This window comes from Planctomycetaceae bacterium, from assembly GCA_041398825.1.
Taxonomy (GTDB): Bacteria; Planctomycetota; Planctomycetia; order Planctomycetales; family Planctomycetaceae; genus F1-80-MAGs062.
This window is the reverse complement of the sequence record JAWKTX010000015.1, coordinates 1-57,671: the sequence shown is the minus strand read 5'-3', so window position 1 is coordinate 57,671 and position 57,671 is coordinate 1. Positions and strand designations below refer to the sequence as shown.

Here is a 57,671-nt window from a genome sequence, read left to right as displayed (position 1 = left end):
AGCCTGCGTCCGTTACTCTGAGGTCAGCGCTGTTGGGAGTCTGTCACCGGACGCAGGCGAAGACGATGGAATGTTGTGGAAGAATCGTAGGCGCCGATTCCAATGGACGTTGACTCGTCGGGAAGCAGCCATTGTGGAATCAGGCTCAAATCAGATCCGTCACCCCGATACGTCGACAGGAGTCGATGATTAAGGCTCGCTTCGATTCGATTCTTCCGCACGCGGACGCTGGCTGTGTATCGTTCACCATTGGTGAGTCGAATATCAGCAACAGCAGTCGGATTCGGGTCTTCGGGCTGAATGGTTTGACCGTTAATATTTTGAATGCCAGCAATATGCTGTGCCCAGGCATCGATATCGAACGTGGCCTGACAGCCATTGGACACGAAGATCATTGCAACCGAGTGAATTCCATTCAGGCGAGTGAACTCGATTTCAAAATCATACTCCGCGGGAAGTTCTGTCGGAATCGCCAGCCTCGCTCCGACAGTGCTGTCCACGGTCAGTTCGGTGCCGGATTTCTGCCAACGACCAGCGACCGAATCTCTTGCCGGATCAATCAAAGGCATCAGATCAATCCATTCGCTGCTGCTGGTTGCCGCTGAGTTGCCGGAACTTGTCGTTTCTGCATTCTCGTGAACTTCCGAATTGCCGGTGCGCTCGGTGAGCTGACCTTCCGTGGGCGATGTCGTGTCAAGAACGGAATGAACCCTGCCGAAATACATCGCTCCGACAATTAGCAGAATGACCGCTGCCGCCGACAGCTTCCTGGTAACCAGTTGCGCAGACGTGGCCTTTTGGTCAGTCGTTCGGCGCCGTCCACGGCGGCCAGATGGTTGGCGGACGGACGTTCCGTAGTTTCTGGAGGGTATATCCAGGGGACTTGCAGAGGGACTGTTGTTGGGCGAACGTCGATCGTTCGGGCTTTGCTGACGATCAGCAGCTATGTCAGGCAGCTTACCTGCTCCCTGCACCGTCCCTCCGGCTTTCCCGGACGTTGTTGAGTTGCCGGAGTGCTCCGCAAACTGCGATCCACTGCTCAACGCATCGATAGCCGTCGCCACTTCCCGTGGATCCTGGAATCGATCCTCCGGGTTCCGCGCCATCATGCAGCTGACGATGGCGACAACTGCCGGGGAAATATCCGGACGTAAGTCGCGCAGTGATTCCGGTGTCTGATCCCGATGAGCGATTAGTTTCTGGATTGTGTTTCCGGCAGGAAACGGCGGCTGTCCGGTAAGGAGGTAGTAGCACGTACATCCCAGACTGTAGATGTCGGCTCGCGTATCTGCAGAACGCGGGTCTGTGACCTGTTCCGGCGCAATGTAGTCGGGTGTCCCGAGGATTGAGCCGACCATCGTCAGCGAGTCGGCCGTAAGACGCATTCGGTCCGAAGGGTTGGCGTTTACAGGAACAGCATCCTGCTCACGTTCCCTCGCAAAACGAGCAAGTCCGAAATCCAGAATTCGGACTTTCCCGGTGCGAGTGACCATGATGTTCTGCGGCTTGATATCGCGATGAACCATTCCATGCTGGCAGGCGTGCTGGAGCCCGTGAGCCACCTTTCGAATGACGCCCATGGCCTGCTCGGCGGAAAGTGGCCCCTTCCGATCAATCAGCTCTGCAAGACTGATTCCATCGACGTATTCCATGACCAGAAAATGAAGGTCTTCTGCGTGTTCGGCATCGTACGCACGTACGATATTTGCGTGCGTCAGCATTGCAGCCGCTTTGACTTCGTTCTGGAATCGCCGGATCATGTGTGGATGATCAATCAACCTTCCATCGATGACTTTGATTGCGACGATGCGATCCATCATACGATGCTGTGCTTTATAGACGACTCCCATGCCTCCTTTACCAAGCGGTTCGAGAATGCGATATCGAGGGTGGCTCTGAAGCGAATCAGGCAGTACATCCGGCGGCTGTTTTGCATCTGTGCTTTTCCGGATTCCGGTATCCGTTGCGATCGACCAGTCGCTTTCAGATGGATTCAAATCCGTTTCGATATCCCGCAGCTGTGCGGATAACGGATCAAGCGGAAGGCGATCCATTGTTTCGCAGCATGTCCGGCAACCTTCGATGTGTTGTTCGACAGCGCGCTGCTGAACCCCCGACAGGCGTCCCTCCAGGAACGCGGCCAGCTGTACAAGTTGGGGGTGTTCATCGTTTGGTTTGTTCATTGTTCGGGCAAATCAACGCGTTCCGAACGATTACTCAATCAGGCCCTGGCCAAGTTGTCGAAGCCGGGACATGACTCGCGACCGTGCAATATAGACCGAATTGACGGACACTCCGAGGTCACTGGATACACGTTCGACGGATTCTCCGCTAACCGCAACACGCCAGAAAGACTGCCATATCGGCTCTGAAAAGTCATGGCGGACCTGTTCGAGCAGACTCTGCAGCACATGCTGGTCGTACTCATCATTCCAGACCTGGCTCAGTTCGCTGCAGGGATCCGCCAATTGGTCCAGGACGGCGTGAAAATCACTGCCCCCGGAGGCGAGCGGCCGAAATCGTTTTGATCGCCATGAGTCTCGAAGGCAGTTGACTGTGATGGTTCTCAACCAGCTTCGGAACGAACCCAACCTGGCTCTTTCGAAGTCGGGAAGTTTTCGAACGACAACCGTCAGTATCTCCTGTACGACATCGTCAACCTCATGTTTGGCGGACGAGTAACGGCGAATCCACAATCGAATCAATGGATCATAGAGCCCGACCAGTTGCCCCCAGTCTGAATCCCCGGACGAACGACGAATACGTTCCAGTAAACTGACCGAGGTTTCCATGGAGATCTTCCTGAGCGAAGGCATTTGACGTGCTGTAAATCAACAGTGCAGACAGGCAACATTGCTGGCAGTCAACCTGACAGGTCGAATGAATTAGAAGAACGGAAAATAGACGGCACAGAATAGCCGCTCGCTCTGCTCGCGTCCCTGTCGAGCGGATTCTCTGAGCCAGGTCCGTCTGCTGATTTTCACCTGTGGATTCTACTCGCCCCGTGTTCCGCTGCGTTCAGCAAGAAGGACGACGACAGGAAAGCTGGTGGAGGACTGACCCCCCCGCCAACGCTCTTGCCCAAGGCTTACCGGCAATCGCAGGCCGCGAACTGCATTTAGTCAATTTCAACGGCCCGGTATCGTAATATTTGCAGTCAGCAACTCAATATGGCGGAGACTTTATCCTGCGAGTAATGATTTCCTCAACCCGGCAGCCGACAGGGGTCGCAACCAGCTTAGCCGAGTGGTTCGTATGTTCGGGATGTGGCGGGCTGCGACAGTTAGCAGCCTATCGAAAAACGGGACTGGCTCGAGCGGGAGACCTGAAAACACGATGGTTTCCAGTCGTCCTGCGTGCCAGTCCCGATTTTTCAACGAACAGTTAAGTTAAGTGTGTCCGCTTAGCGGTTGAGCAAGTTTAGCGGTCGTGCCAGTTTTCCATGGTCAATACGTCGCCTTCGCGAATTTGCTCCGGATCAACCACCACGTGTTTGATTCGCTGGCGTTTCCAGGTGTACGAAAGATGAACCAGTCCGTCATCGGTCTGGATGATGGCCGGGTAACTGAATTCTGCTTTCTCTTCCTGTTCCAGCACGCCGACTTTCTTCCATTTGAGGCCATCATCGGAAATGGCCAGGTTTAGAAGTCCACGACGCCCCCAGCCGGTTTTGCCCGAGCCGAGGTGATTGTAGATGAGCAGGTGACGGCCATCTTTCAGAGTGACAACTTCGATGCCGGAGTTGGGATTGGGTAAATCGATCGCCTGAAGTTTCGACCAGGTCTTTCCCAGGTCGCTGGAAAAACTGGTCGTCAAAACACTTTCCCTGGTTCGACACAAGACCTGCAGTCGCCCATCTTTATGTTGCAGGAACGTCGGCTGTATCGCGTTGAATTCTTCTGCGGTATTGATAGGCCCAATCCGATTCCATGTGCCGACAGGCAAACCATTCTCCAGAACCGTCGATTCAAAATGGATTCGCCATCCATCGTATTCTGTGGACGATCCACAAAGCAAAGTCTTACCATCGGGCAGAAGGATAGGCTTACATCTTACGGGGCCATCAATTCCCTCCGGCAGTCGGACTCGGTCACGAAATGTACGCCCACGATCGTAGCTGACCATCATTTCGCCCCACCATTCGCTGGGGCTGGGGCCAACTTTGAAAAACAGCAATGTGGGGGCGTCGCCTGGTGGCTGATAGAGAACCGGATTCCAGCACGGATACCTCAGATCATTATGCTGAACGCCGTCTGCCACCTGTTTTGGAGACGACCAATTGCTGCCATCGTGATAGCTCACCCAGATTCCAACATCCGTCTTGCCTTCCTTTGTCCCTCCAAACCATGCTGTGACAAGACCACGACTGGTACGGCAGATGGTGGATGCATGACATTCGGGGAAGCTTGCTTTCGTATAGACGAATTCTTCACGGACAAATCCAGGAAATCGGCCGCCTGAATCTTCGCGCGGAGGCGCAGCAACCAGTTGTGAGTCTGTCCACGAAAGGCAATCGTCGTGCAGAATGTGGTACAGACGCCCATTCTCCGCACCAATCAGGAGATCCGGTTTGCCATCCTTGTTGAAGTCGCAGGCGGCTGGACTTGAGGTGTGGCCGGCAACGTTGCGTTTGGCGAGATTGCCAATTTTCTTCAGGACGATCATGCCATCGCGCGACTCGCAATTGCGATACCAGGTGGCATTTTCTGAATTCGTCAGGACATCCAGACGCCCGTCGCCGTCCCAGTCCACAACCGCCAGCTTGATTCGACCGGATCCTCCGCAGGATTTCGTGTTCAACTGCCACGGGGCGTTATCTTCATTGACAAAAATCCGTTGTGCAGTCCCGGCAGCCGAACGCAAAACCAGATAGCCCTCCTGATCAAGAGCCACCAGGTCAAGCTTCTGGTCGCTATCAAAATCGATCGAGACCGGTGTTGTCCGCCACTGTGTCAGGGCAGAACTGGCCGACGTTTGCCACCAGTACCACTCCGGTGGGGATTCATTCAGCCCTGAATCGAATTCAACATCTACCAGTGCGTCGTTGTCGTTTCGGAGCAGCCCAATACGGGAAAGAATACTGTTGTAGATAATGTCGGGATCGCCGTCAGCATCCCAGTCGGCGACGGAAAGTGTGGTGTATCCCCATTTTGCCTCGCAGGGCCCCTGAATCGATCCGTCAGGTCCGGCCATGATTCGGAAAGGGCGTCGCGACTGACCGAATTTTTCTTCAAGCAGTCGAGGAGCTGCCCATTTGGGAAGACCATTTTCAGCCATCCCCAGGTTTTCGAAGTACCCGATATATCCTGCTGTATTCCCGCAAAGAATATCCTGGTCACCATCACCATCCCAATCCCAGGCATAGGGAGTTGCTAAAGCGCCAAACTTCAGCGTATCGGCTTCCTGCTGAAAGTACTGTGGAGCCCTGAAGACTGGCAGGCTTCCCTTTCGAGAACCGGTGTTTTCAACCAGTGCGACACGGCCGTCTTCATCGCCGACAATCAAGTCGATGTCGCCGTCCTGATCCCAGTCAATCGCTGTCGGCGTGATCATCTGCAGATCCATGACCAGAGGCTGTCCGTTGTCGTTCAAAAGTTTCCGGCCAGCGGCGAACACCGGTTGTTTGCGCGATCCTGTGTTTTCGAAATAGCTGAATCCATCAAGGAACTCGCCACACAGCAGGTCAAGATCTCCATCGCCGTCAAAATCATTGAAGTTGGGTGAAGGCCAACCGTAGACATCAATGTCACCTCCTGCAGCCTGCAACCTTTCAGGGGAATCCGAATACTGCGGTGCGGTATCGCTTCCGTTATTCGTGATCAGATACACGTGCCCATGCAACGGACCATTGCGCCAGTGCCCCGAGTTATCGTAGGCATTGTCCCAGCCATAATCGGTCCAGTCACCAACACCAACAACCAGGTCCTGATCCCCATCGTCGTCATAGTCGACGTATCGCCACATGTTGCCGCGGACGGCATTGTTGTGAACGTTATTCGTTGGGTAGATTCGTTCGGCCTTGTCGAAATCAAACCTGCCATCCTCACCGCGGACATATTCATACCCGGGCCGGAGTATGCGCGGTTTTCCGTCGACATAGCTGACCTGGAAATTGTGTGTCGTCCTGCCAAGGTGTACAGGCGCCCTGAACACCGGCATTTTGGTGTGTGCATTCTGTGACGTGTTTTCGAAGTAATAGACACCGTTTGATGGCTTGTCCGGGCATGCAACCAGGAGGTCAAGATCTCCATCCCCGTCGTAGTCCATCGGCATTGGCCAGGCCCACAGCCCGACGCCAAGATCAACAAGCAGGCCGGGGTTGTTGTAGGAAAGCGGCTGTAGCTTTTCCTCGATTTCCTGAGAATAGACTCTACCCCGGTCGTTCGCTGTGTCACCGGTGGCCAACAAAAGTGCGAAAAGTGTCGCCGCAATAGCTCGTCCCGAAATCATTTCGATCTGGTCTCCACGTCGCAAGTGTCTGAAATCATTCAACACCTGAAAGAGGTTTGCTGATTCATCCTGCTCAGCATAACGCCTGGTTGCTCGCACCGGAATCAACCGGGCGGTAAGTTGTACGACCGGCGGACCCCATCGTATCTGACAATCGAAATCCAGTGACGAGCTCTGCGTTCGGGAACGGTACTCGCTCGTCAGGGCCATCCCTGAAAATGTTCACGGCAGAAAGTACGCGGTTCCCGGACGGGATTCGGAATCTGTCAGTCGGCAGTGGGTATTCTCAACCCGAATCAATTGGCTGAATGTTGACCCACAATGTGGATTGTCCGCATCGCACAGCTATGATTCGGAGGCAGTCAGCAAATCGAGAACGTACTCGGCCACTTGCTCAAATCATGTCCCTGGTGTGGTGTCTCCCTGAGATGAGCACTTCATGCGTTGCTGAATCACCGACGTTTAACCTGTGGTTGATAGTTCAGGCCGTCCGCTGCCTGCGTTTTCGACCACAGATAAACGGAAGAAATTCACAGCCACTGCGCCGGGTAATATCCTGTTGAAGTGATTCAGATGAAAAAAGCAGTTGTGCTTGTCAGCGGTGGACTGGATTCGGCGACAGTGTTGGCCATCGCCAGGCAACAGGGCTACGAACTAACTGCGGTGTCGTTCGATTACGGTCAGCGTCATCGCTTTGAACTTGATGCAGCCCGGAAAGTTTGTCAGGCGAATGAGGTCGAGGAACATGTGGAGTTCAAACTGGATACCAGCATCTTCCGTGGTTCAGCACTGACCTCTGACATTGATGTGCCACACAATCGGTCAGACAACGAAATGTCCGGGGGCATTCCGGTCACCTACGTGCCAGCTCGAAACACCATCTTTCTTTCCGTGGGTCTTGGTCTGGCGGAATCAGTGGGTGCGAATGACCTCTTTATCGGTGTGAACGCTGTTGACTACAGTGGCTATCCCGACTGTCGCCCGGAATACATCACTGCATTCGAATCCATGGCAAACCTTGCCACAAAAGCGGGGGTCGAAGGTCAGAGGCTCACAATCCATACGCCCCTGATATCGATGACCAAGGCGCAGATTATCCAGACGGGCCTGTCTCTTGGCGTCGACTATGCACTGACACATAGTTGTTACGATCCTGATTCGTCCGGCATTTCGTGCGGTGAATGCGATTCCTGTCAGCTGCGATTAAGGGGTTTCAAAGAGGCGGGGATTTCGGATCCGGTTCGATACCAGAACAATGCCCCTGATGCCGCCACCTGATGCTGCCGCAGCTTGCCTTTGCCGCAATCGGTGAGCACTCGTTCGACTGGCATCCTTTTGTTGTTGGATGACTCCTCAATTGAACTCCGAATCTGAATATGTACAGCAACGAATCAGTCCGCCATTTCAGGAATGGGCTGCGCTGATCGTTCCAACGCAGCCATTACCGGTCATCGAATCGGCTGGCACGACCGAAACGGCCCAGCCGATCGATTCTGCGACAACCGTTGATGCCCTTCGCCGGTCTGCGAGACGACGATTCATCGAATGCGCGCAGGCTTATGTGATGCGATTGACTGATCTGGCGGAAAGGGCCGGAATTTCACTGTCTCGCGTTCCCCTGCTGACCGGAGATCCTGATCAGCAGCCAATCGTCATGACAGGACATCAACCGACAATTTTTCATTCTGGACTGACATTCAAATACGAAGTCACAGAATCCTTTGCTGTCGAAACCAACGCTATTTTCGCAGCCGTAGTCATTGATACCGATGCTGGTGATTGCGGGCGGTTTGAGTTACCTGAATCGGTCGGAGATTCGGTGTTTGATGTCGCAGCCAGTGCGCGCAGCCTGGCTGCGAAACACGATCCTTCGCTGTTTCTTGCCGTCCCGATGCAGTCAGAAGATCAACTCCTCCAAATGAGTCAGGTCGTTGATGAACAGATGAAACGTCTGGCTGCCCGGACGTCTCACCGTTGGATGTCCGGCCCGGGGCATGTCCTGCGGGAATACGCAAAGCTCGCAGGACCGGATGCCGGAATTTCAATGATGGATGCTAACCTTATCATGAGATGGCGTTTCGGAATCGGGGCGCGATGTCTGGAACTGCCGTTATCGTCCATTGCTGCCTTTCCTGAAGTCGTTGCGCTGACAAGTCGGTTAGTTTGCAGGGGGCAGAGTTTTTCCAGCGAATACAACGCTTTGCTGGAGCATTTTCGAGCGGATCACGGGATCAGGAATCCCGCAAACCCTTTTCCCGATATGCGAGAGGATGGCGAGTCTTTCGAACTCCCATTCTGGGTTGTGGACCTGCAGAGAGCGGTGCGACATCCTCTGGTGCTGAAACGTGCGGGACAGCACTATCAATTTGTCCGGGACGGCGACGCAGTGGGTGCACTGCTGGACTTTTCATCCGCGGACGCAGTCGCGCGAGTGATCAACGATTTGCTTCTGGTCAATATCGCGATTGTCCCGCGCGGGGCCATGATTACTGCACTCTTGCGGATACTGTTCAGTGACCTGTTTGTACATGGAACCGGAGGAGGCACGTACGATCCATTCACTGATCGGCTTATCCAGCAGTGCTGGCATCAGACGCCAACACCGTTTACCGTCGCCAGTGCTTCGAGGTATCTGTTCCCGGATCTTCGTCGTCAGTTGGAAAAGATGGATGGGGTCGCCGGCCAGATGCGTGATCTTCAGTTCAATCCCCAGCGGTACTTCGACTCCGATGTGTTCAGCGATGACTGTCGCAAAGCCCTTCAGGGGCTCCTCCAGCAGAAGCAGGCCGCTGTTGCGGGGTTGAAGTCAGCCCATTCGGCTGGCGAATCTGCGAAGGCAGTCGGTCATCAGATCCAGAAACTGACAGATCAAATCAAGCAGTTGGTTTCGGACGAAATGCAGCCTCAGATGCAGATCCTGGAGTCACTGTCTTCTTCGGCCAGGCGTGCTGTCACGAGTCGAAGTTATCCCTGGTTCTGTTTTGTCGAGGGAACTGAGACCTGAGAATTTTCGGCGGCGAAAATTCGGAGGCACTCTCTGCGAAACGACGCGTAGCCAAATCCGATTGTCAGCAGGCAATACAAGGCAATCAGAATCGGGCTGCAACCATGATCCAGCAGGCGAGTTGTGTCCAGATACCTGTCACCAGCGACCCAGCCTGTACCGATGTAAAGGCCGTTCGCCAGCATGCAAAAACCGGCCACAAACCACAGTTCGTGACGTCGACCGACAATTGCCAGCAGCAGAGGAAATGTGACCCCGAGCAACAGGCCGCTCCACAACGTTATCAGCGGGTGAGGGTCGGGGTCAAAAATGCTGTAAGGCAGGTGCCACGGCCGAATATCGGCGTCAATCATGGTTCCGCCGCCGCAGTTGCCACCAATGATGTGTCCGGTTTCATGCGACACCACCATGACACACCAGGAAACAGAAATCAGGAAGGTAATTTTCAGAAGTTTCGCGAACACAAGGTTTGTCTTAAATTGGTGAATGAAACAATACCGCGGTGCACTACTATCATTGATGACCGGTATCATCTACGACCATTTGTCACATGGTGTGGACATCAGCCTGCAGCCATCGCGGTCGTCGAGCAGTATTGCTTCTCCTTCGGTTGTTGAACTAATTCGTAGCAGGCATCGTGAGCATACCTCGCAAGTGCGAGAAATCTCATGTATCCCGCTCCCGGGGGGTAACTATTCCTCACAGGAATCAAACCTGCAAGGCGCTACGCGAAATGAGTCTGCTGCGAGGTGAAATCATCCTGAGAAACAGGGCGGTCCGCTTCCACAGCCTCGCCGGGTTGCTGTTTGCGGGCGGTCTTTGAATTCATTTTGAGTACCAGTGGAACGTTGGATTATGGATACCCCAGACTGGGTTCGTGACGCAATCTTTTATCAGGTATTTCCAGATCGCTTTGCGCGTGCCGGCCGGTTTAACAAGGAGGTTAAGTTTGAAGAGTGGGAAAGCGCGCCTACTGTTGCCGGATTCAAGGGCGGGGATCTCTACGGGCTGGCTGATCGGCTGCCATATCTGGAAGATCTGGGAATCACGGCCATCTATCTGAATCCTGTCTTCAGCTCTGCATCCAATCACCGTTATCACACGTACGATTATTTTCAGGTTGATCCTCTTCTGGGCGGTAATCATGCGCTGGAGAATCTTCTGCAGGAAGCGCATCAGCGAGGGATGAAGATTGTTCTGGATGGCGTCTTCAACCATTCAGGTCGAGGTCTTTGGCAGTTTCATCATGTGATGGAAACCGGAGGTGCATCACCATATCGAGACTGGTTCCTGTTTGATCCGGAACGACTGAACGGCAACCGTCCATTTTTGCCCTACCCGGATGACGCTACTGCTCGCGCGTTAAAGGACGGAGCAGGAAGTTTTGATGCAGTCGGCTATTCCGCATGGTGGAATTTACCGGCACTGCCAAAGTTCAACATTAAGTGTCCGGCGGTCCGGGAGTTTCTGCTCAGCGTTGGTGAACACTGGGTGCGTTTCGGAATCGATGGATGGCGACTGGATGTCCCCAATGAAATTGATGACGACGATTTCTGGCGTGAATTTCGGCATCGTGTTCGGCAAATAAATCCCCGAACATACATCGTGGGTGAAGTTTGGGGTGAGGCCAAACGCTGGTTAAAGGGCGACATGTGGGACGCGGTGATGAATTACCAGGTCACTGCTGCATGTCTTGGCTTCTTCGGTCGGGAGACACTGGAAACGGAGGAAGTTCGCAAGCTCTACAGTTTCAAACATGTGGGCCCTGTCTCTGCCCAGGAATTTGATGCGGAAATTCGTCGCGTCAGCGAGCTGTATTCAGACGAAATTAACCAGTGTCAGCTGAACTTGCTCGACAGCCATGACATGCCCCGATTTCTCACTTGTGTAGGTGATGACGTGTCTGCACTTAAGCTGGCGTGGCTGATGCTATGCACTCTTCCCGGAGCGCCGTGCGTCTATTATGGCGACGAAATTGGTTTGCAAGGCGGCCATGATCCGGATTGTCGTCGAGCGTTTCCGTGGGATTCTTCCCACTGGAATCACGACCTCCTGAATTGGTATCGGCAGTGTATCGCCCTTCGAAAACGGCACCCCGCACTGCGGCACGGCGAACGACGGACGTTGCTGGCGAGTGACGAAATACTGGCCTATGCACATCAAGCCGTTGGTGACTGTGTGGTTGTCGTTTTTAATTGCAGTGACCAGCCACAAAGGGTCCGGATTCAGGACCATGAACTCGTGTGCCACGCCGAACACTGGATTCAGTGGCTGAGTAATTGCGAAGTGGATCGCGATGCGGAAGGCGACAGTTTGCACGTCTCAGTGCCCGCAAGATCGGCCTGCGTACTGTCGGTTGGCAGTGCGATTGCTTAGCAATCGGCATCTTACAGACCGTTTTTTCGCAGGAACAAGGAAAGAGGTAGGGAAGTCCCTAATACTTCTGCGGTTATGTACATCAGTCGGTTCCCTGCAGGTGATGTCTGGTTATTCTACCTTTGCATTCCGTTCGAATTCCCATGCGCATCAGGAGGAGAAAGGGTGGCTTCAATGACAGGGATCTGGGAACTCGCCAATTTGATTTCCGGATCGTTGGCGTTTGTCATCAGCGCTTGCATCTCCGGGCAAACTGAACCACTCACTGATACAGATTTAACTTCTCCACAGGACCTGGTCCCCGCGCTGGTGGAGAATGCCATTGGCTCGGCTTCGTCTGCAAATCCGTCTGCAGAATCTGAGGCTGAGAACCAGTTGTTGAATTCAGATTCTGAAACGCTGGACACCAATGGCGTAGCGACATCTGTATCTCGAATTCACAGTGCGATTCGACAGTCGCAGAAGAGCCTGAAAGCAGACATTCGTGCTCGCCTGATTGTCGCTCATCCGGATTGGAATCGATTTCGGGTTCAGCAGGGCGATGTGGGTATCTGGTGTGATGGATCGGCCCCTGGTGTCCGTCAGTTGTTGCGAGGTGCAAGAATAGGTGACGAGCTTCGGATTATTGGTCGGGTGACGGATCCACAGCCATACGTTCTTCAGTTTGTCGCTGATGAGGTGAGCATTGAAGCACGTGGAAATGTTGACGACATCAAAACTGTGGCTGCGTTTGTGGGCAGCGAAGCTTCCCGGTGGGGATTTGTTACCTATTCCGGCGTCGTCTCGGCTGTCTACAGCAATTCCGGCGCGACCCGAATTCTGGCAACGTCGAGTGACGAGATCATTAGTATTCTTGTCTTCCGGGATGCAGTGATTCCGGAATTGCATCAGATGCTTGGCCGGGAAATCACTGTCAAAGCGTTCTTTGAAGGGCAACCCAAAACATCGAGTGCCGAAATGGGGCATTTCCGGCTCCTGGTGATGGATCCGTCGCAGATTCAGAAGGGGCGGATTGTTCAAACACCGCAGGTGCACGTCATTAAGCGGTGCCCCATTGATTTCAAGGGCCCTGACTACATCATCGCCGACGGCGCAAAACTACGGTTCCCGCTGGCCCGACAGTTTACTGAAATGCATCAGGCAGAACTGCATGTGACCGACTGGAATGCAGAGCTTCGCACCGGGACTGTTGCCATGTGTTTCGGGTCGAGCAATGTGCGCGTTTCATCGGCCACGGAACTGAGTGCTGTCGAGATCCTCAAAGGCAACTCGATGTATCGACGGGGCAGGCTGCGTGCAACAATTCAGGAGGTCTCATCAGATGGGAATATATTAATCGCTCAGGCCCTATCCGGGAGCCGGCTTTTTGAAGCAAGGTTTCAGGGTGAAGCTGCTCGTCAATCGAAATTGATCTCACCGGGAACCATCGCGCATTTAACCGGAACCGTTGACGTTCTGGATGAGGACTCTGAAGTCCCTTTTGTGCTGCATGTGACGAATCCGGCTGATATTGACGTTGAACACGTTCCATTGACGTTGTCCCGCACTGCCGTTCGATGGATCTGCATATTCATTGGAGCCGTGATGCTGCACTTCTTCATCTGGCGGCGCAGTCTGAAACGGCAGGTCCTTCTGAAGACCAACGAATTGCAGTCACTGAATGCGCTTTTTGTTGCGGCAACCCGATCTGTGCGGGATGCCATCATTATTTTTGATGAAGAACGAAAGGTACTGATTTCTGATTCCAAAGTTCCTTCACTTCTTGGCGTTGATATCCCTACTGGAATTGGGGATGAAGAAGTCCTGCTGCAACTTCTGTCGAGTCGTCTGGAGAACGTCGCCGAGTTCAAACGACTATGGCGTGATGCGTTCAGCAATGACGAAAGTAGTATCACCTGTGAAATGAAGCTCGCTCATTCACGAAGGTGGCTGGCGATCCGAACAAACGCGGTACTATCAGAAACGGGAGATCATCTGGGCAGGATCTGGGCATTCGATGACATTACAAATCGCAAACAGCTCGAAACCGAACAGCTGCAGACACAAAAAATCAATGCCATCGGGCGTTTGGCCGGTGGCGTTGCACACGACTTCAACAACCTGCTGCATGTGATTCGTGCAAGCCTGGAACACTTGCAGCTTGCAGACAACGGGCGAGTGGGCCAGACCAGAAACTCTCTGCAAACCGTGTCTGATGCTGTTGACAGGGCGGTTGAATTAACCGGGAAGTTGTTGACTTTTAGTCGTCGGACTCCGGTGCAGACGCAAGTCATGCAGGTCAGGGAAGTAATCGACCAGGTCAGCCGTTTCATGCTGGCCACGTTGGGAGGAAATATTGAATTTGGTACCTGTGTTGAAGACGACTGTGCTGCAATTGAAGCAGATCCCGGCCAGATTGTTCAGGTTTTGATGAACCTGTGCCTGAATTCACGAGACGCGATATCAGATTCACGAGGGTTCATTCGTATTCGGGCGGCCAATGCAACACACGGAGAGATTGGGCAAGCTGTAGCAATCGTCGTTGAAGACAATGGGTCCGGCGTTCCCGAAGAGTCGCTGAGCCGTGTTTTCGATCCATTTTATACGACCAAAGATGTTGGCCGTGGAACCGGACTTGGGCTTTCGATGGTTTACGGTGTCGTCGATCAGCTCGGAGGAAGAATCTATCTCGATTCGTCACCAGGTGCCGGTACGCGGGTGACCATTTATCTGCCAACGACGGTAAAAAATCGTCTTCGATCGTTCCCTGCCACGGCACCCCCGGCCGTGAAAGCAGAAAACGGGACAAAGCGAATTCTGGTCGTCGATGACGAACCACTCGTCCGCGATTCCATGAGGATGCTGCTGAACAGGCTGGGACACACCGCTGAGTGTGCTGCAGGTGGTGAGGTCGCATTGCAAATGCTTCAGCAATCCGCGTATGACATTGTGCTGCTGGACCTGACAATGCCGGGAATGTCGGGGCACGAAACACTCCGCAGAATCCGGGAGTGTTGGCCCAGTTTGGCGGTTGTCATCTGTAGTGGCTTTTCCACAGACCTGCAGCAAATCAGCGACGATCCGTTGCTTGGGGTGACTGGCTACCTGGCAAAGCCCTACCAACTGGCAGACATCCGCAGCGTTCTCCGTGAACTCGACTCGCAGACCATCTAACGATTTCGCTTACGCTTTGTTTGTTTGTCCAGCGAGGTCTTATGACGCAGCATGTGATGGTAGTGCTGCGCAAATCGGTGAGCTTCATCGCGAACATACTGGAGTAGTCGAAGGGCATAGGAATGTCGGCTCAGCCGAAGCGGTTCCGACTGGCCCGGGATGTAGACTTCTTCTTCGCGTTTGGCCAGTGAGATGGTGGTTGGCGGTGTGATGCCAATCGCCTCAAACGTCTCCATCACAGCGTTCAGCTGTCCCTTTCCACCGTCGATCAACAGAAGATCAGGAAAGGACTCGCCTTCCTGACTGAGTCTTCGAAATCGCCGCGTGATGACTTCGCGCATGGAGGCGAAGTCATCGACGCCTTCGACAGTCCTGATCTGGTATCTCTTGTATCCATGCTTGAATGGCAGACCATCAATAAACTGAACCAGACTGGCAACAGTATCACTACCCTGCAAGTGTGCGATGTCAACGCCTTCAATTCGGCGAGGAACTTCAGATAGTTTCAGGACCTTCCGGAGGCCGGCCAGCCCTTTTTGCGGATCGATGTAAAACACTTCCGGCTGGGCGTGTTCTTCAAGATTGCCACGCAGATTCAGGCTTTGCAGGGCCGCAATTTCGTCGCGAATCCTCGCAGCTTTTTCGAACTTGAGTTCCCGGGATGCTTCCATCATTTCCGCCTGCATTTCTTTCAGCAGACGGGATTTTCCGCCGTCCAGAAACAGCCGCAGGCGTCGAATGTCGTCGCGATATTCTTCTTTGGAGATTCGCAGGTTGCAGGGTGCTGTGCACTGGTTGATGCTGGCGAGCAGGCAGGGGCGAAACCACCGCCAGCGTTCATCGTTTTCATTGATATCAAGCGAGCATGTCCGAAATCGAAAGATTCGCTGCAGAACGGCAATGGTGCCTCGAAGTTTCCCCGCGCTGGTGAATGGGCCATAGAGTTTGACGCCGGAGGAACCCGGCTGACGCGTAAACTCGATGCGTGGGAAGTCTTCGCGCGTGGTAATCTGCAGGTACGGAAATGTCTTGTCGTCTTTCAGCAATGCGTTGAATCGCGGCTGAATATCTTTGATGAGACGGGCCTCCATCAGCAGCGCGTCGACTTCGCTTTCAGCGTCGAGATAATCGATGTCAGCAATTTCTGTAACCAGTTCAGCGGTCCTGCGATCGATTGCGGCGGCTCGCGTGAAGTAACTGCCTGCGCGACTGCGAAGATTGACTGCTTTCCCGACATAGATGACTCTCCCTTCCGAGTCTTTCATCAGATATACGCCAGCGGTTGTCGGAAATGATCGCACTTTTTCGCGTGGAGCCAGCTGGCCGGCCTCCTGTTCGGTGTTGACGTCGATGCTTTCCAGAAACGCGTCCAGTTCTGCCGCGGCACCATCCAGCTCAGGATCGGCAGCGAACTCGGAATCCGGCTCCCAGTCGTTGGCTGATTCGGGACCGAGTCGATCTGATTCAGATGAAAAGGACATCCCTGTGTTCCGTCGCCAGCTGGCTGCAAGTTGTGATGAAATTGGTCGAAGGATTTTCAAATCCATTGCGTCTTCAGGCATGCTCTGATGCCACGAAAAGACTGGCCTGCCGGATCAGAAGAATCGTGCGTTGTCATCCGGATCATAGTTGGGAAACCGTCTGAGAACAGCCGTTTGTTCGTTTGGCCTGCACACTCCTGCTAATCGTTCATCTTCGCTCAGACTGCTGGATTTTCCCCAGGGGATTATCCGGCCTCAACTGGCTCGAACTGGTTGACAGAGGCGTGTCCTTTGTTGTTTGACTCAATTTGGCGTGTAGGCTTAAGGGAGGCAGTTGTTCGGCGAATTCTTGAATGTTCTCGACGATTGTTCGAAGAAAATCACGCCATTTTGAGTTCAGGCCCGATTCCTATGAAACCTCGATACTACCCCTGGTTCACGATGGCAGCAGCATCCCTACTGACGCTGGCCCCCCTGAGTCTGCTGTACTTTCTGTCCCCGGAACGCACGCAGCATTACGCACGAAATCGTGAGATGGATCGGGTTTTGTCGGATGACAGCGCGGCAGATCGTGCAAATCAGAATACCAGTCTTCCATCCGCGGACTCCGAACCAGTACGTTCTGTTAAGAATACGTTCGGTGGCCCAGTGGCCGGACCGCGGCAGTCTTCAACATCGCTCGCGATGGAATCGACTTTCGAAGCGACCGGGCATTCCGAAGAACCAGTTGCAGAGGCTCACGGGACTCAGGTTGCGATGCTTCGCGACTCATCCGTGTCGGATGTCGGCGGAGCGTTCGTTCACAGTTTCCGGGAACCGGCCACCAGTGCATCCTCAGATCTTTCGATAGCGGGAATGTCCAACGCAGACCTTCTTGCTGAAGTCATACCCGTCACAAAATTGCCTGCCGGTGAATCACGACCTGAAAACAATGAAACTCAGAAGGGCCGGTCTGAGACGACAACTCAGGATTTGCCTGTGCTGGCTGACTTGCTGCCGGATTCCTCTGATGCGACCACCTACTACGATTCCACCGGGCACATCGCTTTAATGGATCAGCAAACCGTGGAGAACAAGCCTGTTGATGAGATCGTTCGAAACCTGACCGGAAAAAGCTCTGAAATCGATCGTTCAGTGGATTCTGAGCAGAAGGACGTTCAGAACGGCGTCACCTCTGATAGCAGACCCCGCAGTTCTTCGCGCCGGAAGTCGCGTTCGGAGAAAGAAGCGGAAGAAGATGATGCGAATGCCGTAGCTCGGGCTGAGGCGGCGGCACGCGAAGGCATGCTGCAAAAGCGACAGGAAGACGCGTCCGAAACGGAGGATCCTCTTTTGGAGGAAGTTGTCCTGCAGTCACCTGTTGAAAAACGTCGTGTCAATCGAATTGAGAATGTCCTGGCGGTGACAAAGGCAAAGGGATGGCCAGTGGCACTTGTGCGGTCGGACCTGCCAGGGGATGACTGGTGGGTGCAGCAGATGATCGGTATCCATGGTACAGCTTTCTCATCCCGAGTGAACTTTGGCAATGAAGAGTCGATACCAGGAAGTGCCTACCGACTGGTCTTTGTTTTTCTGGATTCTCCTGACGAAGTACGGCGGTTCCGCATCGCGAAGCAATTCAGTGAGCTGCCTGAAGGAATCCGTCACTCACGAGAATTCTTTTTTGTACGCCAATAGTAACCCGAGGCGATGGCCTGACGACTGCCCGTTGCATTGAAAAAGAACACAACACGGCTCAGACACCTTGTGAACAACCAGCAGTGAATCGGTTCTTCCTTTTTCGCCTACCCGTGTCAACAAGTTCTGCAAAATGTCCCCTTACAAAACACATCGCCGGTCGGTTTTCAACCATCGCCCTACGTCTTTCAAAGGCGGGGGATTCATGGAAGCGGATGGCATTGCTGACCCGTTTCTGGATGACGCTGGTCCGGGGTCAAATGTCGCTGGCGAAAAAACGCCAGCGTTTAACGTTGAGATTGCGGAGCCTGATCCGGAACCCGAGCCAACATATCGACAATGGCTTCGTGAGAATGTGCTGCGGTCTCGTTCGCTTGTCGTATTTACGGCGTTCTATGTCCATTGGCTGATTGTCATCATCCTTGCCGTTCTGATCATCCATTCGCCCGAAACATGGAGCGCTGTGACACTAACCGCTACGGTAAGTGACCTGCCGGAATTTCAAGACAGCGACCCGGTCCTGATCGAAACATCGATCGATCATACGATGCTCGAGGATGCTTCAGAAGCAAAAAAGGATGAGTCACTCGCGTCGGCAAACGCTCTGGCAATGCTTCCTTTGGAGCAATCGTTAAACGATCTGCAAATTTCGGAGTCGCTCCTGAGGGACCTCTCCGAACGAAAACCAAAAGCCAGTGCCAGCAGAAAAAGTAAAGCGTCCGACAAAGCTGAGAACGCTTCACACCCGGTCAGTACTCCTTCTGCGGCAGTGGTGGTGGGTAGTTTTGCAGTCTGGACAGAACCCGAAAACCCCAGGCCCGGGCAGGCCTATCGCATCATTATTCAGGTTCGTCTGCCGAAGGGGACTCAGGAGTATGATCTGTCAGATCTGGAGGGCGTTGTGATCGGGAGCGATGGATATCGTAAGCCGGTGCCAGGATCTCACTCCGGCAAACTTCCCATCAGTGAAGACTGTGTCCGATTTACTGTGCCGGTTGTAGCAGCAGATGTGAAAGTTCGTGACACCGTGATCGTGCGTTCGAAAATGCTGAAGGAAATGCAGCAAATTGTCATCGAATTCTAACCTCGCCAGGTCACCTCGCCACTTTGCTTTCACGGCCATGGAGAAAACTGGAAGCTGAGAAAACTGGAAGCTGAGGTCGGGGCGGGAAAGCTATGGAATCCTGCCTGATCGGATTCTGACCTGCGACGGACTTCCCAGGTCATCCGGATTGCGAATCGCCTGGATTCTCTCTTCGGTAAGATTGGTGGCCACGCCGTTTGGCAGTACTTTCACATGTTGCTGCAGCAATGCCCGGGCTTCCTCAATCCGACCGTCTTTCAGACGTTCGCGAGCCAACTGGAAGAGTACATCGGCAACAACGCTGTCAGCGAATCCAAGCTTGATATTCGCATTGCCGAGTTCGTACTGTTTGTGCCCATCGAGCGGGCAGAATTTCAGCATCAGCTCTGCGCAGGCGAACCCGCGTTCTCCAATGGGAGTCTCACAACGACTCTCCGGCCAGCAATGCAGTCTCGCAAGCAGGCAGGCGTATCGAGGCCGCAGGATGTCGGGGATCGACTCGAGTTGCTGAATCTTCATCAGCAGGGCTTCGAGTTCCGTTTGGCGAATGACTGGCAGACGCTGTTGCCAGGCTTGATGATAGAATAGTTGCCCACGGTCTTTGCGAAACATGTTTGCACTGTAGGGATTGACGATCAGCTCCCGCCAACAGGCATCAAGGTTGCGAAGGCACGTGGAAAACTCCGAGCATTTCGGATTCCACGGACTGCCTGATTCTGGTTCACCGTGTTCCCCATCACGCGTCGAAGCGGAGGGGACATCGAAATGGTGTACCCGAACAGCATGTGCTTCGGTCGGAGCGAAGTCGGCTTTTGTCCTGAATGAATCTCCCGGGCGCAGGAGTCGACGTTCAACAAGGTAGCGACCGCGTCGATCCGTCAGAACGATTTCCAGTGGAACGATTTGCTTCGACCTGACACTCAATTCGTTCACCTGATCGTGAGGCCACAGGGCCGTGATCCCGTATCCGGATGTGGAAGAGTCGAACACTGTTTGAATCGTGATGGGGTAAGTCTGGACGCGATGGTCGAAAGCCTCCCGCAGGAATCCGGTGATCTGATCGGCGTATTCGAGGTCATGTGTTTCCAGCGAATGTGGCGCGTGACCCGTTTCCGGAATCAACCAGACGCGGACCGGGCCGACGGCATTCTCGGCCACATCCATTGAAGCGCTGGGGGTTAATAACCAGTCTTCGATACCGTGCATCAGGAAGACAGGGCACCTGAGTCGTGAGATGTTGCGTTGGGGATCGACTGCCGGAAGGATCAGGTTTTCCATGGACGACAAAGCAAGTTGCTGTATCTTCGGCAGGTGCTGCCTGTTGGGTAACCATGTCTTCAATTGTTGAGCCGGACTGAAGACATCCTCCAGAATGACTACCCCGGGCTGCTTATCCGCTGCAACCGTGAGTGCAGATAGTGTCCCCAGTGAAACACCAAAGATTCCGATTTGTTCGGCTGGTCTGCTTTTGGCCGTTTGCAGAAAATCAAATGCGGCGCTGGTGTCTTCCAGCAGCGTGGTGACCGAAGCGATGCCTTCGCTGCTGCCAAAACCGGAATAGTCAAACAGCAGCACATCGAAGCCGCCGTCCTGCAGGATGCGGGCATACGGCAGCATGAGTGAAATATTGCCGGTGTTTCCCATGCAGAACAGAATCGTTTGCTTCGATTCTTCCGCAGTGAAATACCAGCCTCGCAACTTTGTACCGAATGAGTTCTTGAAGGTAACGGTTTCGGCTTTCAACCCCTGTTCTTCCGGAGTCGTAAAATCAGCTCCCCAGGGAAACAGACAGCGTTCGCTGACGGGATCTCCGCATGATCTTTTGCGGGGCTCCCATTCACCGCCATTGGTCAAAGGCGGGAGCATCGCAAACAGGCAGCCGAGCAGGCAGGCAGAAGTCGAGAAACGAAACCGGTGAGACATCCTGTTTGGCGGCATACCAGCGACCTCCGTTTCATTCGTTTTGAGTTGAGGCGAGATGATCCTGAGAGAGCTGTCTGACAACCCATGATGATGCCGCCATCGCAAATGCGGCCGTCATAAAAGTTGCGGTTCCGTAAATGGTGCGTCGCTTTTCGCAGGCATGTGGCGAATCTGCCTTGTGCGGACAAATGCATTGAAAGCCATTTTCAGCGTCCCAGCCCGGAGTCTCGGGTTCTCGGACATCTTCTTCGGAGAATACGACCGGGATTCCCGTTTCACCGTCCGAACACAACCCGCGCTTGCCCAGTTCCTTTCGCAGGATTCGGGCGAGTGGATCAACTTTGGTGCGACTGAGGTCGTCGATACGAATTCGCGTTGGATCCAGACGCGCTCCGGCACCCGTGATACTGATTACGGGGATATTGCGCTTGAGACAGGTTTCCAGCAACAGCACTTTCGATGTGACATTATCGATGGCATCGACGACGAAGTCGGGTTGAGGTGACAGCAATGCATCCGAAGTGGTGGCATCGTAGAACGACTGAGCCGGATCAATCCAGGCATCGGGGTTGATCGCTTGCACGCGTTCAGCCATCAGCTGGGCTTTCGATTGGCCAACGGTCCCGGGAAACGCCTGCAACTGGCGGTTGACATTAGTCAAGCAGACATCATCGAAATCGACCAGTGTCATTCTGCCAACCGCAGATCGAGCCAGCGCTTCTGCGACGTAGCTTCCAACGCCTCCAAGCCCGAACACTGTCACATGAGCAGCCATCAGACGGTGAACGCCGGCATCGCCAACCAGCCTGACTAAGCGATCCCACCGACGAGGAATTTTCTCCGGAGCCGGGGGAAGGTCTTTGCGCTGAGGGCGTTTTGCAACATCAATGGTCGCTTCCCAGGCTTTGATTTTGGTTTGACGGGGCAATTGTGCAGCAAGTTCCGGCGAGGCACTCCCGGAGCAGCAGGAAGCATCGGTGCAATTTGAACTTGTCGTCGAAACAGAATCAGCTGCCATGGAGAAATCAACGCTTCAGGAACCGCCGGGAATGAACGAAACACGCTGCCGGAATATAGCACATGGCAGCAGCGGATGCAGGGATGGTATTCAATGTGAGGACCACGTTGTAAGAACGATGATCAACGGATTCGTCCGTTTCGTCGAAAGCCTTGTGTCGTGGTTCACGTTCCGGGACAGGGAAAAGAATGGCGACTGTAAACAGGCGCCGGGTCCGGGAAATAGCCTGGTCTCGTTGCTTTCGTTACACTGCACGAGCGACGGACAATTCCAACAGAGGTGACCCGGGCCGGTATTTCTGGATTCACAAGTGTTTCCGGATTCAGATGTTTCGCAACGGTTTTTCAAAGTGCTGGACCGGCAGCCAGGGTCAGACAGGGCTTTCACGGACCTCGAATTCCCGGGTGAAGGGAGTCAGGCCGGATTGGTCATGCCGGGAAATGGGGAATTGCCTGAGCTATCGCGTTGCTGTCACTTGAAGAAACACTGCCATCGCGCGGTCCAGAGGCTTTTCAATTTATGAACTCCCATTCGGAACTTGAGCAGATTGCGGTTCTGGCAGAAGTTGACGATCTGACTCAGCGAACGCAGCAGTGGATTTCGGATTGCCCGGACTGGCCACCGGCTCGCAAGGCCCGGAATCTGGTGGGGCGAGTTCTCAACCGTGTGGAATCGCTGCGCATTCGTTTGCAATCGCCGTTGGTGGTCGCAACATTCGGCGGCACGGGAACGGGCAAGAGTAGTCTGGTCAATGCGCTCGTCGGCGAAGAGGTGACGACCGCCGGTCGGCAGCGTCCGACAACGACAATTCCGATTCTGCTGGTGCATCCTTCAATCGATGCCAGCGCACTGGGGTTGGATTTGTCTCGATTCCATTTAAAGACCGTAGATTCGCCGGTGCTGAAAGAACTGGTGCTGATCGACTGTCCCGACCCGGATACCAGCGAAACCGCGGGTACAGGAACGAATCTGGCTCTTTTGAGATCCATCGTTCCCCACTGTGATGTGCTGATCTATGTTTCGACTCAGCAGAAATATCGAAGCGCACGTGTTGTTGATGAGCTTGCCGACGTCGCAACCGGATGTCGTCTGGTCTTTGTACAAACCCACGCGGACGTGGATTCTGATATCCGTGATGACTGGAAGAATGTGCTTTCCGGGCAATGGCAGGTTCCCGACATGTTTTTTGTTGATTCACGACTTGCTTTGCAGGAACAAAAGCAGGGGCATCAGCCAGGTGGAGATTTTGGACGGTTGGTTGAATTGCTCACCCATCAGCTGGGCGCTTCCCGGCGAGTGGCGATACGAAGGGCTAACGTCGCTGATCTGCTGGAAGAGGCTTTGAACATTGCACAAGCAGACTATCGCAACGCCCTGCCAGCGGTCGAGAAACTTCAGATTGCCCTCGATGAACAGCGGACGCGACTTCGTGACACCCTGAACAAACAACTGACGGACGAACTACTGCTGAACCGTCATCTCTGGGAGCGACGTCTTCTCTCGGCCGTGACCGACATGTGGGGCTTTAGTCCGTTTTCTACGGTCCTTCGTCTCTACAACGGTCTGGGAGCATTTATCGCATCCTTCAGTTTCTTTCGCGCTCGCACATCCGCTCAAATGGCGTTGATCGGGGCGATGCAGGGCGCACGCTGGCTGAAGTCAAGAGCTCAGGAACAGGAGGCCGATCTGAATCTTGATCGACTTTCCACTTTTGGAATCAGTGATCAGGAACTGCATGAATCCCGAGTTGTCGTATCCGGATACGTTCGAGCAGCCGGATTGCCCCAAACCGCCGCGGTTGAAAGTCGCCATGATTTAGCCGTGTTACGAACTCAGGCCGCAACGCTTGAAAGCGAATTTCTGCTGGACGCGCGACGCGGAATCGATTTACTGATTGAGGAACTGGCAGCCAGTCATTGCGGATGGTTGACGAGAGCCCGCTACGAAACTTTGTTTCTGTTGTATGTGGTCTTTCTGATTGCTCGCATTGGACACAATTTCTTCTGGTCTTCCTTTCTGAAACCATTGGTCTCTGACGCCGGGCATTCAGAACCGCTGCTGACCATCGACTTCTACGTTCCTGCCATGATCTTCCTGCTGTTGTGGTCCGGTGTGCTGGTTCTGAGTTTTACGTGGAGACTACGGCGCGGATTGACCGCACGTATCCGGCAGCTGGCCCAGTCGATGGCCGACGTGCGACTCGTGAACGGATTGTTTCCAGGCCTCGAATCTGAAGTTCATCGGGTGAAGCAGGATCAGCAGCAACTGGCAAAGCTGGCCGAACAAACGTCCTCGTTTCGCCGCCGCCTTGCCGATAGCGCCTCCTTCCTCGGCGGCCGCGGTTAATACGTAACACACCTCTCAAAGAACGGTACCCGATGCGTCAGCGGGGGATCGCCAGTCCTTGCACGCCTCTGAAGATGTTCTTTGCTCTTGTTTGGGGTTGCTGTTCGTGTGGTTTTCAGCAGTGGTCCAGTCAAGACCGTCTGAAAAATTTGGCAAGTGAGTGTGTTGTCGCAGCGGAATGCTGCTGACACTTTCGACTGCGTTGGTGGGTGACTATCGACCTTTTGATGTGGTGACGCTGGAGACGCGAGCGTTGGCGATAGTCTCGGTGCGTGTTCGTTGAAACTGCACAATCACGCCGGCGGACCCCTGCCCGTCGTAGATCCACAGTTCGCGGATGGAGCGAGAGGAAATGAGGCGTGAAATTCGTACGGGCTGACCGAGTGTGCCAATCACTTGTTCTGCGGTCATCCCCTTGACGACGCGACCTTCCCGCATGGCCAATTGAACATCGTCGCGCGGAAGTGATTCAATTTGCGCCGATGTCATCCACTGATCCTTGAGTCGTTCCCAGCCCAGTGTCTTCAGGCGTTCGGCAATACCTTCGGCATCTTTTACCGATTGTGCATTTGCGATTTCCCAGGACTGTTTCAGCAGATCGATGCCTTTGTGGGTGTGTTCGATGCGCGTCCATCGACGCCCAACAAACAGATACTCATCCGCTGTCCGCAGCAATCCGGATAGCCCCGTGTTTTGAAAACGCTTTTCCTGCGAAGCCAGCCACTCGTCAACGGCGGCAGGAACATCCTCGCCACGATGATGTGTCATCAGCAGGTCTGCCAGTTGTTCCAGTTCTGCTCGGCTTAGAGATTTAACGTTCTTCAGTCGCGTTTCCAGTTCACGTCTTTCCATGGACTCGGCAACGGTCACCTCTTCGGGGATCCGTTCCCGAATCTGCGTCGCAATTTGAATACCATTGGAACCATCCGGTTTCAGCTGCGTCTGCAATGCCTGCAGGACGACCATGCGGTAGAAACGTCGGCAGACATACAAACGATCATTTTCTCCACTGGCATCGAATGCCGCGACAGGATCGGCGCGAAAGAGTTCTTCCGTTCTGTCAGTCCCCGTTGCCGAACGCTGGTCCCAGCCTGTCGTTTCTTCTTCGATATGTCTGATCACTGTATTCAGATCAGCCCTCTGAGATTTCCACTCTGCGACAACGGTCTGAAACTTCAGCGATTCAATGAGTCGATTGCTCAGCTTTCTTTGTTTCGCAAACTCGGTCAGTTGCCTGAGCCTTTCAGGGTCGTCCCGGAATTCTCTGCGCTGAATCTGACAGCCTGTTTCACGGAGTGCGATCAGTTCGTTATTCAGGGCTGCATCGGAAAAAAAGTCTGCGATCGGCTGAAATTCGTCCGCCAGATCGTAAATCGCTTTCGCGTCATCTGGCGGCAGTTCTTTCTGCCGTTCGCGAATAATTTCGGTGTCGGTACCCAGGACAGACAAGCGATTCACATCAAAGACGATTCGGCCGGGACGACTGATGAGTCTGCCGGACACTTCTATCCTCTGGGCGTCTCGCATTCTTTCCGGCAGTGGATTGTTTCGAGGTGGTTCGAAACTGAACGGAATCCTGCTCAGGCGGAAACTGGTTCCCGCCCGGCCCTCAAATCGTCCCGTGATGGTCAGACGTTTTCCGTTTGCCATCCAGTCGTCCCACTGATCCTTCTGGCCATTCAGCGTCCCCGCATCAAGCACTTGTGCCATGGCTGGGTGGGCAACAGCAACGGTTAGAATACAGGAAGCCAGAACTGCGGCGAATCTAAAGAGACTCAGGTGCAGGCGTTTGTGATTTTCTGTGGCGAATGCCGGCGAGACCACTGCAACAAGCGATGCTGGTTTCACAGTTGCTTCTCCCGTTCTGTTCGCTGTTGAATTCGAAGGAGGTCGATTTCTTCGAGTTCAAACAGTCCCGCGTTCTCGATGAATGATCTCTGTCCTTCAATTCGCTGAAGCAGTGCAGAATTGTTGTCGACAGAAAGCCCCAGTTTCTCCAGATGCAGAGCAGTCGTGATTAATGAACAGTCGCGTCCATCGAGCTCAATGATCCAGTCTTCTCCGGAAGCTTCCGGTGGGCGACAAGACAGTATCTTTGCCGCAAAAACGATGGAAATGTTGGACAACTTTTGAGCCGCCAATACCAGCAATGCGGATTCGGATTCAATTCGAATCCCGTCGCCGTTGACTGCAATTGGCAGGATGAGTCTCACACGATCTGAACGATCCCCCATGATCTTCAAAGGGCAGTCAAAAATCTGGAAGGTGCCGGTCAGGAGTGCCACACTGGCTTCGACGTCGTCTGTTTGCACACGTCCCGCGGCCGAATAGACCCGTTCCAGTTCGCTGATCAGATCCAGCGACGAAAGACGCTGGACGGCTTCGGTTTGATTCTTCAGATTGACGACCGTCGCTGCGTCGGCATCGCGTCGGTCCAGGATTCGAACCGCCTGAGAGGCCGTGTCGAGCAGGCCGGGCAGATCGTCGAACCGCCCTTTTTCAAGTGCCACTTCGATTTCGTCGGTGGCAGCCCGCCAATTCTGTCGCGCTGATTCCAGCTTTTGCTGATGAATGAGCCATCCACCAGTGCCAGCAATTGCGAGCAGGGCTCCCAGCATGATCAATCGGAAAGGGGTGAATGTTCGCTTAGCTGTCCTCTTCAGGTCGATTTGCGGCAGGTTGAGCCGCGGCTTCGAGTCGGCGGCAGGTTCCGTCGGGACAGAGCGGCCGGTCTGCGAATCTGTCTCAGCACCGTGAGGTTGATCGTTTGCCGGCGATTCTGCCGTTCGAGCAGGCAATTCGCCGGCGGCAGGTAACAGTTCCCTTGCCGCTGCGGCCAGACGCTCGGAGACCTCCTGACCAACCGCTTCGCTTTTGACGCTTCTGGTTGCTGGATACACGTTCGCTGGCAACACGAATCGAGCTTCGCCGCATTGGCCGCACGTCGACTGCTGCGCTGAGGATTGGCGGATCCCCGTAATTCGGTGTCCACAATGGCAACGCAGTTCGAACGGAGTCGGAATATCTGCGGCTGCTGTTCCCAGCAGTCTGGACTTCACACGCTGAATTTTGTCGAGGAACGAAGCCATTGATATGCGGCGGACAGAGCCCGCAATGGTAAAACGAAGGATCGACGGGAAGGCGAATTCTGATAAGACGGGTGGCAAAACAAAAGTAACGAGTCGTCACGTACGTCTGATGAAAGGAAATGCCCGAAATCGCCGATCCTGTCTGGTATTCTGGCGAAAACAAAGGTGGGTTGAGAGATTTCCTCGAAAAAACGTAGACTGTGTTGCATAGGTGGTCTGGGAGATTTGCCTGATCTCAGGTTAAATGCTCAGCAAATACAGCGATCAATCATAGCGTGCACGCTGATGCGATCGGTCGGTGGACTCTGAATCAAAGGCGGAAGCCGTGCGTTTTCGATCAAAAGGACAGCCCCGGGGAATTCTGCATTCGCGCGATCAGCGACGGCTGACCCTGGCGATTTTCGGAATTGGTTTACTGGCCATTCTGATCAGCGCTGGGGCGAGACCTGGTTTCTGGGCATTCTTTACAGGGAAGCAGCCATCCGCAACGCAGGAGGATGTAGCCGGAAACGCGAGCATTGGTTCCCGCACGCTGGCTCAGGATGAAATCTTCATCAGCAGCAATCAGTACAGTCAGGCACTGGATGCCAACGAAGCCGCTCGGCATCAGGAGTTAAGCGGCCTTCCCGCAGCAGAATCGGTTTCAAGAGACAATCTGCCCCGGATTCCCGAAGCCCTGCTCGAACCGATCCAGGATGATGTGATTGGGATTCGAAAAGAAGAAGCCGAATCTTACTTCGCGTCGTTGCGGCTGGCCGCAGACTTAAAAGGTAAGTCCATCCAGAATGTGCCGGAAGGCTACTATGCCGTCTTCATGACATCTCCCGACGAATGTCGCGGACGTCCCTGGACCTTAAAGGGGCAGTTAAGGCGACTGGATCGGCTTCAAAATGATGCAAACTCCTTTGGCTTGAAAACGCTCTACGATGCCTGGGTATCTCTGCCGGATTCCGGTAATCGTGTTGTTCACGTTGTGGCGGTTGCTGCGGACAACGATCTGCCTTTGGCAGTACAATCCGCGAAAGAGCCTCCGCTGGTCGAATTTACGGCGTACTTCTACAAACGCGAAGGCTACTTTCGCAAAGGTTCATCCGGTGAAGGTGATGTAGGCCTGACCCCCCTTCTGTTAACCGGACGACTGCGCAAATTCGTTGCACCAGTCTCAACGTCGAACGGAGCCGACGAACTCACCCCGTGGCTCAGCTGGCTCGCCTTGATTGTCAGCTGTGGAGTGGCACTGGTGATCTGGCAGTTCAAAGTGAGCGACTCATTGTTTCGCAGAACACGAACCCATCAGTTGACGACCTTGCCGGTTCGCGTCAGTTTTGAAGGCGTGAATTCGGTGACCGTGGACGAGATGTTGCGGGATATGCAGGCCAATGCAGATTCAACGCCACAGCTGCCTGCGATTTAGGAAGCCCGAATCAACCAGACGTCGGCAATGAAGCATTGCGTTCCGGAAGGCTGTACGCTGTCCGTTGAAGAACCAGTGGAGAACCAGGACAGGCACGCAGGACGACTGGAAACCATCGTGTTTTCAGGTCTCCAGCTCGAGCCGGTCCCGTTTTATCAGGCTGTTAAGCGCAGAAAAAACGCTGAGGCAACCCCCAGAGCAATGATCGCGATGAACACGAACAGCACAAACAACAGAACGCGGGATGTTCGGTATTGAATATGGGGTGTTTGCTGAATGACCTCCCTGTACTGTTGCGAGAAAACCATCCTTCCTTTGGCACTCAGGACCAGATACAGAATGTAACCGTTGATAAGCGTGCCGATTGGAAACGAAAGTAAGCCGATTCCGGACAAAATTGCAGTTGGGATGCGTGCCCATGGACGCAGTCTTTGAAGACCGTATGCGAGGAATCCGAATGCGACAAAAATACACAGGCCAAACGCAGTGATTGCCAAATCTGACGATATCAGCCGGCTCATCGCAATGCCTGTCAGGATGCCCACAGCAGCAAAAGGGATTCCCAGGAGTGCCCCAATGCCGTAGAGGAGTCCGATGGATTTCACCGAAGCCTCGTGCGACAGGTGCTCAAGTCGCAGTCGCTCCGCATCAGTCGAACCTTCTGTTGCGACCGACAGAACCTGCGGCGCTGCGTAGGGATTGTCAAAGGGATTCGATTCCAAATCGTTCATCGGAAATAATTTCTGCCGTATCGTTGCGCCTGAAAGAAACTCTTGCCGGGGCCGTTCTGAAACGAGTGCGGAACAGGAAACTGGTCCGAGCCGCGGAACTGTCGGGTATCCGGGCATTGTCTGACGTCAGCGGAACTCTGTGGAGTCTTGAGAACTGAGGCACTTCCGGTGCTTAGTTGCGATAGTTGAGCGGTGGTTTCATTCCTTCCGGAATCAGCGGCTCATAAGTGGTCCCGTTTGTTCGTTGCTTCCATTCGTCTTTCGCAGACTGCAGCAGATTTGGGGTTCGCATAAGCTCTACGGTAGATGCCGCGAGCGTCCGCGCTGCCAGGTGCAAACCCTTCTCTCCAATGGTTGTCCCGCCGCAGGCGACGGCCTGCCAGGAATGTCCCGGGGTACCGGGTATCCAGCAGGCAGTTGTGAATCCGGATGTCGGTACGATCCAGCTGACGTCACCAACATCGGTCGATCCTTTGCCAACAGTACCGCTGACGTTGCTGACGTTCCGGATGGATTCCAAAGGTTCCGGTTGCGGGATTTGTTCACGCATGCGAACTGCGAACTGCATTTCTTCGTCCGTATATTCCAGGTCGTTCAGTTTCTGCAGATTGCGTTCCATCAGGGTCGAGAGTGTCTGATTGGGCAGGATCTCCCGGATACCACCTTCATACTTGATGGTCAGTTCGGTTTCTGTTCCCAGCGCGCCTGCTTTCGCGCATTTTTCCAGCCGTTCATACAGCGGCCGCAGTACGCGAGCCTCCGGATGGCGGACGTAGTAATAGACTTCTGCGAAAGCTGGCACAACATTGGGGGCTTCGCCACCGGACGTGATGACGTGATGAATGCGGGTTCCTTCCGGCGTATGTTCTCGCATCAGCTCCGCAGCATGGTTCGTTAAAGCAACCGCGTCGAGCGCGGAGCGTCCCTGTTCCGGGGAACCCGCAGCGTGAGCCGAGCGACCTTTGAATTGAAACTTCACGGCGATGCGTGCCAGGCTGCTTCGATCCCCGGCGGAATTCCTGCTGGAAGGATGCCAGTGGAAAACGGCGTCGCAATCGCCAAACAATCCGTCACGCACCATGAAGACCTTTGCGCTGCCACCTTCTTCGGCAGGGCATCCGTAAAACCGAACTGTTCCTTTCAAGTGTCCATTTCGGATCTGATCTGCCACAGCCATGGCTGCGGATGCCGAAGCCACTCCGAAAAGGTGGTGTCCACAACCGTGCCCGTAGTTGTTTCCGTCCTGTCGCGGTTCCGGATCCGTGGACGCAGTCTGGCTGAGCCCGGGCAGCGCGTCGTATTCTCCCAGAATTCCGATGACGGGACTTCCTTCGCCAAATTCAGCCGTGAATGCCGTCGGGATTTCGGCCACGCCGCGTTGCATTCGGAAACCGGCCTCCTGCAGCGCGTCGGCAATGCGCTTTGATGACTCCACTTCCTGATAACCTGGTTCAGCTGCTTTCCAGATTTGTTGTGCGATCTTCCAGGATTCGTCACGTCGCTGATTCACAGCGTCGATCGCCATTTTCTGAATACGTTCCGTCTGCGCCATGTCAGTTTCGTCGGCAGACCCAGGACACGCGGAAAGCAGAATTGCCAGTCCGGTTAACAGCCTCATCAAATCAACTCCTCTTGCCCAGCAAAACGAACAAACGCCTGTTTGCTCACACGGCCCGGTCGAGTGTAGCGGAACCGTACGGCAGGCAACACACAATGACACTGTATTCCAGCAGTACCGCTTCGCTGCCCCGGGGCTCGACATTGCCGGATTGGTTTGAGAAAATCACCGGTGACTGAGGATGATGACATGCACGGCTGATGAAATCGGGCTCTGAGTGGTCGCAGCCCTTTTGAACAGGAAGCCCGATGCATCAGTGAGGGATCGACGCTCCGGAGCGTCGGCCAGCGTATTCCCTGCTGACGTATCGGATGACCTGCATCGTTGTTTTTCAACCAACTGTCAGGTTTGCACACTTTCAGGTTCGCTATCCAATCCGATTCTGAGTGTTACTTCCTGGCATTACCCACGATGTGAAATGAACGGTTCAGCAATGAAGTATCTGTCCTTCTGCATGACACTGGTGACTCTGTTGAGCCCGGGGCCAGCGGATTCGACGCTTGCGGTTGCCCAAGGCCCCATCACTGACGAAGTTGCCAAAGTCCGTTATTCTCGCGACATCAAACCGATTCTCGCGGCGAATTGTTTTTCGTGCCATGGGGCAGATGAGGAGCACCGCGAGGCTGACCTGCGATTAGATACGTTTGAAAACGCCACTGCACGACGCGATTCTGGTACCGCAATTGTTCCGGGAGCAGCCGAAAAGAGCGAAGTGATGGCTCGCATTCTGAGCCACGATGACGACCTGAGGATGCCGCCGGCTGACAGTGGCAAGAAGATTTCAGCGGAAGAGGTTGAAATACTGCGCCGGTGGATTCAGCAGGGGGCGGCTTACGAGAAGCACTGGGCATTTCAGACACCAGAACGACCAATCCCTCCAACGGTTGAATCATCTGACGGCGCCCCCGTGGTTCATCCTGTCGACGCATTTATTCAATCGCGTTTGGAATCTGAAGGATTGGTGCCCTCGCCGATGGCAGACGCCCGCCAGGCGTTTCGCCGGCTCAGCCTGGATTTGATCGGCCTGCCACCAACGCTCGAAGAACTTGCAGAATTCGACGCGTTGGAAGAACAATCCGGCCGAGCCGCTGCATGGAATCACCAAATCGATCGTTTGCTGGCGTCTCCGCACTATGGCGAGAAATGGGGACGTCACTGGCTGGATGCGGCCCGCTACGCCGATTCGGATGGTTTCGAAAAAGACAAGCCCCGGTTTGTCTGGTTCTATCGCGACTGGGTCGTGAAATCGCTGAACGACGACTTGCCGTACGATCAGTTCCTGATCCAGCAACTGGCAGGGGATTTGTTACCCAATCGCACTCAGGATCAGCTTGTGGCAACAGGCTTCCTCCGCAATTCAATGATTAACGAAGAAGGTGGCGTGGATCCCGAGCAGTTTCGAATGGAAGCCATGTTCGACCGGATGGATGCGATCGGCAAAGCGATGCTCGGTCTGACCATTCAGTGCTCGCAGTGCCATAACCACAAGTACGATCCGCTGTCTCAGCGTGAGTACTACCAGTTGTTTGCATTTCTGAATAATTGTGACGAGGCGCAGGCGACCGTCTACACGCAGACGCAGCTGAACGAACGCAATCGAATTCTTGCCGAGATCCGGCAACTGGAGGACCAGGCGCGGGCGATGATTCCTGGCGTTGATCAGCGTCTTGCCGACTGGTCGTCCGGGCTCGCGAAACCTCTTCCGACATGGGACATCATTCGACCGGAACTTGACAGCAGTGGAGGCCAGAAACACTACCTGCTGGATGACGGAAGTATTCTGGCTCAGGGCTATGCGCCAACACGACACACAACGGAATTTACAGGGCAGACCAGTTTCCGAAAGCTCACCGGTTTCCGGATCGAACTGCTGAATGATGGAAATCTGCCGCACGGCGGGCCGGGACGTTCCGTCGATGGGTTATCCGCGTTAACCGAATTCAATGTTCAGGTTCAGCCGTTACGGGCCGATGGTAATCCGGATCCTGCTGCGAAGGCTGTGAAAGTTAAATTTCTCCGAGCAACGGCAGACGTCAATCCTCCCGAACGTCTACTGGATACCATTTACGATGATAAATCGAATAAGAAGCGAGTGACCGGGCCAATTGAATACGCAATTGATGGAGACAATCTGACGGCATGGGGGCAGGATATTGGCGGCGGGCGAAGCAACGTGCCACGCAATGCCGTGTTTGTGCCGGAACGACCACTCGAAAGTGAGCACGGGTTTCGAGTGACATTCAGGCTGGTTCAGATGCATGGCGGCTGGAACAGCGACGACAACCAGAACAACAATCTGGGACGCTTTCGACTCTCGGTGGCCGACCACGAGGATCCTCAGGCCGACTTAATACCGGCCACGGTTCGCGAGATCGCGAAACAATCCATTGATCAATGGACTCGACAGCAACACCGAGATGTCTTCAGCACGTGGCGTCTGCAGCAAGCGGAACTGCAGGACCTGAATTCCTCCATCGAATCACTTTGGCAGAAGCACCCGCAGGGAACAACACAGCTCGTGCTTCAGCAGAAAGCGAAACCCCGGGACACATATCTGCTCACTCGTGGCGACTTTCTGAAACCAGCCGATCAGGTTTTTCCCGGCGTGCCGAAATGGCTGAATGACCAGCCAGTCGATGGTTCCAGTCGGTTGACTTTTGCGCGATGGATCGCGAATCGTGATTCGCCAACGACAGCGCGTGCCATCGTTAATCGAATCTGGCAGGAGTACTTTGGCACGGGCATTGTCCAAACCACGGAAGATCTGGGCACTCAGGGGGAATTCCCGGTGCACCCGGAATTGCTCGACTGGCTGGCCGTTGAACTCATGGATCACGGCTGGAGCCTGAAGCACATTCATCGTCTGATTGTGAGTTCCTCAACCTACCAGCAGTCCTCGCGCGTCAGTCCGGAACTCTATGCTCGTGATCCGGACAATCGTCTGCTGGCTCGCGGACCGCGGGTTCGCGTTTCCGGAGAGATTGTTCGCGATATCGCTTTGAGCGCAAGTGGCCTGTTGAATCGACGCATCGGAGGACCGGGAGTCTATCCTCCGGCGCCGGATTTTCTGTTTCAGCCGCCCGCCAGCTACGGTCCAAAGACCTGGAACCTGGAAACCGGTGAAGATCGATACCGTCGGGCGATTTACACGTTCCGTTTTCGATCTGTTCCTTACCCGGTCCTGGAAAACTTCGACACGCCGCGAGGCGATACGGCCTGTGTCCGCAGAAATCGCTCAAATACGCCTCTGCAGGCCTTAACAACGCTGAACGAAGAACTGTTTGTCGATTGCGCCCGGTCTCTGGCGTTGAATGCTGTCCTGGATTGCGCCAATCGACAGATGCAGCACACCGCGGACAGTTCTGAATTCACCCGGGTTGTTCATACTATGATGCAGCGGTGCCTTGCCAGAAACCCGTCAGACGCCGAATCATCTGCCCTGCGTTCTTTCTGGAATCTTCAGATTCAAAATTCGAATCGAAGAGCAATGAGAAGCCTGGCAACTGGCCGCCATCGATCCCGCAAGCCCTCCCGTATTGCCGGAAGAAATGACTCCCCAGAAGCTGGCCGCATGGACCGCGGTTGCCAGAGTGATCCTGAACCTGGATGAAACCATTACTAAAGACTGACCCGTGAAATGCCGCCCATCGTACCTCACTCGTTCCTGTTTGAATTTCTTCCGGCAATTCCGCGAATCGACACCCTGGTAAAGAAGAGCGGTGTCGTCGAATTGCCGGAGTCTTCCAGCGTCTTTGTTCCTTCACAACTCAACAGCAACCACGAAACGGGTCCGGCACCGTTTCAGTTACGGATGGCCTGGAATCCGGATGGGCTTGCTGTGAATGTCTTCGTTTCCGGCAAGAAGCTCGCGGTTGAAGGACGGAGTGCAGACCTGAAGAATTCAGACTATGTCAGTATTTGTATTGATACCCGGCATACGGCGGATGTCCACCGCAACTGGTTACTGCACCGCGTTGGCAGTCGTTCCTGTTGATTCAAAATCGCAGGGACAACCCAGAATCATCCGTCTCGAAATCGCGCAACAAAGGGACAGCCGACATCAGTTGAATCCTGAGAATTGTCGGGCCGAAACCGTTGTGACCACAGATGGCTACCAACTGCGAGTCTGGTTGCCCTCAACTGAACTCCCCGGGTTTAACGAAGTTGCTGAAATTGGACGGATAGGATTCTACCTGGTTGTTCACGACAGCGAACTTGGCGAACTACCGTTGAGCGTGGGTGATGATTTCCCTGTTTCATTCGATCCATCGACCTGGATGCCTGTCACGCTGGTTGCGGAAGGTTAGGTTCGCAGCCTGTTGAAGAACTGGACTGGCTCGAGCTGGAGACCTGAAAACACGACGGTCTACAGCCGTCCAGCGTGCCTGTCTCGATTTTTCAACGGACCGATTAGATTAGGCGGGTGCAGGGGACGTGTTCTTTCTTCTGCCCGGCCGTTGGAAACCGGTTGGGATGAACCAACTGGTGTGGATTTGGGCCGAACGGAAACCTGGGTTGGTCAGATTCCCGTCATCGTCGCGTCGCGTTCAGTTCAGTCTTTGAACAGAGCATTTGAAGGACTGATCGGTTAGCATGTTGATGTTGTCCAGTTAGCGCCATTCAATTTAGCAAGTGCCTTGTCATGCCATCGTTTCGACGTCGAGAATTCCTGTCTGCTCTGGCCATCGGAGCAGTCAATTGTCCGTCCGTTTTTGGGGCCAGTCGCCGCCCCGCACATGTTTTATTGCGGTCTTCCTGGCAGACGGTCAATATCGGTGATATTGCTCATACACCGGGCGTCCTGCGAATTCTTGAAACTCACCTGCCGGAGATCGACGTAACCTTATGGCCAAGTCGCGTAGATAATGGCGTAGAGAAATTGCTTCAGGATCGATTTCCCAGGCTGAAGATCGTGAAAACTTCGGATGATCTGAAGCAGGCGTTTAACAACTGTGACTTTCTGCTTCACGGATCAGGCCCTTCACTCGTGGCCGAAAAGGATGTCATTCGCTGGAAAGAAGCGACCCGGAAGCCCTATGGCATTTATGGGATCACCCTGCCGTCGCGGAATTCAACGTCGACAAGTTCAACGTCCGAAGAATTAATGGCCCGGACAATCGATGTGCTCAGCGAAGCTCGATTCGTATTTTTTCGTGACTCGCATTCGCTTGCACTGGCCAAACAGAAAGGGTGCACGGCTCCCGTGATGCAGTTTGGTCCGGATGGTGCATTTGCCTGTGATTTGAGGGATGACGAACGGGCTGGGAATTTTCTGAGACAACATCAACTGGAAGCGGGACGGTTCCTGTGCTGCATTCCCCGACTTCGCTACACACCTTACTGGACGATTAAGAATGTGCCGTTCGACGAGGTCAAGCATGCACGCAACGAAGCCATGAAAGAACACGACCATGCTCAATTGCGGAAGTCGATTGTCCAGGTCGTTAAAGAAACCGCTTTGAAGATTCTGCTGTGCCCGGAAGATCGGACGCAGATGACCGTTGGTCGGGAAATGCTTCTGGAACCACTGCCAGAGGAAGTGCGAAAACGCGTCGTCTGGCGGCCGGACTATTGGCTGACGGGTGAAGCCGTCAGCACTTACACCCAAAGTGCGGGGCTGTTCGGCAACGAAATGCACTCACCCATCATGTGTATTGGACACGGCATACCAGCAATCGTTTGTCGCTGGGCAGAGCAGACATCCAAGGGTTATATGTGGGAAGATATCGGGCTTCAGGAATGGCTGTTTGATTTGGACCAACCCGGGGATGTTGAGCATATTGCGCCGACTGTCCTGCAGATGGCGCTGCAGCCGGACGCCTCAAGACTCAAAGCCGAGGCTGCCCGGAAACGCGTAGAAGAATACCAAAGCAGCTCCATGGATGTCCTGAGAAGCGTTCTGGCATCTCTTTAGACTTCCTGACACGCTTCGGCACTCTTGTCAGACTGCCTTGAAGAAACAGTGGCTGCGCTCTTCTTTAAGCCGTCTTAACCTGTCTGAGGCAGGTCCAGCGCTTCGCCGAATCGATCCAGAACCGTCGTCTTCAGTGCACGGAATTCCGGTTGGTCGAATGCTTCGGAATCCACCAGATCCTGAGCCATTCGGCGGGCAATTGTCAGCAGGTGAATATCCCTGACGGGATTCGCAACCCGCAATGGCATCGAACCGCTTTGCCGCAGGCCGAGCACGTCTCCAGGCCCGCGTAATTCGGCGTCCTTTTCCGCGAGCTCAAATCCATCGGATGACTGCTCCATGGCACTCAGGCGTTCCACCGCATCCGGGGTCTCGGCATTTGAAAACAGGAAGCAGTACCCCTGAAAACTGCCTCGACAGATCCGGCCTCGCAGCTGGTGAAGTTGTGCCAGCCCAAATCGTTCTGCCTGCTGGATGACCATAATGGTGGAATTTGGAACATTGACGCCCACTTCAATGACAGTTGTAGAAACCAGTATGTGTGTCTCTCCGGATCGAAAACGGTCCATGACTTCGTGCCGCTGATCGCGATCCATTCGGCCGTGCAGTAATTCCACCTTCAGTCCGGAAAGTTCTCCCGCCGTCAATTGTTTGTAGACGGCCTCTGCCGAAGCGGTGTCGTCTTCGTTCTGTTCTTCAATACGGGGGCAAACGACGTAGGCCTGGCGACCGATGCCAATCTGCCGACGAACAAAATCCCAGGCTTTTGCCTGATCTGCTTCATCCTGGACACGTGACGTGATCACTTTCTGACGACCAGGTGGAAGCTCTCGAATCAGCGAAACATCCAGGTCCCCGAATCGCGTCAGGCACAGGCTGCGAGGAATGGGAGTTGCCGTCATGACAAGCACATGCGGACTGAACGTGCCACTGGCAAACCCGGCACGTTGCCGAACACCGAATCGGTGTTGTTCGTCGATGACAGCAAGAGCCAGTCTTCTGAAATGAACGGCTTCCTGAATCACTGCCTGGGTACCGATGACCAGACTGATGTCTCCACTGGCAATTCCCGCCAGTCGATCTCTGCGCTGAGCTGTCGTCAGTCCCCCAATCAGAAATGTCCGCTTCACCCGACTTTCGGCAAGTAGCTCATTAAAGGTTTCCCAGTGCTGCGTAGCGAGCACTTCTGTTGGAGCCATCAGAACCGTCTGAAATCCGGCGGCAACGGCCGCCAGCATCGCGTAAACAGCGATGGCCGTTTTTCCAGCGCCAACATCGGCCTGCAGCAGTCGGTGCATCGGTTGGTTATTCCTGATGTCGGCTGTAATTTCACTGATGGCAGAATCCTGTCCCTTCGTGAATCGAAAGTCGAACAGCCGTCGGATTCTGGCATCGACCTTCGCGCTGACCGGAATCGGTTCTGCGCGAAGTCTGTGATTCCAGATGCGACGACGTAATGCCATTCCTAACTGAAACTCCAGCAAATCATCCAGAAGAATGCGATGACGTGCCGCGTTGAATTCTTCCATCGAAGCGGGAGCATGCAGCCATTTCAGCGCGGTTTGCAAATCGGGAAGCCGATGCCGCTCACGATAAGCCTCCGGCAATCCGTCAGGAATGAAATGGGCGTAGTGCTCGACGACGGAACGCGTCATACGCCGCATGCCGTCCATCCGGATCCCATCAGTGAGTGGATACCGAGGGAGAACCCCCGTAGCGTTTTCGATATCGTCGTCATCGGACAACACATGAACGCGCGGGCTGTTGAACTGCCATTGCCCGTTCTTTCTCTGAGGCTTGCCACTGAAGACCAGATGTTGATTATCAAAATACTTTCTGAAGATCCATGGCTGATTAAACCAGACACCCCGTACAAAGTGGCCATTGCAGTTCAGCATGATGCCAACCAGAGTCCGGCCTTTGGACAGAAATCGTGTGTCGCGATCGACAACCCGACCGTGGACGGATTGTTCCACATCAGGCTCCAGGCGTGGGACAGCACGAACGTCCGTAAAGTCGTTCACACTGGTCGGCATATGAAACAACAGGTCCTGAGCAGTTCGGATGTTCAGATTCGCGAGCAATTCAGCTCGCCTGGGGCCGACTTTTGGAACAAACTGAACCGGTGTCATCAATGGATCTGACGATGATTCACCTGCAGAGGAAGTGCTGTTTCCGAACGTTGTCATAGCAGTAGCGGCTGTGCGAACGATAAATCAGGGGAAGCCTGGCAGAATCATCGCTTACGAGCGGTCAGGACATCATATTCACCAATTCGGTGAACCTGGACATCGCGAAACAGCTGGTTCAGTCGGGCTTCGTGCCAGTCCGTAAGTTTGGTCACCAGGTGAATACGTCCACCTGGCCGCAAGGCAATCCGAGCAGACTGAATGAAGACCTCTGAAATGCGGTAGTCAGAATAGTACGGAGGATTCGTCAGGAACAGATCCCAGCTGTTCGGTTCCGGAATGATGGCATCTGAGGCCAGCATCGTGCTTACGTTGTTCAGTCCATTCGCCGTCGCGGTCCGGCGAGTCGATTCGATGGCTCGAGTATGACTGTCAACCGCCAGCACCTGTGCTTCCGGATACTGCAATGCTGCAGCTGCGGCCACGGCGCCACAGCCACATCCAAGATCAACGATTTTCCTCGCATCAAATGCGCGGTTTGGTTCGTCGTCCGACGGGACCAGAAGGTCAAGAGATCGAATGAGCGATCTCGCGCCTCCATCGACTTTGCGGTGGCTGAAGACTCCCGGGCGACTTCTGACGGAGACAAGCTGTTCGCGGAAACGAAATGCAAAAGTCGAACTGAAATCTTTTTCTTTCTTTAAGTGTTCCTGCTTTCTGGCGATGTATACGACACCGTCTCGATGGCTTGAAACCGTGACTTTGTCAAAGATCGAACGAAGTTGAGCATGCAGCCATTTGTCTTTGGGATTGTTGGTCGATGCGACAAGTCGACCACCCAGCTTCAAACGCAGGTGGCAGATCTGAAGCAATTCCTGAGTCTGTTCGGCCGAGCCAATCGCATTGGTCGGGAAAGCAATACTGTCATAGGGCCCGGTCGGGGGATCCACATCGCACAACAGGCGTACTTCCATCTCCGTTTTTGAGTCTTGCCCCAAACTCAGGAGGGCGAAGTCTGAAATCGCCGACGTCTGTTCGGCGGAATCCGGATCCATGGACCGACATTCAGAATGAAATGTCTGAAGTGTCTGAAAGAAGAAATGCTCTGGCGTAAAGAATGTATAACTGAAATCTGGTCGCGTTTCGCGTAGTCCCGTGGCGAGCGTCGTCCCATTGAGCAGAACAACCAGAACATTCGGTCCCAGCAACTCCCCGCACGCTTCAATGATCAGTCGATCGGCTACCGACTTCATTTGAATGCCGTCCGCATGATTGTCTTCGCGCTTTGCACGACGCGATTTGGATGAACGGGACGACGGACCAGAACTGCGAGAACGATTCATATTGATGGCTTGAGCGGCCGAAGCAGAATGCTGTACTGAGGGCAAGTATCAGGAGTGAACAGACGATGCCGTATGACCGCAGGAACGACGAGCTGCTCTTTCTTCCCGCATCTTAACGCTCTTCCGGCCAGTGTCTTCTTTGGGCAGGAGAAACTGCCTGAAGTTTTACAGACGGTGTCAATTTCAAAGGGACTGCATCGATGCGCTGCCAGTGATTTTCTGGCGGTCCGGAACGCCGGAGGAGGCAGACGGAGACAGAGACGCGAGCAGCATCTGTCCCGGGAACCGACTGCATCGCGAGATTATTGCTGCCGAGTACTGAATTCGAAGGACCAGCTAAAGCAGGAACCAGTAGTCATTCGCGACTTCAGAACTGCGTGTGGCCGCGAAATCCTTCATCGAACATGGTTTCGACGGTGGCTTTGGCCATCAGGTCGTCGATGACACGATCTTTGGCCGCTTCGGCCTTTTCTTTCAGGATCGCCTTTTCAATTTCTTTCTGCAGGTCTTCGAACGCGACAGTCGTCCGGCTGCGGTGGCTGGTGATATAGAAGAGTTCAAGTCGATCCTCACGCGTCAGTACGCGTGTCATGCGACCTTCCGGTAACTGAAACAGCATTTGTTCCAGTTCCTTATCTGCGAAAGATCCCTGCTGAATCCATCCAATATCGCCCTTCTTTTCTGAGCTTAATGCGTCTGAGAATGCTTCGGCAACATCCCCGAAACTTCGTCCGGATTCCAATTGTTTCAGAACCGACTGCATGACTTCGCTCGCACCTGTCTGACCTCCGTGCGAATCGAAGCGAACAATAATCTCCGCGACACGCACCTGTTCTTCCGTCGTGTAATCGTCGATGTGTTCGCGATAATACTTAACCATGTCTGTTCGATCGACAGACTTTGGAGGATTAGCCAGTGTGGCAATGTAACCGTTGACCATTTGAACCCGCACAAACTGATCCCTCAGTCGGGCCACTGTCATCCCCTGACTGGCGAGCAGCTCTGCAAACTCCTGGTCGGAGTTCAGCTCACGTTCGGCTTTGATGTTTTCTGTAATCTGCTGAAACATCGGTTCCAGGGAATCTGTAATCATCTTCTGACGATCCGCAGGAACTTTTTGCCGGAGTGTCTGCACGACCACTTCCTGACGGACGTAATCCGGCAACTGTTTTTCCAAATGCTGACGCAGGAGATAATTCCGCTGATCTGTCGTCAGTTCGCTTTTTGATTCGAGCAGCTTTCGGTAGTCACCAGCAACGTCATCCAGGAAAACCGGGCGGCTATTGACCAGAGCCACGATTGTTGTCGCGCTCATTGGTGCTGTGCTGGTCGGCGAAAAACCGACGGGCTGCACGCCTTCATCTGAAAGACTTGCCATTCCCACCCCACGATCGCTTGAAGCACTGTTCACCAGAGACTTGCGAGGCGGAGCATTGTCGAAGACCGGATTGTCGACTTTGATCGTTCGTCCGGTGCATCCGGTTGTCAGCACCATCAAAACCCACAGAACAGCCCCTCGAATAGAATGGCGGGCCCGCGGGCAGCGCATGCCCGATGGGATGAAGAGGTTGCTGTCTGGTAGATGAATCACAGCCACAGAGACACCGGACAATGAGAGGATGGCTGGAAGAACGTGCTGAAGTGGACGGGCGTGATCAGAGGGAAAAGGCGCGAGACCTTCCAGCTTCCCTTAGCTCATGCGAAGAAACAGGCAGAGTTATAAAGGCATTCCGAAGATCGGATCAAGACCGCTTTCGCTTCGTAACGTCAGTGGTTCCATGGACTTTCGTCGGCAGATTCTGCCGAATACACAGCCTCAGAGTTTGTTCCCTGTGAGGTTCCGGCATCGCTCTCAAAAAACACCTTGCGGGAGGTACACAGCCGACGATTTGCGGGTCGCAAAATTCGTTTCTGTTGATCGGCCGCAGGCTCGCAACGTGAGTCTCGATAGGCACTTATGACTCGGATTGGGGCGAATTCGTCACCCGATCAATGACGGCACACCCACACGAATCACTCCACACGTTCACGGTGGTGCGGCACATGTCCAGGATTCGATCCACTGCGATAATGATGCCCTGTGATTCCAGAGGCAGCCCGACAGCCTGCAGGACAATGGCCATCATGACCAGTCCTGCGTGTGGAATTCCTGCAGCGCCCACACTGGCCAGCAGGGCGGTAATCGCGACCGTGATCTGCTGCGCCAGAGTCAGATCAAATCCCGGCGTTGCCTGTGCGATAAACAAAACTGCGACGGCTTCGTAAAGAGCGGTGCCATCCATGTTGATCGTTGCCCCCAGAGGCAAAACGAAGGAACTCGTGCGATTGGAGACACCGGCCCGCTGTTCCACGCAACTCATGGTCAACGGCAACGCTGCATTTGAAGAAGCGGTTGAGAATGCCGTCAATAGTGAAGGCGTCATCGCCTTCGCAAATGCCACCGGACTGCGTCGCCCGAAAATGCGAACCAGAACTGGAAGAGTCACACAGCCGTGAATCAACAACGCGAGGAAGACGGTGATCATATATTTGGCAAGGATACCGAAGATCTCAAATCCCTGAGTCGCTGTTGCATACAGCATGAATGCGAAGACACCGATCGGAGCAAATCCGATAATCCACGTTGTCATTCGCATCATGACATGAAATGCCGCATCGAAAAAATCTGCCAGTCGCTTTCCCGAATCGCCCCCCACGACGTTGATGAACATTCCAAACAGAATTGAGAAAGAGATGATGGAGAGGAATTCGCCATTTGCAAACGCCTGCACCGGGTTTTGAGGAATCATTCGAAGGAGCTGCGCAATCAGGATTTCTCCCAGGGTCCCTTCAGGAGAAGAGATCGTACGGCCGCCGCCCGGCAGTGTTGCGCCGACTCCGGGCTGAATGATGTTGACCAGAATGATGCCGGTGGTAATCGCCAGAAGGCTGGTGCCGAGGTAGTAAAACAGTGTCCGCCCGAACATACGCCCGAATCCGCCGTGTGCACCCAAGCCGGCGACTCCTGTGATCAGCGAAGTCGCAATCAGAGGCACCGTCACCATTTTTAACAGGCGAAGAAACAAATCGCCGATAAACCGGACCAGTGAGATCACCTGGTGCGTGACTCCGGGCGGATGTTCAGTCGCAATCTGCTTCCAGAAGGCTGGCAGCTGATCAATTTCTCGTGCCGAAAACTGGCTGACTGCGGGAACCTCGTTGTGTTTCCTCTGCCAGATGACGGTCGTTCCGCTCATTTCGTGCTGAACACGGGCGACACCATCGGTGACTGGCACCTGCACGGTATCGTTTTCTCCCAGCAGCTCCATCAGTCGGGGATAGCTGCGTCGAAATTCATCGTCACTTGCAAACGATTCACGAAATAGAATGGCGGCCGCATCACCATCCTCGGCGCCCGTGACGGTTTCCTGAACCGAAATCCCCTCATCAGAACGGGTCACCTGAAGATGAACATCCTGTGTGAGTGGAATTTTGCCGGGATTCAGGGCCAGTCCGATGACCGTCCCAACCACCATGGCTGCCAGAATTCGGAAATGGAGAGGCCAGCGCTGGCGCTGCGTTTTCGACGGTTCGGTGTGGGGATCCATCGCCAGATGATTTCCTTGACTGCGGTCCGGACGAGCTAGTCAACAAAAACGAATTCGTTGGTCAGCATCAAAGTTTGCGCAAGCTGAGACCACGCGTCCAGCAACGGCTGAGATTGTTCGCGCCCGAAATCCTGTTCCGAATTCCAGGTCCGGATCACATTTCCGTTCACTGAAGGTACCAGCTGAATGGTCCAGTTGAACGAATCAAATGCACTACTCGCCCGACAATCGGCGACAAAATCGATCCATTGCCCCGCCTGCAATTCCACAGAAGGAACATCGATCGACGCCGACGAATTGTGCACGACGGCATCACCCAGGAGCCGTCCGTCGGATACGATCAACCTTCCCCGAACACCATCGCCCTGTGCAGCGGGATGTCCCAGTTGACTCCTGACGGTAACTTGACAGGAAGTATCAGTCTTCCATCGACGAATCACCGAATGATGGATGTCGTTGCCCGTGTGTCCGCCCCCTTTGTTCAGAGTAAGGTGCCCCAGTGTCGGATCCGGAAACTGGTTGCTGCCTTGCCAGCGACCTTTCTCGTAATGCCGGAATCGCGTAAATGACGTGACGACATTTGTGCCTTCATCAAGAGCCCCCCAGCCGTAGCTCCACCCCGACCGCTCATCGGCTGATGCCTGTTCACTGGCGAACCCATCCAGGAACGCCTTAGCATCTGCTGCTTCCGTCTGTGTTGCCGGACGCTGAAGGATCGTTAGAAACAGTTGCTGAATTCGCTGTTCGTTATTGCCGCCATAATCGCCCGAACTTTCTGTCCGCCGAGCGGCCGCTTCTGCCTGTTGCATTACAAAGCTGTTGTTCCACTGGAAGAGTGCTTGCTGAGGGACCGTCGTTTCGAAACGTTGCAGCGTGCGTATCCGGGTTGGCAAGATCAAACGTGCGAAACACGCCGGGAAGGTTTTGTCGATCGATACGAGCGTAAACAGTTCGCCGCGGCGGCACATCGGCGGCGGTAATATCCACAGATGTCCCACCAATTGTTTCGTCCAGCCGGCCGGCGACCATCAGCATCGAATCCCGATGAGCTTCGAAGTCCAGTCGACGACGATTCATTCGGCAGAGCAAACGATTTTCCGGATCCACAGAGAGAGCATCGGGCCGTGGATCACTCGAACGAAGGAAGGTTTCCGATGGCTACAATCTGCCGGATGATCGACTTGTTCGACCAGTTGTTCTGCATGAACTGAACACTCAGGTAGTCAAGAAGTTCCGGGTGCGATGGCGGATCCGTTCGCACTCCGAAATCGCTTGGCGAATCCACCAGACCACGCCCGAATAAGTGCATCCAGATACGATTGACAGCAACCCGTGCTGTCAGCGGGTTGTCTGTGCTGGCAATAGCTTCAGCGAGTTCCATTCGTCCACTGCCAACTGAGAACGACGGGGCATCGCCCGCCAGCATAGACGAAATCGCCCCTAGGGACACGGTCGCCCCGATTGCCAGAGTTGGCCGCGAAGAAAAATGACCGGTTCGACAGGCTTTTCCCGATCAACAGCCTCAGATTGGATGGCTCATTGCCAGGTCGTCGGATGAATCGAAGACGCCATACGAAGTAGTAATCCGCGGCAGGAATTGGATCGAACTTGTGGTCATGACATCGGGCATCAATGGTTAACCCCTGCATTCCGCGAATCGTTACGTCGATTCGATCATCAATGATGTCATGCTTGTTGTTCAGAAACCGACGTCCCAGTGTCAGGTATCCCATGGCTGCCAAGCTGATTCCCATCATCCGAACCCGGCATCTGATCGGCAGCGATCTGTCGTTTCAAATTCGTCGTAAGGCATGTCGGCATTCAGGGACCGAATCACCCATTCGCGAAACTTCCACGCTTCCGGGTATTCTCGATCTGCTGTAAAGACATAACCACGCGTGTCAGAATAACGTGCGATATCCATCCAGTAGCGAGCCCATCGCTCACCATAGTGGGGCGACGCCGAAGCTGGTCCGTGTACTGATTTATCCAGGCCTTCTTATCGCCAGCCGCCTTTTCCGCTGCATCATAATCACCCAGTGCTGGCGGCAGGCCAGTCAACGCATACGAGAGACGACGAACCAGAGTTCGAATGTCTGCTCCTGGTGACGGATGCAGCTGTTTTTCTGACAGCTTCGATGTAACAAAATAATCCACCGGATTCATGGCATCCGGGACCTGAGACAGATCCGGCATCACAGGCGGTTGAAACGCCCAGTGCTGACGCCACTGTTCTGCCCGCTGGATTGCGTCGGCTTCCAGATTTGCTGTTTCCGGCCAGAAGGCTCCTTCGCTGATCCATCTGGTCAGGACAGCAATCGATTCATCCGGTAGCTTTGACGAAGGCGGCATCTGGACATCGTCTTCCGCGTGCTGAATTACCTGAAGCAGACGACTTTGAGTTACCGATTCCAGGTCGATCAGCTTCACATCACTGACAATGGCCTGAAGTACCTGTTGTCGCTGATCAAGCCGCAGTTCGCCTTCCTGTTTCTTCGGCCCGTGGCATTCGATGCAACGATCCAGGAGCAACGGTCGAACATGCGTTTCGAAGAATTCTTCTTTCTGTCGGTTGTCTTCCACTGCCTGAGCGTTAGCGTGGGACGCAGCAAATGCCGCGTTCGACAGAATCAAGCCGAAAACGAACAGAGACTTCCATCTCAAAATCGGCCTGCGGCCCGAAGGGCAGTGGAAATGATTTGATTCCGAAATCATGGGGCAGCAATTCTTTATGAACCTGACGCAGAACGCGTCGCAAATTGGCTGGATAGTACTTGGCGGGATGCCACGTGGCAGGAAATCATGGGTGGGGACAGCCGCTGTGAAAGCCTGTCACAGAAGCAAGAGTCCGGGCGGTCCATCCATCATGGAATCAACCCGGACAACGACATTGTACACGTTCGGATACGGAATTGAAAAACTGCTTTTCCCACTTCCTGTGTCCGACATCGTGGTCACGAAAATAGTTTCGCGACAGGGATCCCGTTATCGGTCACCGGAACAGGTCGGTCTCCGTCGTAGAGGTATCTGGATGGGTCAATACCAGCAGCTGCGCAGATAGTGGCGAAGAAGTCCGGCACAGAAACCGGGTCAGAAACGATTTTTTTGGACAGTTCGTCTGTCTCACCGTACGCGCCGCAGTGCCGCAGTCCGCCCCCTGCCAGCACGCAGGTGAACGCTCGCCCCTGATGACCCCGACCGCCTGCACTGTCAAATTCCGGCGGGCGCCCGAATTCTGTTGTGATGGCAATCAAGGTCTTGTCCAGCATTTTCAGACGCTCCAGATCCTCAATCAGCGTCGCGACGGCGGTGTCCAGTTCCTGAATCAGGGCATGTTGCTGCAGGATGCCCTGATTGTGGACGTCCCATCCCGCGCCATTCAGGAAATTCAGATTGTGAGAGACCTCAATAAACCGAACGCCGCGTTCGGCCAGCCGACGGCTCAGCAGACACCGCTGACCGAATTCCCCTCCGTAACGATTTCGAAGGTCATCCGATTCGCGGTCCAGTTCGAACACCCGCTGGAATTCCGGACCACTGAGTTTCAAACTTGCAGCGATCGTTGCTTCGTAGTCCTGTAACTTTCGATCCGCCGCCTCACGCGTCTCACCAATGGCGTTCAGAAATCGTTCACGTCGAGACTGTCGTTCGGCATCGATGCCCACCGCTGGTGACAGCCCCGCCGGACCTTTGCTGGTGTCAGTCAGGTAAAGATAGCCTGCAGAAGATCCAAGAAAGCCCGGGCCACGGGTCACGTTTGGATAACCGATAAGTACATAAGCTGGTACACCGGGTGCGGCAGGGCCACGCTCATGAGACACGATTGATCCAATCGATGGATACGTGATCGTACCTGAAACCGGACGGCCCGTATGCATTCGGTTCGTTGCCGCCGCATGCTCATCGATCATTTCGTGATGCACGGAGCGAATCGCTGTCACACGATCCATCAGTGGTGCTAAGTTCTTCAGATGTTCACAGACGTGGACACCATCGACCGCAGTGGGAATGGATGGGTAATACGCACCCGCTTTTCGTGTTTTGGGATCCCCCAACTGTTTTGGGTCAAAAGTGTCGATCTGACCCATGCCGCCGCCGAGCCAGATCGAAATCACATGCTCCACGCCACCCTTCGGCAGATGGGCAATGTCCGTTTCCTGTGCGGTCGACACTCCGGACATCAGGGGATTTGCGAAGCCAACAGCAGACCCCGTGGCGGCCATCGCAGAAAGACTCTGACGACGATTGACCTGCTGAACATCAGCCCGACAACGATCGACAGGGTGATCAGAAAAAATTGGCATGACGGAATACTCAGTCCAGGAATTGGTTTGACGGGTTTCAGGCGACATCGAGATCAGGGAACCCAGACAAATTCGCCGTGATTAATCAGACTCCAGATGAAATCTTCGTAGATCTCGCGCCATTTGGTCTCCAGACGTGGATCCGTCGGCGGCCCCTGTTTGACGCGTCTTTCGTGTTCCTGCTGTATGACAGTTGTTTCAGAACGCAGGTGATTGAACCATGTCACCAACGGTAGCGTTTCCGGTGGCTTGGGGAAGGATTCGGGATCGACGGTAAGAACGCGATTCGAAAATCCCTGGCTCAACGCTTCAGAAAACAAAATTCGTTCACGATCTGTGGGGTATCGCGACAGCAATCGCAGAAACCATTCTTCAACAAGTTCATCGGGCGACGCTGATTCGAGTGCCAGCCTGGCAACTTCACTCTGAAACGAAGCTCGTGACAATGCCGCGGTGAGGGAGCCATTCGCCAGGATCCCCGGCTGCAGTACGTTCGGATCGGATTCGCGGACCTGAATGGGCTGCTGCCGATTCCCGTTCCAGCCGAATGCTTCCAGGACATCCACGATGGACTGGGCCCCTGGTAATGCGAGGCTGGGACGATCGCGTTCGTTATTCAGACTGGCGAACATCCAGGCGCGAGTCGGCTGGCCCAGGGTCTGACGATGACCGAGAGCCCGCTGACCATCGTAGACAAACGTCAGTTCCTCCGTCTCCATCTTCCTGCCCGTCGCTGCAAACAACGAATCCACAATCTGCTCGGCCGTCAGACGACGACGATCGGGAGCATTGAAGAATCGTCCGGAAGCGGTCGATTCCAGGTTTGCCCCCAGGGCTTCGCGCATGTAGCACTCGGATGTCATCACAATGTGAACGATCGACATCAGGTCGTAGTCGTTTCGGACAAGTTCATCGGCAAGCCAGTCCATCAGTTCAGGATGACTACAGTCACGGCCTTCCCAGTCATGAACGGGCTCAACCATTCCCGCGCCCATCAATCGCTTCCAGACGCGATTGACCAGGACGCGAGGAAATCGACGATTGAAGGGGCTGGTCAGCATCACCGCAAACTGCTCACGTGTGTCGTCAGAATCCTGCAGGATGTGACTGAGCTGTTCTGCATAACCCTGGTCCAGCAAATCCTGAAACGGCCAGACAGGCGGCACGGGTTCATCCGGCTTCAGAGTGGCTTCAATCAGCGGCTGCCGACCCTTCCTTTCGAAGAACGCCGCAGGCACTCGGCTGCTTGCGGGCACTGTCACGACCTTGCGGTCGAGCATTGCGGCCATCGAATACAAGTCGCGCTGGAGCGTACTGTGATACGGCGAATCGTGACAGCGTGCACATTGAAGATCAATCCCCAGAAATGCTCCTGAAAGGATGTGGGACTTGGCGGCCAGGGGCGCATCGCTCTCGCCGGACATGCCAAATGCCGCGCTGCCACCGGTTTCCGCACTGCCTCGCATCATCACCAGTTCCGTCACCATGCGATCCATCGCTTTCCGATCGCGAAGTGAATCATGAAGGAACCAGCGGAAGGGGCCTGTACTTCCCATGGACTGGTTGATCAGCGTTGGGTTCTCAGCCAGAACATCCTGCCAGTAACTCATCCAGTGATCAGCAACCGCTTCGCCGTTCAGAAGATGCTTGACAAGAGTGCGTCGCTTGTCGGGAGACGGATCAGCGAGGAAAGAACGGACTTCAGACGGATTTGGTGGAAGACCGATCGCGTCCAGATACGCCCGACGTACAAATTTCTGATCATCGATGACCGCCGCCAGTTTGAGTTGCTCAGCAGCCACCGGCCGATTCGGCCACGTGGCCCCTTCAGCAATCCATCGTTCAAGCGTTGCGATCTGTTCGGTCGTTAAGGGGGTATCGGTTGGCGGCATCGCTCCACTACGAACTTGTTCCATCAGTCCACTGGCATGCGGATCGCCCGGGATAACGGCTGCCTGGCCGGATTCGCCAGCCTTCAATATCGCGTCGCGCGAATTCAACCGTAAGTCGCCCTTGTTCTTGTCTCCATGACACCGAAAGCAGTGGTCTCGAAGAATCGGAAGGACCTGATCATGGAACAGCTGGGATTGCTGACTGTCCAGATCTGATGACTGGTGCGCATTTCGAATTTTGGCATGAATAAAGGCGTCGACCGGATGAACCCCTTCCGCAGGGGGTGAGTCGGGCGACTTCTTTACCCACGCGCGAGCAAGTTCGTGCCGTCGGTCCCAGTAGTCCGCCATACTTTGAGAGGCCGCCCGGCGAGTTTCATCTTCCAGTGTCCTCAGTTGGCCTTCGATGCGTTCCAGCTCCGGTTCAATGACTTTGTCTGTCAGCGGCAATGGTCCGCGTTCCCCTGGCCGCAGGATATGATAGGTCGATTGGTCTGCGGATAACGTCGCCACCAGGACCTCGCCGGTTTCTGTTCGACGCCCGGGACCCCCAACGAGGATTTCCAGCACAACACGATGCCGGAGCGGCTGACCTTCCCCGCTCGCTGCCGCCGTGAAATCTCCTGACACTTCCTGCTGGCGATAGCCATGAACACGATGGCCAGGCAAGGGCGGTTTTGCAAGCGGCGTCACTGGTTGCTCACCATCCGGTGGCTTTGCAGTAATCGCTTTGGTTTCCGCGACGACCTGATCGTCGATCCACAATCGAGCAAGTCCGCGCGCTCGAAGCAGAAAATGATGATGACCAGGTGCCAGAAGAACGTCAGATGTCACCGTCAGAAGCACGGGACCCTTCCAGGAATCCCGAATCCCCCAGTCGTCATAACAACCGGGAATTCGAGGGATCAGAAATGAATCGCCCGACCACCGAAATGCTTCCGTCAACGGACTCTCTGACTTGAGCCATTGATTTGCAGACGGCATCTGCTCCACCAGCGTCATGGTAACTACGCCGTCCGGCACGGTACCTAAAGGCATCTGAATCGCATCAGAAATCACTGGCTCGACCGATTCCGCAGGTGCTTTGGATGCGGGGGCATCCTGAGCCCATGTCGCCTGTACAGGAAGGCTGAATGCAAATACCGTCAGCCACAAATTCAGGAGTAAGGTCCGCTGAACAGGCAAGCCTGGTGCGGAAGAGCATTCTGGTTTGGTGGTAAAGATTCGGTAGGTCATGACCAGCAGTTCGGAAATAAGACTTCGGAAGGCAGAACGCTTTATCAGGAATCTGATCCAAACAGAATTTACACTCGATGGATGCTGGCGACAAATTTGGCCGAGCATGCAGCAACGAACATAGCCTCCAACCCAAAGCGATCGGGCGGCGGGAAATCTCCGGTCCGGCCTTTGAGAAGTTACAGGCAACGAGCGACGCCTTCCTTCAGGAGAATCTAATCGATTGGGTATCACTGGTAACGCCAAATCACCAGATTATGGTGTCGTTGCCAGCATAACTCTCCTGCCCCTGGCAAAATCGTTCCAATGAGCGGACAATGGCAGACTGCGAAGGCCACGGGTTTCTGTGTCATGCAATTCTGAATCCCTGATTGTCGCATTTGTAATGTGCTTTCGACTTCTTTCGTCAACGAAAGGTTCCGGGAATGAAAAAAGAAAATTTGTTGCCGGGACTACCAACGGGCGCAAGGCTCCGTGGATTCCGGATCTGGGATTCCTATTTCACGCCAGCCTTTGCCCATCCGGGATCGGACGGCAGCGACAAGCTTCTGGCCGATTTCGAACGATCCCGACCGGCGATTGAAACATTCAAAGTTGAACGATTATGTTACTTCAGCCATGTTGGCATCGGCACTACAACGGACGCTGCGTTCGAATCGTTTGCATCGCAACACGCTGAAGCCCTGCTGAAGCCGCTTTCGATTCACGGTGATTTGCTGATCATGATGATCCAGCTGAATGCCAACAATGTTGCAGCCTCCCTGGACGCTATGAAACGATGGTTGCGAGATGGGCCGGCGAAGGGCGTTTACTTTGCCGGAGGTGGTCCCGGTGCACGCACTTGTACAGATGCGGGATGCCGGGAATTGATCGAAGCCGCCATCGATCTCGAAGCTGTGATCATGCAGCATACCTGGTTCAAGACGGGTGGCAAGCAGGGACCTGGTGAGTCAACACCCGCGGAACTCGCAACCGTCGCCAGCCATTACCCGCGGCAAAAATTCATCTGCGCCCATGCAGGGGGAGAATGGGAGCAGGGGCTCCGTGCCATTCGTGACGCCCCGAACGTACTGGCGGAAACCAGCGGCTTTGATGCCACGGCAGGATTCATAGAAATGGCCGTTCGGGAAATTGGTGCAGACCGTATCGTCTTCGGAAGTCACCTTCCAGGGCGTTCACTGGGGACGGAGCTTGGTAAGGTACTGGGAGCCGACATTTCAGATGCCGACCGATTCCGGATTTTGGGGGAGAACTTTCGGCAGCTTCTGGAGGCGTAGATACCTTCGAACCGTTATCTGGAACACGCGTTCGCTGTCGCCCGAAAGGCTGGCTGCCGTGCATCAGTAACCTGAACGGGATGAACTCAGCATCCTGAACTAAATGAATAAGGCCGAACTAAATGAATAAGGCCGACGATTCATCTCTCTGGGTCTGGTCGCCCATGCCGCTGAAGCCGAACCTGACGGCGAACGAAAACTCTGCTCGCCGTCAGGAACCGTGGACTCAATCAGGCGAACAGATCCATGACGGCATCGGCTTTGACCATCTCACGTGGCTGGTTCAGGTGGTTGTAAATCGTCTGACGTGGATACATTCCCACGGCATGATAGATAGTGGCCAGCAATTCTCCCGGATGGACAGGGGCTTCGGCTGGTGCCGATGCGGTTTCATCGGACTTGCCGTGGACATAGCCACGACGGATGCCAGCACCAGCGATCAGACCAGTGTAGCAGTAGGGCCAGTGATCTCGACCATCATCGCTGTTGCTGTTGCCGGAGGTGCTGACGCCACGTTTCGGACTTCGACCGAACTCACCGATCGCAACAACGAGTGTGTCCTTCAGCATTCCGCGATCATCCAGGTCCTGAAGCAGTCCGGATAAACCGGCATCCAGCATCGGCGCTGACTGATCTTTCATTCGCTTGCTCAGCCCTGTGTGGACGTCCCACGAATGGTTGTCCGAATTGGCTACCTTAGGCCAGTTCACTTCCACAACTCGCGTTCCGGCTTCGACCAGTCGTCGAGCCAGCAGACAGCTTTGTCCAAACGTGTTGTTGCCGTACATGTCCCGCGTTTCCTGTTTTTCGGCCGACAAATTGAAGGCCTCGCGAGCACGACCGGAAAGAACAAGTCCAAGTGCTTTTTCGTAGTATTCATTCAGGGCATACTGTTCCACGGCACGATCCAGCTCCTTCATGCCCCCATTCACTGTCTCTCGCAGCGAAGCCCGACGGCCTAGTCGATCCATGGGAATTTCTTTGCGCAAAGTCAGATCGTCGATTCGGATTTTCTCCATCTTCGCCATATCCATGTCATCACCCGTCGGATACAGGTAATACGGATCGTAGGCGCGGCCAAGGAACCCAGCTGTCCCCGCTTTACCGATGACGTTACTTTCCTGAAGCGGTCGCGGCATCATGACATACGGAAGCATCGGAACTTCCGGTGGCATTTGCTTGATGATATGACAGCCGAAGTTCGGAAAATCCTTCGGGCTTGGGGGTTCGAGCTGTCCGGATGGGCTCACCTTGTCCGCCGTGTAACCTGTTAGCATCTGGTAGATGGCTGCAGTGTGATTGAAGAGCCCAACCGGCGTATAACTCATTGAACGAATCAACGTTGCCCGATCAATTTGCTGAGCCAGCTTTGGCAGCAATTCCGTGAACTGAATTCCCGGAAGTTTGGTATCGATATTGGAGAAGATACTCTTCACGTTATCCGGAACGTTGGTCTTCGGGTCCCAGAGATCCAAGTGACTTGGCCCGCCCTGCAAATAGATCAGAATCACGCTCTTGGCGGATCCGAAACCCTTGCCACCATAACGAGCTTCTTCGTCTGAAATCTCCGCGCCAGCCCCGCGGGCCGATGCCTGTAGCAGTGAAGCGACACTTAATCCGGTCAGGGCGGAACTGCCAATTCGCAGCCATTCGCGGCGCGAGTACCCATCACATGTGTCTTTTCCAAATCGACCTGGGATCACAAGCATGAGTCACTCCGGTATTACGTAGGCTGAAGAAAACTTCGGGAAGCTGAAGCCCGGCGGTGGTTTGAGCCATACCGGGCTGCAGGATTCTTGAGGGTTCGGAAGGAAGGCGTTGAATTCGGGGGTGTGCCCTTCTCATTGGCGAGAGACCGTCAGTCTACCCGGCGAAAACCCGGTTTGGCAATTGTTTCCCGGTAATCGGGGGTGATTGTCGGACGGATATCACCGCATAATCCCTTTGGTCGTTCTGTCTTTCCACGCTTCGAACAGTCGGATTTCCTGCCGTCTGCCCCACATCTGCCTGCAGTGATACGCACAAAATATGGCCCGTGACGACATCTACTTGCTGCCGATGAATCAGGTGGGCAGCTTTGTCTTCGACGAACACGTCGTGAATGTCTTTCCCGACATGATTGCGAGGTCTGTGCCCGGATACGCTTCGATTTTGTCCATGATCGAACAACTGGCCTCGCGATTCGTGACGATGAATAGTCATGTCTACGACCTTGGATGTTCTCTGGGGGCCGCCACCCTTTTGATTCGTCGGCAGGCGAAAGAAGGCTGCGTGATCCATGCCGTCGATAGTTCTGCGGCCATGATCGATCGATTGCAGCAGATCCTGAAAAGGCAGGATACTGACAAGTCGGGGCTGTGTGAGGTTGTCGCTCAGAACGCGGATATCCGTTCGACACCAATTGTCAATGCCTCGTTTGTCGTTCTAAATCTCACGCTGCAGTTTATTGTGCCGGAAGAACGTGCAGACATTATTCAGCGGATTCATGATGGCATGCTGCCGGGAGGAGCATTGTTGATATCGGAGAAGATTTGCTTTGATGATCCGGCCCAGCAGCTGCTGATGACCGAATTGCATCACGATTTTAAACGCAGTCACGGCTACAGTGATCTGGAGATTGCTCAGAAGCGAACGGCCATTGAAAACCGTTTAATACCAGAATCGCTGCAGACCCATGTCGACCGGCTTTCTGCTGCCGGGTTTTCAATCGTTGCTCCCTGGTTTCAATGTTTCAACTTTGCTTCCATCCTGGCTGTAAAGACGACGGACTCGCGCGACGCTGGTACCGGAGCAACAGCCGAATGAAACTCTTCGACCGTGAAGCGTTGTTCCGGATGTTGACAGAAGCCGGGGGCGAAGACTGGGTCCAGAAATTGCGGCACCAAACCAGCGCTGCATTCGAAACAGAAAAACATGGTCTGCTGAATCAGTGGGTCGATGCGTGGAGCAGGCTGCCGCCCGCTGCTGAAGGATCGGTTGTTGATGCCTCCGGCGATGCTGTGACGGTGACCGGGGCTCAGGTGGCAGACGTCCATTCAGCAACGCAAACATTGATGCAGTTCCATCCCTGGCGGAAAGGACCGTTTCGTTTTCACGACATTTCCATCGACACAGAATGGCGATCCGACTGGAAATGGAATCGCATCGCCTCCCGAATCAGTCTGCAGGGACATCGGGTCCTGGATGTTGGTTGCGGAAACGGGTACTACGGCTGGCGGATGCTTCACCAGGGTGCAAAGTTTGTCTGCGGGCTGGACCCATTCCTGCTGTATGTCATGCAGTACGAAGCGATCCGCAAATATGCACGCAGCGATCAGCACAACTACGTGCTGCCGCTGGGGGACGACATCCTTCCACGGCAATTGAAGATCTTCGATACCGTATTCACTATGGGAGTGCTGTACCACCGGACAAGCCCGGTTGATCATCTGCAGGCGATGGCGGGATGTCTGAAAACCGGCGGTCAACTTGTCCTGGAGACTCTGATCATTCCAGGCGATGATCATGAAGTTCTCGTGCCCGAGGGGCGCTACGCCAAAATGCGAAATGTTTGGTTTATCCCCACGGTTCCAATGTTGCAAAGATGGCTGCGTCGAACGGGGTTTCACCAGATTCAGGTGGTGGATGTCACCCCAACAGCCATTCTCGAACAGCGGTCAACATCATGGATGACATTCGAATCGCTGGCAGACTTTCTGGACCCGACTGATCCGTCAAAGACGATTGAAGGATATCCAGGTCCACGGCGGGCAATCGTTCTGGCTACGTTGCGGAAGTGACAACGACTGGCTGCGCTGCAGACAAACGCGCCTTCACACAGATCATTCTCTGCGTGTGCGGAAATCATGTCTGGTCCGAGCATCCGTGACGACATCAGAATTTCGTCGGCTGACGTGAATTCATACACGCTGGAGTCGCGATGAAACGAGGTTTATTTGGTATGAACAGACCTGACAGGACCTTGCGAAAGATGAACCGAACAAACCATCCTGCGATCGATCGCTGCGGGTGATCGGTAATTCCCTTGTGTTCAGAACACTCCGAAAACGATAACCTTCGATTTCGTTTCCTTGTGTTGTGTAATGCGATCGCAGCAATTCTTGCAGTGGTATCGGGCAGGTGAGGTTTGAGGAATATTCGCGTCGAAGGTGGTTCAGGAGACAGTCGACGGTGAGAATCAGGAAAACTCTTGAAAAAGTGGCTTCACATCCATCTGATTGCCGATACCATCCCGCATCTCAGCTCGTGCAGGGAAAGAGCCAGCACGATTTAACACCAAATAGTTCAAGCGAAAATGACGCAGCGGAGTGATTCTTTCACAACGTTGCGAACCCAACACGGTTTCCCGTGTTTGAGTACATTATCGCGGGGTGGAGCAGCCTGGTAGCTCGCGAGGCTCATAACCTCGAGGTCGTCGGTTCAAATCCGGCCCCCGCCATTCCGCTATCCGGGGAATCAGAGATGTGAATCTCTCCCCCGGATAGCCGAGACTTAACACCATCGATTGTGTCAAACGTAAGTTGAACACGGTCGATGGTGTTTTTCATTATCCGCTGCAGTTCGTCATTCGGCACCGTTTCCATCCGATCGGCCAGACTGGCCAAAGCATCGATCAGCTGTCGTTT

General features: G+C 54.3%; 36 protein-coding genes, 1 tRNA gene and 1 pseudogene. 16 read left to right on the top strand and 22 right to left on the bottom strand.

What is annotated here, in order from left to right:
* Positions 1-23: 23 nt before the first annotated feature.
* The 3 genes from R3C20_22325 to R3C20_22315 form a co-directional block, all read right to left on the bottom strand.
* The gene (locus R3C20_22325; protein MEZ6043242.1) at positions 24-2,183 is read right to left on the bottom strand and encodes a protein kinase; all 2,160 of its coding nucleotides are present in this window, start codon (positions 2,181-2,183) and stop codon (positions 24-26) included.
* Positions 2,184-2,213: 30 nt separating this feature from the next.
* Positions 2,214-2,792 carry a sigma-70 family RNA polymerase sigma factor gene (locus R3C20_22320; protein MEZ6043241.1) on the bottom strand — a complete coding sequence of 193 codons (579 nt, stop codon included), beginning with the start codon at positions 2,790-2,792 and terminating at the stop codon, positions 2,214-2,216.
* Between the two features lie 628 nt (positions 2,793-3,420).
* A complete protein-coding gene (locus R3C20_22315) occupies positions 3,421-6,450 on the bottom strand; it encodes an exo-alpha-sialidase (protein ID MEZ6043240.1) in 3,030 nt (1,009 codons plus the stop codon).
* A gap of 573 nt (positions 6,451-7,023) precedes the next feature.
* On the opposite strand from R3C20_22315, the gene queC reads away from it, so the two are divergent.
* Positions 7,024-7,728: a 7-cyano-7-deazaguanine synthase QueC gene (gene queC, locus R3C20_22310; GenBank protein ID MEZ6043239.1), complete on the top strand. Its 705-nt coding sequence runs from the start codon at positions 7,024-7,026 to the stop codon at positions 7,726-7,728.
* A 79-nt stretch (positions 7,729-7,807) separates the two neighbouring features.
* Positions 7,808-9,454 (top strand): hypothetical protein, encoded by a 1,647-nt coding sequence (locus R3C20_22305; protein ID MEZ6043238.1) that lies wholly within the window; start codon positions 7,808-7,810, stop codon positions 9,452-9,454.
* Here the strand turns inward: R3C20_22305 and R3C20_22300 are convergent.
* Complete coding sequence (locus R3C20_22300) at positions 9,415-9,918, bottom strand: hypothetical protein (protein ID MEZ6043237.1); 504 nt, start codon at positions 9,916-9,918, stop codon at positions 9,415-9,417. The two genes, R3C20_22305 and R3C20_22300, sit on opposite strands and share 40 nt — an antisense overlap.
* A 391-nt stretch (positions 9,919-10,309) precedes the next feature.
* On the opposite strand from R3C20_22300, the gene R3C20_22295 reads away from it, so the two are divergent.
* Together R3C20_22295 and R3C20_22290 are read left to right on the top strand one after the other, a co-directional pair.
* On the top strand, positions 10,310-11,830 hold the full coding sequence (locus tag R3C20_22295) for a glycoside hydrolase family 13 protein (GenBank protein ID MEZ6043236.1): 1,521 nt from the start codon (positions 10,310-10,312) through the stop codon (positions 11,828-11,830).
* 174 nt (positions 11,831-12,004) lie between these two features.
* On the top strand, positions 12,005-14,983 hold the full coding sequence (locus R3C20_22290; protein ID MEZ6043235.1) for a response regulator: 2,979 nt from the start codon (positions 12,005-12,007) through the stop codon (positions 14,981-14,983).
* On the opposite strand, the gene R3C20_22285 is transcribed toward R3C20_22290, so the two are convergent.
* Complete coding sequence (locus R3C20_22285) at positions 14,980-16,464, bottom strand: excinuclease ABC subunit UvrC (GenBank protein ID MEZ6043234.1); 1,485 nt, start codon at positions 16,462-16,464, stop codon at positions 14,980-14,982. The genes R3C20_22290 and R3C20_22285 overlap by 4 nt on opposite strands.
* Positions 16,465-16,875: 411 nt before the next feature.
* Between R3C20_22285 and R3C20_22280 the strand changes: the two genes are divergently transcribed.
* Both R3C20_22280 and R3C20_22275 read left to right on the top strand, forming a co-directional pair.
* Positions 16,876-18,141 (top strand): hypothetical protein, encoded by a 1,266-nt coding sequence (locus tag R3C20_22280; protein MEZ6043233.1) that lies wholly within the window; start codon positions 16,876-16,878, stop codon positions 18,139-18,141.
* A gap of 133 nt (positions 18,142-18,274) precedes the next feature.
* Complete coding sequence (locus tag R3C20_22275) at positions 18,275-19,225, top strand: hypothetical protein (GenBank protein MEZ6043232.1); 951 nt, start codon at positions 18,275-18,277, stop codon at positions 19,223-19,225.
* Between the two features lie 90 nt (positions 19,226-19,315).
* Here the strand turns inward: R3C20_22275 and R3C20_22270 are convergent, their stop codons facing one another.
* Positions 19,316-21,163, bottom strand: coding sequence for an alpha/beta hydrolase (locus tag R3C20_22270; GenBank protein ID MEZ6043231.1), 1,848 nt, complete (start codon positions 21,161-21,163; stop codon positions 19,316-19,318).
* Positions 21,164-21,179: 16 nt separating this feature from the next.
* A complete protein-coding gene (locus R3C20_22265; protein MEZ6043230.1) occupies positions 21,180-22,166 on the bottom strand; it encodes a tRNA threonylcarbamoyladenosine dehydratase in 987 nt (328 codons plus the stop codon).
* Positions 22,167-22,685: 519 nt separating this feature from the next.
* Here R3C20_22265 and R3C20_22260 point away from each other — a divergent pair.
* Positions 22,686-24,512 carry a GTPase domain-containing protein gene (locus tag R3C20_22260; protein ID MEZ6043229.1) on the top strand — a complete coding sequence of 609 codons (1,827 nt, stop codon included), beginning with the start codon at positions 22,686-22,688 and terminating at the stop codon, positions 24,510-24,512.
* A 213-nt stretch (positions 24,513-24,725) separates the two neighbouring features.
* Here the strand turns inward: R3C20_22260 and R3C20_22255 are convergent, their stop codons facing one another.
* Both R3C20_22255 and R3C20_22250 read right to left on the bottom strand, forming a co-directional pair.
* A complete protein-coding gene (locus R3C20_22255) occupies positions 24,726-26,360 on the bottom strand; it encodes a hypothetical protein (protein ID MEZ6043228.1) in 1,635 nt (544 codons plus the stop codon).
* Positions 26,357-27,601 carry a hypothetical protein gene (locus R3C20_22250; GenBank protein MEZ6043227.1) on the bottom strand — a complete coding sequence of 415 codons (1,245 nt, stop codon included), beginning with the start codon at positions 27,599-27,601 and terminating at the stop codon, positions 26,357-26,359. Before R3C20_22250 ends, R3C20_22255 begins: the two co-directional genes overlap by 4 nt.
* A 325-nt stretch (positions 27,602-27,926) precedes the next feature.
* On the opposite strand from R3C20_22250, the gene R3C20_22245 reads away from it, so the two are divergent.
* Positions 27,927-29,015 carry a hypothetical protein gene (locus R3C20_22245; GenBank protein MEZ6043226.1) on the top strand — a complete coding sequence of 363 codons (1,089 nt, stop codon included), beginning with the start codon at positions 27,927-27,929 and terminating at the stop codon, positions 29,013-29,015.
* Positions 29,016-29,170: 155 nt separating this feature from the next.
* Here R3C20_22245 and R3C20_22240 read toward each other — a convergent pair whose 3' ends face one another.
* Positions 29,171-29,746, bottom strand: coding sequence for a hypothetical protein (locus R3C20_22240; protein MEZ6043225.1), 576 nt, complete (start codon positions 29,744-29,746; stop codon positions 29,171-29,173).
* A gap of 172 nt (positions 29,747-29,918) precedes the next feature.
* On the bottom strand, positions 29,919-31,364 hold the full coding sequence (locus R3C20_22235; protein ID MEZ6043224.1) for an amidohydrolase: 1,446 nt from the start codon (positions 31,362-31,364) through the stop codon (positions 29,919-29,921).
* Between the two features lie 433 nt (positions 31,365-31,797).
* Between R3C20_22235 and R3C20_22230 the strand changes: the two genes are divergently transcribed.
* The 4 genes from R3C20_22230 (at position 31,798) to R3C20_22215 (ending at position 37,278) form a co-directional block, all read left to right on the top strand.
* A complete protein-coding gene (locus R3C20_22230) occupies positions 31,798-34,974 on the top strand; it encodes a PSD1 and planctomycete cytochrome C domain-containing protein (GenBank protein ID MEZ6043223.1) in 3,177 nt (1,058 codons plus the stop codon).
* A 27-nt stretch (positions 34,975-35,001) separates the two neighbouring features.
* Positions 35,002-35,358 (top strand): hypothetical protein, encoded by a 357-nt coding sequence (locus tag R3C20_22225; GenBank protein ID MEZ6043222.1) that lies wholly within the window; start codon positions 35,002-35,004, stop codon positions 35,356-35,358.
* Complete coding sequence (locus R3C20_22220; protein MEZ6043221.1) at positions 35,309-35,671, top strand: hypothetical protein; 363 nt, start codon at positions 35,309-35,311, stop codon at positions 35,669-35,671. Before R3C20_22225 ends, R3C20_22220 begins: the two co-directional genes overlap by 50 nt.
* Before the next feature lie 335 nt (positions 35,672-36,006).
* Positions 36,007-37,278 carry a polysaccharide pyruvyl transferase family protein gene (locus R3C20_22215; GenBank protein ID MEZ6043220.1) on the top strand — a complete coding sequence of 424 codons (1,272 nt, stop codon included), beginning with the start codon at positions 36,007-36,009 and terminating at the stop codon, positions 37,276-37,278.
* A 74-nt stretch (positions 37,279-37,352) separates the two neighbouring features.
* Here the strand turns inward: R3C20_22215 and recG are convergent, their stop codons facing one another.
* From recG to R3C20_22165, 10 genes and pseudogenes are all read right to left on the bottom strand, one after another.
* Positions 37,353-39,467, bottom strand: a complete 2,115-nt coding sequence (recG, locus tag R3C20_22210) for an ATP-dependent DNA helicase RecG (protein ID MEZ6043219.1) — start codon at positions 39,465-39,467, stop codon at positions 37,353-37,355.
* A 47-nt stretch (positions 39,468-39,514) separates the two neighbouring features.
* Positions 39,515-40,660 (bottom strand): methyltransferase, encoded by a 1,146-nt coding sequence (locus tag R3C20_22205; protein ID MEZ6043218.1) that lies wholly within the window; start codon positions 40,658-40,660, stop codon positions 39,515-39,517.
* Between the two features lie 457 nt (positions 40,661-41,117).
* Positions 41,118-42,245: a peptidylprolyl isomerase gene (locus R3C20_22200; GenBank protein ID MEZ6043217.1), complete on the bottom strand. Its 1,128-nt coding sequence runs from the start codon at positions 42,243-42,245 to the stop codon at positions 41,118-41,120.
* A gap of 460 nt (positions 42,246-42,705) precedes the next feature.
* The gene (locus R3C20_22195) at positions 42,706-44,337 is read right to left on the bottom strand and encodes a dicarboxylate/amino acid:cation symporter (GenBank protein MEZ6043216.1); all 1,632 of its coding nucleotides are present in this window, start codon (positions 44,335-44,337) and stop codon (positions 42,706-42,708) included.
* A gap of 35 nt (positions 44,338-44,372) precedes the next feature.
* Positions 44,373-45,444, bottom strand: a pseudogene (locus R3C20_22190) (DUF1553 domain-containing protein).
* A gap of 22 nt (positions 45,445-45,466) precedes the next feature.
* Positions 45,467-45,718 carry a DUF1553 domain-containing protein gene (locus R3C20_22185; protein ID MEZ6043215.1) on the bottom strand — a complete coding sequence of 84 codons (252 nt, stop codon included), beginning with the start codon at positions 45,716-45,718 and terminating at the stop codon, positions 45,467-45,469.
* Complete coding sequence (locus R3C20_22180) at positions 45,705-46,091, bottom strand: DUF1549 domain-containing protein (protein MEZ6043214.1); 387 nt, start codon at positions 46,089-46,091, stop codon at positions 45,705-45,707. Before R3C20_22180 ends, R3C20_22185 begins: the two co-directional genes overlap by 14 nt.
* A 79-nt stretch (positions 46,092-46,170) precedes the next feature.
* Positions 46,171-47,001 carry a c-type cytochrome domain-containing protein gene (locus tag R3C20_22175; protein ID MEZ6043213.1) on the bottom strand — a complete coding sequence of 277 codons (831 nt, stop codon included), beginning with the start codon at positions 46,999-47,001 and terminating at the stop codon, positions 46,171-46,173.
* Positions 47,002-47,291: 290 nt separating this feature from the next.
* Positions 47,292-48,641 (bottom strand): DUF1501 domain-containing protein, encoded by a 1,350-nt coding sequence (locus R3C20_22170; GenBank protein MEZ6043212.1) that lies wholly within the window; start codon positions 48,639-48,641, stop codon positions 47,292-47,294.
* Between the two features lie 53 nt (positions 48,642-48,694).
* On the bottom strand, positions 48,695-51,769 hold the full coding sequence (locus R3C20_22165) for a DUF1553 domain-containing protein (protein MEZ6043211.1): 3,075 nt from the start codon (positions 51,767-51,769) through the stop codon (positions 48,695-48,697).
* A 425-nt stretch (positions 51,770-52,194) separates the two neighbouring features.
* Between R3C20_22165 and R3C20_22160 the strand changes: the two genes are divergently transcribed.
* Positions 52,195-53,046 (top strand): amidohydrolase family protein, encoded by an 852-nt coding sequence (locus tag R3C20_22160; protein ID MEZ6043210.1) that lies wholly within the window; start codon positions 52,195-52,197, stop codon positions 53,044-53,046.
* 230 nt (positions 53,047-53,276) lie between these two features.
* Here the strand turns inward: R3C20_22160 and R3C20_22155 are convergent, their stop codons facing one another.
* Entirely contained in the window at positions 53,277-54,755 is a 1,479-nt protein-coding gene (locus R3C20_22155; protein MEZ6043209.1) for a DUF1501 domain-containing protein, read from the bottom strand.
* A gap of 319 nt (positions 54,756-55,074) precedes the next feature.
* Between R3C20_22155 and cmoA the strand changes: the two genes are divergently transcribed.
* The 3 genes from cmoA (at position 55,075) to R3C20_22140 (ending at position 57,484) form a co-directional block, all read left to right on the top strand.
* The gene (cmoA, locus tag R3C20_22150) at positions 55,075-55,851 is read left to right on the top strand and encodes a carboxy-S-adenosyl-L-methionine synthase CmoA (GenBank protein MEZ6043208.1); all 777 of its coding nucleotides are present in this window, start codon (positions 55,075-55,077) and stop codon (positions 55,849-55,851) included.
* Positions 55,848-56,825: a tRNA 5-methoxyuridine(34)/uridine 5-oxyacetic acid(34) synthase CmoB gene (gene cmoB / locus R3C20_22145; GenBank protein ID MEZ6043207.1), complete on the top strand. Its 978-nt coding sequence runs from the start codon at positions 55,848-55,850 to the stop codon at positions 56,823-56,825. Before cmoA ends, cmoB begins: the two co-directional genes overlap by 4 nt.
* Before the next feature lie 585 nt (positions 56,826-57,410).
* Positions 57,411-57,484: transfer RNA gene (locus R3C20_22140), tRNA-Met, on the top strand.
* The last annotated feature ends 187 nt before the right edge of the window (positions 57,485-57,671 follow it).

Excerpts from the sequence above, each read along its gene's own strand:
- R3C20_22200 (MEZ6043217.1), bottom strand. The coding sequence starts at position 42,245 with ATGGTGCTGACAACCGGATGCACCGGACGAACGATCAAAGTCGACAAT.
- R3C20_22315 (MEZ6043240.1), bottom strand. The coding sequence starts at position 6,450 with ATGATTTCGGGACGAGCTATTGCGGCGACACTTTTCGCACTTTTGTTG.
- R3C20_22170 (MEZ6043212.1), bottom strand. The coding sequence starts at position 48,641 with ATGCCAATTTTTTCTGATCACCCTGTCGATCGTTGTCGGGCTGATGTT.
- cmoA (MEZ6043208.1), top strand. The coding sequence starts at position 55,075 with ATGGCCCGTGACGACATCTACTTGCTGCCGATGAATCAGGTGGGCAGC.
- cmoB (MEZ6043207.1), top strand. The coding sequence starts at position 55,848 with ATGAAACTCTTCGACCGTGAAGCGTTGTTCCGGATGTTGACAGAAGCC.
- R3C20_22275 (MEZ6043232.1), top strand. The coding sequence starts at position 18,275 with ATGTCCCCTTACAAAACACATCGCCGGTCGGTTTTCAACCATCGCCCT.
- R3C20_22280 (MEZ6043233.1), top strand. The coding sequence starts at position 16,876 with ATGAAACCTCGATACTACCCCTGGTTCACGATGGCAGCAGCATCCCTA.
- queC (MEZ6043239.1), top strand. The coding sequence starts at position 7,024 with ATGAAAAAAGCAGTTGTGCTTGTCAGCGGTGGACTGGATTCGGCGACA.
- R3C20_22195 (MEZ6043216.1), bottom strand. The coding sequence starts at position 44,337 with ATGGATCCCCACACCGAACCGTCGAAAACGCAGCGCCAGCGCTGGCCT.
- R3C20_22235 (MEZ6043224.1), bottom strand. The coding sequence starts at position 31,364 with ATGAGGCTGTTAACCGGACTGGCAATTCTGCTTTCCGCGTGTCCTGGG.
- R3C20_22295 (MEZ6043236.1), top strand. The coding sequence starts at position 10,310 with ATGGATACCCCAGACTGGGTTCGTGACGCAATCTTTTATCAGGTATTT.
- R3C20_22285 (MEZ6043234.1), bottom strand. The coding sequence starts at position 16,464 with ATGTCCTTTTCATCTGAATCAGATCGACTCGGTCCCGAATCAGCCAAC.
- R3C20_22220 (MEZ6043221.1), top strand. The coding sequence starts at position 35,309 with ATGTCCACCGCAACTGGTTACTGCACCGCGTTGGCAGTCGTTCCTGTT.
- R3C20_22270 (MEZ6043231.1), bottom strand. The coding sequence starts at position 21,163 with ATGCCGCCAAACAGGATGTCTCACCGGTTTCGTTTCTCGACTTCTGCC.
- R3C20_22250 (MEZ6043227.1), bottom strand. The coding sequence starts at position 27,601 with ATGGCTTCGTTCCTCGACAAAATTCAGCGTGTGAAGTCCAGACTGCTG.
- R3C20_22290 (MEZ6043235.1), top strand. The coding sequence starts at position 12,005 with ATGACAGGGATCTGGGAACTCGCCAATTTGATTTCCGGATCGTTGGCG.
- R3C20_22260 (MEZ6043229.1), top strand. The coding sequence starts at position 22,686 with ATGAACTCCCATTCGGAACTTGAGCAGATTGCGGTTCTGGCAGAAGTT.
- R3C20_22325 (MEZ6043242.1), bottom strand. The coding sequence starts at position 2,183 with ATGAACAAACCAAACGATGAACACCCCCAACTTGTACAGCTGGCCGCG.
- R3C20_22165 (MEZ6043211.1), bottom strand. The coding sequence starts at position 51,769 with ATGACCTACCGAATCTTTACCACCAAACCAGAATGCTCTTCCGCACCA.
- R3C20_22225 (MEZ6043222.1), top strand. The coding sequence starts at position 35,002 with ATGCCGCCCATCGTACCTCACTCGTTCCTGTTTGAATTTCTTCCGGCA.
- R3C20_22160 (MEZ6043210.1), top strand. The coding sequence starts at position 52,195 with ATGAAAAAAGAAAATTTGTTGCCGGGACTACCAACGGGCGCAAGGCTC.
- R3C20_22180 (MEZ6043214.1), bottom strand. The coding sequence starts at position 46,091 with ATGGGAATCAGCTTGGCAGCCATGGGATACCTGACACTGGGACGTCGG.
- R3C20_22230 (MEZ6043223.1), top strand. The coding sequence starts at position 31,798 with ATGAAGTATCTGTCCTTCTGCATGACACTGGTGACTCTGTTGAGCCCG.
- R3C20_22155 (MEZ6043209.1), bottom strand. The coding sequence starts at position 54,755 with ATGCTTGTGATCCCAGGTCGATTTGGAAAAGACACATGTGATGGGTAC.
- R3C20_22265 (MEZ6043230.1), bottom strand. The coding sequence starts at position 22,166 with ATGGCAGCTGATTCTGTTTCGACGACAAGTTCAAATTGCACCGATGCT.
- R3C20_22205 (MEZ6043218.1), bottom strand. The coding sequence starts at position 40,660 with ATGAAGTCGGTAGCCGATCGACTGATCATTGAAGCGTGCGGGGAGTTG.
- recG (MEZ6043219.1), bottom strand. The coding sequence starts at position 39,467 with ATGACAACGTTCGGAAACAGCACTTCCTCTGCAGGTGAATCATCGTCA.
- R3C20_22215 (MEZ6043220.1), top strand. The coding sequence starts at position 36,007 with ATGCCATCGTTTCGACGTCGAGAATTCCTGTCTGCTCTGGCCATCGGA.
- R3C20_22185 (MEZ6043215.1), bottom strand. The coding sequence starts at position 45,718 with ATGGAACTCGCTGAAGCTATTGCCAGCACAGACAACCCGCTGACAGCA.
- R3C20_22320 (MEZ6043241.1), bottom strand. The coding sequence starts at position 2,792 with ATGGAAACCTCGGTCAGTTTACTGGAACGTATTCGTCGTTCGTCCGGG.
- R3C20_22240 (MEZ6043225.1), bottom strand. The coding sequence starts at position 29,746 with ATGAACGATTTGGAATCGAATCCCTTTGACAATCCCTACGCAGCGCCG.